Raw genomic sequence first — 57,671 nt, forward strand, 5'->3', positions numbered from 1 at the left:
TTCAAGGCGAACCAGTCATGCCATTTGACGCCGGCGCCGAATCCATGGTCGTTGGACAAGGCCACGTACACGTCGTTGGCCGTGCCACGGGTGAACGTGACGATGTCGTCCTTGCCGTCACCGTCGAAATCACCGACCGCCGGCACTTCACCGCTCGGCGCGAAGAAGTCGTGCCACTTGGTCGCCGCCCCGAAGCTGTTCCCGGTGGACGGCGCCACGTACACGTCGGCGTTCGCCCCCTGGGTGAACGTGACGATGTCATCCTTGCCGTCGCCGGTGAAGTCCCCGGTCAGCGGGACCTCGCCGCTCAACGCGAAGTAGTCGTGCCACTTCACCGACGTGCCGTCGAAGGCGTTGCCGGTCGACTTCGCCACGTAGACGTCGGCGTTCGCGCCGTGCGTGAAGGTGACGATGTCGTCCTTGCCGTCACCGTCGAAGTCCGCCGGAGAGCCGCCCAGGAGCGGTCCGCCGCCACCGCAGTTGCCACTGGTGTGCTTGGCGGCGGCTTCGCTGTAGCGCAGAGCCACGCCGTCGATGACGATCGGCTGGTTGCCGCCGTCGGCCTCCTGCTCGTAGTGCAGGTGCGGGCCGGTGGAGTTGCCGGTGCTGCCGACCTTGCCGAGTTCGGCGCCGTAGTCGACCCACTGGCCCCTGGTGGCCGTGATCCGGTCCAGGTGCGCCACGAGGCTCGTCCAGCCGCCGCCGTGGTCCACGCGGACGTAGTTGCCGTAGCCGGGGTGGCCGGTGACCGTCTCGATCACCGTGCCGGGCGCCGAGGCCAGAGCGGGGGTGCCGAGGTCGCCGGAGCCCGCGATGTTGAAGTCGATGGCGTTGGCGACCTCGGTGGAGTGGTGGTAGTAGTCCCGCACCTGTCCGCCCGGCCACGGGGCGCGGAAGTCGGGGCGGGGCCCGGCCGCGGCGGCCGGGGCGGGCGGGAGGAGGAAGACGCCGGCCGACAAGGCCGTCACCGATAACAGGATCCTGCTTCTCACGGGGTTTCTCCTGTCTGGAGGCGTGACGCGGCCGCGCGGCGCGAGGGTTGCCGTGCCGCGCGGAGGATTACCGGGTCAGAGAGTGGTCTCGCCGGGCAGGCCGAAGAAGTCGTGCCACTTGCCGCCGCCGGCGAAGGAGGTGCCGGTCGACAGGCTCACGCGCACGTCGGCGGACGGCGTGTGGGTGAAGGAGACGATGTCGTCCTTCCCGTCGCCGTCGTAGTCGCCGACGTACGGGAACTCGCCCGCCGGGGCGAAGTCGTCGTGCCATTTCGTGGCGGCCCTGAATCCGGCGCCGTCCGACAGGGCCACGGAGACGTCGGCGGCGGGGTTGTTGGTGAAGGCGGCGATGTCGTCCTTGCCGTCGCCGTCGAAGTCTCCCACGCGGGGCTGGTCCGCGCCGGGCGCGAAGCTGTCGGCCACCTTGGTCGCGGGGCCGAAGCCGTGGCCGGTGGACATGGCCACGTACACGTCCGCCGTGGAGCCCTGGGTGAAGACGATGATGTCGTCCTTGCCGTCCCCGTTGACGTCACCGACGGCCGGGAACTCGCCGTTCAGGCCGAAGTAGTCGTGCCATTTCTGGCCGGCGCCGAACCCGTTCCCGCTGGACAGGGCCACGTAGACGTCCGCGGCGGCGCCGCGGGTGAAGGTGGCGATGTCGTCCTTGCCGTCGCCGTCGAAATCGCCCACCGCCGGGACCTCACCGCTCGGGGCGAAAAAGTCGTGCCATTTCACGCCCGGTCCGAAGCCGTTGCCGGTGGACGGCGCCACGTACACGTCGCCGGTGGTCCCTTGGGCGAAGGTGATGATGTCGGCTTTCCCGTCGCCGGTGAAATCGCCGGTGTAGGGGAGCTCACCGCTCGGGGCGAAGAAGTCGTGCCACTTCGCGGACACCCCGAAGCCCGTGCCGGTCGAGGCGGCGGCCCACACGTCCGCGCTCGCCCCGTGGGTGAAGGCCACGATGTCGTCCTTGCCGTCCCCGGTGAAATCCGCCGGCGAGCCGCCGAACATGGTCCCGCTGGTGCCCGTGTAGTACACCTCCAGTTCGGCGACGGAGGTGAAGGTGCGGGTGCCGCCCGGGGCGCCGATGACGCGCACGCCGTCGCCGTCCACCGGGTTGAAGCCCAGCTCGTACGTGCGGTTCGGGCCCGCCGTGTTGTCGTACGGGTAGTCAGGCGTGATGCGCAGCCCGGTGACGTTCACCCATTCGTGGTTCCTGCGGACCTGCACCCGCAGATCGCTCGAGAACCAGCCACCGTCGCCGAACATCTGCCCGCTGGTGAAGGCGACCTTGTTCATCAGGTATTCGCGCGGCCAGGTGTAGCCCCACCAGCTCGCGCCCTTGCGCTCGTCGTTCCAGTCGTCCTCGCTCTGCGCCTTGTTGCCGTCGTTGTAGAAGCCGACGTTGCCGAAATGCGCCACCCGCTCGACGCCGGTCGTGCCCGGCTCGCGGGCCAGGTTCCTGGCGCCGTCGGGCGTGTTCGCCGGGGTGGTGTCCACGTGCGGCTCCAGGCGCATCTTGCGCAGCGAGAACGTGTACGCCCAGTGCTGCCCGTCGGGGAAGCCGCCGCCGCACGGGCAGACGTTCGACTGCAGCCACATCGACTTGCCGTCGGCGCTGATGTACTTGGACGGGATCGTGGTGGCGTAACCGCCGTGCTTGGTCGTGGTCCACGGGTAGCCGCCGAAGTCCTTGCCGGAGAAGTGCTTCCACGGGCCCCACGGCGTCGGCGACTCGTAGAACTCGAAGGTGTACTCCGTCCAGGACGTGTAGAGGTAGCGGTTGAGCGGCTTGTTGTACACCACGCCGCCCTGGCTGAGCACGGTCAGGTTCCTGGCCCGGTTGGCGGTGTAGACGTCCTGGTAGATGCGCCGGTCGTCGTGCATGACCGCGACCCGGCGGCCGATGTCCGCGGACCAGGTGGGCGCGCCGGAGGCGGCGAAGCCGCTGACGAACTCCCAGGCCGACCGGTTCTGCACCTGGTCCTTGGGCACCCGGGCCAGCCACAGGTCCACCGGGTCGGGCACCCGGTTCGCGAAGGAGTCGCGCCAGTTGTGGTCGAGGCCGTAGGCGTAGACGTAGCCGTCGGGGGCGTTGCCGTACGCCTTGCCGTAGTCCAGGAACATGATCGTGGTGAACACCCCGTTGCCGAACATCGGCCCCGACCTGTCCCAGGTCCACGTCCTGCCGTGGTCGGTCGACTTCGCGATCGTCGCCGCCGGGGCGTCGTCGAAGTCGAAGGCCAGGTCCTGCACGGCCAGGTAGAGCGTGCCGCCCACGCAGGCCATGCCGGTGGGCTTGCGCGTGTGGTTCGCCGTCCACACCTGGCCGACGTTGTCGCCGATCGGCAGCTGCGCGCCGGTCAGGTTGCCGGGCATGCCCGAGACGCGGGCCACGCCGATGTCGCTGTACGTGCCCGCGAACCCGATGCCGTCACCGTAGGCGGTGTAGACGTTGTCGTCGTCGGACCAGCAGTTCGGCCACAGGTCGCCGTGGTTGCGGTTGTCGCCCGCGGCGGGCGCGCCGACCGTCGCGCCGGAGTCGATCTGCACGGTCGAGAAGAACGGGCTGGGCGGCGGCGAGGCGGCGGCCGTCGCCGCCGGGACGGCGGTGATGGTCATCGTGAGCAGCGTGGCCAGGCCCGCGCCCAAACATCGTCGAACGATCGAGAACATGACTTCTCCTGGCGGTGCGGGACTCCTGAGCGCATGGCAGTCAGGAGGCCGTGAGGTGGGGGTGAAGGGAGAAGAGATCTGAGCAATCGATTTCTGGATGAACGTACAATCGCGGCCTGACAGCCGTCAAGCCCTGATTTGTCAGGCTTTCAGTCGAGCATTTGCCCAGGTAAACCACTACATTTCAATATTTCAGGAAATGTGGAAGTATGATCATGACCGGAAAGCGATTCCTGGACCAGGACTTCGACCCCAACCTGCGGCCAGGAGGGGCGCGGGGCTCCGCGATGGTAGAAACTTGGTGCGATGCCCACTATCTACGATGTCGCACGGGAGGCCGGCGTGTCCGCCGCCACCGTTTCCCGCGTGCTCAACGGCGCCCAGACCGTCGACCCCGCCATGGTCGCCCGGGTGCTCACGGCGGTCCGCGAGCTCGGCTACCGCCCCAACGCGGTCGCGCGCAACCTGCGGCGCAGCCGTACGTCCCTCTGGGCCGTGATCATCTCCGACATCGGCAACCCGTTCTTCACCTCCATGGTGCGCGGCATCGAGGACGTCGCACAGCAGGAGGGCTACTCGGTCGTGCTGTGCAACAGCGACGAGGACCCGGCCAAGGAGGAGACCTACGTCGCTGCGGCGCTGAGCGAGCAGATGGCCGGCGTCATCATCTCCTCCTCGGGCAGCGTCAAGGCGGCCAAGACGCTCATCGACTCGCCCGTGCCCGTCGTCGCCGTCGACCGCGAGCTGCCCAGAGGCGCCGTGGACACGGTGGTGGTCGACAACGAGGGAGGCGCGCGCACGGCCACCGAGCACCTGCTCGCGGCCGGATACAGGCGGATCGCGTGCATCGCGGGGCCCGAGGGTGTGAGCACCGCCGACCTGCGCCTGCGCGGCTACACGACGGCGCTGCCGGGTGACCCCGTGGTCGTCCGCGCGGACTTCCGCGAGCAGGGGGGTTACGACGCCATGGCCGCACTGCTGTCCTCTCCCGAGCCTCCCGACGCGGTCTTCGTGGCCAACAACCTCATGACGGTGGGCGCGCTGCGCTGCCTGACCGAGCGCGGGGTGGACGTGCCCGGGCAGGTCGGCCTGGTCGGCTTCGACGAGATCCCGTGGGCGGACCTGGTGCACCCGTCGCCGTCGACGGTGACGCAGCCGACGTACGAGCTGGGCCGCATGGCCGCCCGCCTGCTGGTCGACCGCATCGCCACCCCGGCCGCCAAGCCCGCCACGATCGTCCTGCCCGCCGAGCTCCATCCCCGCGAGAGCTCCACCCCCCGTTAACGGCTCGCGAGCTCGTGGGCGATGTGGGAGGTGGAGTCGTACAGGTCCCGGTAGAGCCCGTACAACCGCGCGTAGTCCTCGGCGGCGGCCGGGTCGGGCGCCACGACGGACGCGACCGGGTTCCAGCCCGCGCACGAGACGCCGCAGGCCTGGGCCGCCAGCATGGCGTCGCCGAAGGCGGCGCCCACCGTGTGGGTGGACAGGACCTGCTCCTGCTGGAGCGCGTCGGACACGATCCGCGTCCACAGCCCGCCCTTGGTGCCGCCGCCCACCGCGATCAGCCGCTTGGCCGACCCGCCCGCGGCCCGCATGGCCTCCAGGTTGTGCAACACGCCGAAGGCGGTCGCCTCCAGCGCGGCCCGGTATAGGTGGCCGCGCCCGTGCCGCAGTGTCAGGCCGATGAGGGTGCCGCGCGCGTCCGGGTCGAAGAGAGGCGTGCGTTCTCCCGCGAAGTAGGGCAGCATCAGCAGCCCCTCCGCCCCGCGCCCCACCGCCGCGGCCTCGGCCGTGAGCGACTCGAACGAGGCGCCGGTCAGGTCGCGCAGCCATCCGGTGACGGCGCCCGACGTGGCCATCCCCGCCGCCAGGTTGTACGTCCCCGGCGAGACCCCCACGGTCCCCCACAACTGCGGCGAGACGGCCCGCGAGGCCAGCACCTCGACCAGGAACATCGTCGTCCCGTACATCAGCATGACGTCGCCCGGCGAGGTCGCCCCCACGCTCAGCGCCTCGGCCCACGCATCGATGGTCCCGGCCACCACCGGGATCCCCTTCGGGAGCCCGGTGGTGGCGGCGGCCGCCTCCGTCACGGTGCCGACGACGTCGCCGCTCCACGCCAGCGCGGGCAGCTCCAGCTCGGGGAAGAGCTCCCAGTCGTCGATCCACTCGTGGGTACGGGTGTCGTACAGGGGCGTGCACTGGCTGGCCGCGTGATGGTCGAGCACGTACGCGCCGGTCAGCCGGTACGCCAGCCACGAGTGCGCCATGAAGATCCGCCGCGTCCGCGCCCACACCTCGGGCTCGTGGGTGCGCAGCCATTCCAGCTTCGGCCCCACCGCCTGGGAGGTCAGCGGCGACCCGCACCGCTCCAGGATCGCGGAGGCGCCGTACCGGGAGGTCTGCGCCGCGATCTCGGCGGTGGCCCGGGTGTCCACCCCGTACAGGATCGCGGGCCGCAGCGGCGTGCCGTCCTGCGCGCAGGGCAGCACGCACGGGCCGATCCCGCTCAGCCCGACGGCGGCGACGTCCGGGCGGGCCAGCTCCGCCACGATCGAGGTGAAGTCGGCCCACCAGATGTCCTGCGCCGAGTGCTCGAACCAGCCCGGCCGTGGCGAGGCGGTGCGGTGTTCGCGGACCGCCGTCGCCACGACCGTGCCGTCGGCCGCCACGAGCACCCCCTTGGAGCTGGAGGTGCCGATGTCGACTCCGAGGAACATCAGTTCTGCCCCGACAGGTCGAACTGCTTGTAGAGCTCGGCCGCGTTGTCCTTGGTGACCTGCGTCGTGCCGAGCACCTGCTGCTTCTCGACCTGCTGGCCGTGCAGGATCTTGTTGACGGTGTCGGCCGCCTCCTGCGCGCCCGTCGGGTAGATGAACGTGGCCGAGAGCTGGCCGAGCTGGACCGCGCGGATGCCGCCGTCGGGGATTGCCAGGCCGTCGATACCGATGAACTTGATCTTGTCGGCCTTGCCCGCCGCCTGGGCCGCCAGGTACGCGCCCAGCGCCATCGGGTCGTTGTGCCCGTACACGAGGTCGATCTGCTCGTGCTGGGCGAGCCACTGCTGCATGATCGGGGTGGCCTGCTCCTTCACCCACTTGCCCTCGCGGTCGGCGATGATCTTGATCTTGGGGTTGGCCGCGACGGCCTCGCGGAAGCCCTTGTCGCGGTCGATCTGCGGCTGGTTGGACATGATGCCGCGCAGCTCGACGATGTTGCCGCCGTCCGGCAGCAGCCTGACCGCCTCCTCCCCCGCCTTCCTGCCGATGAGCACGTTGTCGCCGCCGATGAAGGCGGTGTAGCAGTCGGTGTTCACGGTGCGGTCGAGGACGATCACGGGGATCTTGGCGTCGCACGCCTGCTGCACGGCCGCCGTCAGCGGCGCGGGCTCGGTGGGCGAGACGATGAGCGCGTCGACCTTCTGGGTGATGAAGTTCTGGACCTGGGAGACCTGCGTGGCGCTCGACTGCTTGGCGTCGGCGATCGGCAGCAACTCGATGTCCGGATATTTCTTCAAAAAGTGCTGCAGCTGCAGGTTGAGCTGGGCCCGGTACGGCTCGGCGTTGTTCGACTGCGAATAGCCGACGACGAACTTCTTCTTCTCACCGGACGACGCCGACGGCGCGGGCGCCTTGGACGCGCACGCGGCGGCCAGGAGCGCGCACAGCGCGATGGTGATGGTCTTCTTCATGATCGAGACCCTCCTCGGAAGATCTTGAAGAGATCGGGACGCTGCAGGACGACCGCCACGACGACGATCAGTCCCTTGATGACGAGCTGCCAGTTGTCGCTGACCGCGTTGAGGCCGAGCACGTTGTCCAGGAGCGTCAGGATGAGCGCCCCCACGAACGTGCCGGCGATGGTGCCCTTGCCGCCCGCCAGCGACGCCCCGCCGATGACGGCGGCGGCGATGGCGTCCAGCTCGAACGACTGCCCGGCCTGGGGGTCGGCCGAGGCGCTGTAGGCGGCGTCGATCGGCCCGGCGAAGCCGGCGAGCATGCCGGACAGGGCGAAGACGGCGATCGTGACCGCCGTGACGTTGACGCCGGACAGCCGGGCCGCGGTGGGGTTGCCGCCGACGGCGTACACGTGCCGGCCGAACCGGGTCTTCGTCAGGATCAGGTGGAAGACGACGCAGACCACGATGAAGGCCAGCACCGGATAGTAGATGCGATCAAAGAGGTTGTGCCCGGGGGTGCCGAACAGCTGGAACGCCTCCGCCTGCGGCGTCAGCTTCCCGTCGGCCCCGGCGATCTGGGTGCCGACGCTGACGTTGTCGCTGACCTGCCGGTCGAGCCCGCGTACGACCGAGAGCATGGCCAGGGTCATGACGAACGACTGGATGCGCAGCCAGGCCGTGCCGGCGCCGTTCAGGAACCCGAAGAGGGCTCCCACCGCCATGCAGATCGGCACGATCTGCCACGGCTCCAGCGAGAACTTGGCGAGCATCATCGCGGCCGTCATCGACGCGATGCCCAGCAGCGAGCCCACGGACAGGTCGATGCCGCCGGTCAGGATCACCAGCGTGACGCCGACCGCCAGGATGCCGCGGGAGGCGAAGGCGCCGATGGCGTTGGTGAGGTTGGTCTCGTTCAGGAACATCTCGCCCTTGGTGGCGATCCCCACGGCGAGGATCAGCACCAGGCCGATGTACGCCTGCGCGGCCCCGAGGGCGGAGAGCGTGCGCCGCATCCGGCTCTCCCCCGGCGCCTTCACGGGCGGCGCTGGATCGGGTGGCGCGGTCTTCACGGTTGTCATATGGTCACCTGCTGTCTTGCCATGGCGGCCTCGAGGATCGCCTCCTGCGTCGCCTGGCCTCTCGGGAACTCGGCGGTGATGCGGCCCTCGCAGAGCACGAGGATCCGGTCGCACATGGCGAGCAGCTCGGGCAGCTCGGAGGAGGCCACGAGCACGCCCTTGCCCTCGGCGGCCAGCGACGACATGAGCGCGTGGATCTCCGCCTTGGCGCCCACGTCGATGCCGCGCGTGGGCTCGTCCATGAGGATCAGCGAGGGCGCCGTGAGCAGCCACTTGGCCAGCACGACCTTCTGCTGGTTGCCGCCGGAGAGGTTGCCGACGGTGAAGCGCAGTCCGGGCGTCTTCACCCGCAGCGCGCGCACCTGCTGCTCGACGGCCGCGCCCTCGCGCCGCCGGTCCACGGTCCAGAACCGCAGGTAGCGCCTGAGCGATGACAGGCTCGCGTTGAAGGCCACGCTGTTGCCCAGCACGAGGCTCTGCGCCTTGCGGTCCTCGGCGACCAGCGCGACACCGCGCTCGATCGCCTGCTTGGGGCTCCTGGGACGGTACGGCGCGCCGTGCAGGCTGATCGATCCCTCCGACGGCCGGTGCACGCCGAAGACCGATTCGAGCAGCTCGCTGCGCCCGGCGCCCATGAGTCCGGCCACGCCGACGATCTCCCCGGTGCGCACGGTCAGCGAGATGTCCCGTAGCGCCGTGCGCCCGGTGTCCCGATCCCCTGGCACGCGGAGCCCCTCGACCCGCAGCAACTCGTCACCTTCGGTGGCGCCGTCGGCGCGCGGGAACATCTCGCCCAGGGGGCGGCCGACCATCATCTGGATGAGCTCGTCCCGGTTGATGCCGGTGCGCTCGCCGATGTACTGGCCGTCGCGCAGCACGACGACCCGGTCGGCGATCTCCTCCAGCTCCTCCAGCCGGTGCGAGATGTAGATGACGGCCACGCCGCGCCCGGTCAGGTCGCGGATGACCTCGTACAGCCGCTGCACCTCCGCGTCGGCCAGGGCCGAGGTGGGCTCGTCCATGACCAGGACGCGGACGTTCTGCGACAGGGCCTTGGCCACCTCGATGAGCTGGCGTTCGGCGATCTTGCACTGTTTGACGAGCGTGCGCGGCGACAGGTCGAGCCCGAGGCCGCGCAGCAGCTCGGCGGTGCGCGCCTCGGTGGCCCTGCGGTCGAGGAGCGCGCGTTCCTGGCCGAGGAAGATGTTGTCCGCGACGGACAGCTCGGGCACCAGGTTGAGCTCCTGGTGGATCATGGCGATCCCGTGCCGCCGCGCGTCCTTGGGCGAGTGGATGTGCGCCACCTCGCCGCCGATCTCGATCTCGCCCTCGTAGTCCTTGAACACCCCGGCCAGGATGTTCATCAGCGTGGACTTGCCGGCGCCGTTCTCCCCGAGCAGGGCCACCACCTCGCCCTCCGCCACGGCGAGCGACACCCCGTCGAGGGCCCGCACGCCGGGGAAGGACTTGCCGATGGCCCGCATCGCCAGGACGGTGGTCACCGGAGGCTCCACGCCGTATAGGAGGCCGCCGACCAGGGGGTCTTCGGGGTCAGCTGGACGGTGATCTCCCGCTGCCCGCGGGTGACGCCCGCCGGGATCTGGTAGACGTCCTCCAGCCACCTGCGGGTCCGGTTGCCCAGCGGCTGCACCCAGTCGGCCAGCCGCCGCCCGTTGACGGTGACCTCGGCGTGCTGCCCGGCGACGCTCTGGTCACTCGTACGGCGCAGTTCGACGCCCTGGTTGTTCCGGTCGATCGTGAGCCTGAACGTGACCGGGGCCTGCGTGACCCGCTGGGTGGCCTTGAGCGTGACGGGGTTCCTGAAGTCGCCCTCGAACGCGGACTCCAGCGTGGTGACCTCGCCCTGGCCGGTGTAGCCGTGCTGCCGCTCGCTCGCCGGGTCGCCGACCGTCAGCGAGTCCGTCTGCGCCGTGGCGCTTCGGTCGGAGCCGTACCAGTAGGCGGTGGAGGAGTAGACGCCTTCGACGTCGTTCGTCCAGCCGTGCTCGATGTCGAACGTGAGCGAGCCCGCGAACGGCACGGCGTCGCCGATCATCAGCCGGTACGCGCCGGTGCAGTCGTTCTCCGCCGGGCAGCCGGTCGCCGGGGCCAGGTGGGCGGTGTTGCCGTGGAACGGGGTGCTGACGGTCTCGCGGTTGAAGTACCAGCCCGCCTGGTAGAAGTCCTCGGTGCCGGTGCCGTGGATCTGCGGGGTGCGCGAGCCGTCCACGTAGACGCGCTCGTCGCCTTCCAGGTAGTTGCGGTTGGTCGGGCCGCGCATGGTGTGGCTGATCCCGACGAACTTGCCCTGCGCGCCGGAGACCCGCAGGAAGGGCCAGCTCGTGCCGGGGGTGGTGCCGCCAGCGCGGGACTGCGTCCTGAAATAACCGACATTTCCTGATACGGGGCGGTTGGCTGACGTGACCGTCGCCCGGCCCTCGATCGTGCGGCCGGAGTCGTTGAACAGCTCGACCGTCGCGCCCGTCCGGTACGGCATCGGCCACCACGCGCTGAGCGTGCTGGTCGCGGCGTCGACCGCGTACATGAGCGACTTGACGGGCAGCATCGCGTGCCCGCTGCCGAAGAACTCGCCGGCCGGCGAGTCCACCGTGCGCCGGCCGTCGAACGTGATCCGCAGCCGCAGCCCCTGCAGGATCTCCTGTGCCGTCCTGATCTTCGCCAGCTGGGGCTGGTCCATCGGGAAGGCGAAGGTCCGCTCGCCCTGCCAGGTCTGCGCGACGATCGTGTAGCGGTGCGCGGCCTCGTCGGCCGCGTCGCCCACGTCCACGGTGTCGGTACGCTTGCCGGCGCTGTCCACCCAGTACGTGAACTCGTTGTAGTCGAGGTCCGACGAGGCGAACACGTTCTTGACCGTGATCTGCGACTTGCCCTTGGTGGCACTGGCCGGCAGGTCCACGACCTCCTCGGCCCACATCCCGGCTGCGCCCAGCCTGCTCGGCGGCCACTGGGCCACCTGCTGGTCGTCCACCAGGACCTTGGCGACCTGCCTGCCGATGGCGGGGTCGATGCGCCTGGTCAGCCGCACGCCGTCGTTGGCGGGGTCGATCTTCACCGTGAACTCGCTGGAGCCGTTCCGGCCGAACGCGCGGCCCTCGTCGGCCTCGGTCTCGGGCAGCACCTGCTCGGCCTGGGGCAGCTTCAGCTTGATCGCCGACAGCAGGCCGGCGCCCTGGGTGCGCGCGACCCGTACCGACTGGCCGGGAGCGAGGCGGATCGCGGCGTCCTGGGAGCGCGCGCCCGGGACGGCGGGCTTGGGGTCGCCGCCCGCCTTGAGCCGGTCGATGACGTCCTGCGCCTTGTCGGCCGGGTCGAACGTGCTCACGCCCTCGGCGTCGGCGAACGTGCGGTAGCTGACGTGGTGGAAGAGCGGGTTGTGCTCGGTGGTGATACGCATCGAGCGGGTGAACGGCATCGGCACCTCGACGTAGACGCCGCCGGAGCTCTGGTCGGCGTTGCCCACGAGGGGGTAGGCGAAGGGGGCGCCGAGCTTGCCGTCCACCAGGTCCTGGAGGCTCGCGTCCACCACCTTCCTGCCGTCGAGCTCGACGGTGATCCTGCCGGTCCTGCTGACGTCGCCGCCGTCCCTGGTGAACCAGATGGCCTGCACCTCGCCGGCGCCGGTGTGCTCGGCGATCACGCAGCCCCCGTCATCGGTGCTGCTCAGGCACGAGTACGTGCCCTCGAACCCGTCGTTGTTGTCGCCGGTGCGGTCGAAGCTGGAGAACTGCTTGGTCTGCACGCCGACGGGCAGCTCGGGCAGCCGGTCGAGCCTGCGGTAGACGTCCCACCCGACGGGTCCCTTGGCGCTCGCCTGCGCCTGCGCCGGTGCGCTGGGGCCCTCGGCGCTCGCCTGCGCCGGTGCGCTCAACCCGCCCAGGACGAGCGCGGCCGCGAGGAGGAGAGGACTAAGCCGCATCGCCGAACCCCTCGAACTCGACGCCCAGCTGCTTGCAGACCGCTTCCAGCTCGGCGATGTAGTCGCCGGGGACCGCGTGGATGTGGTTGGAGCCGAACCGCCCGAGGAACTCGGTGGCCGGCACGTGCAGCCTGGTGAACGCGTGCGGCCACTCGAACGTGGACTGCCGGGCCATCGCCTCGTTGGTGGCGTCGTCGTACAGCTCGAAGTCGCCGCGCATCACGTGCATGCGGTACTGCCCGTCCCTGCGGGTGAGGCGGGCGAACGTGGCGGCGCCGGGCGCGGCGAGATGGTGCACGCTCGCGCCGCCCGCCGGGAAGAAGAACACCTCGGGATAGAAGTGCGTCCTGGCGAGGTTCTCCTCGGGGTCGTCGGACCTGGCCGCGTACCAGGTGGCGTGCTGGCCGGAGTTGCACAGGTCCCAGACGTCCTTGTCCGCGTGGTAGTGGCGGACGTCGGCGAAGAGCACCGGGTCGCCGCTCAGCAGCTTCAGGATCTGCATCGTCAGCGCGCCGTCCATGTCGGCCTCGGTGGCGCAGACGTGGGTGTCCTTCGGGCCCTCCCAGTCGTACGGGTCGTTGAGGAAGGCCTCGGCGAGGTCCATCGTGCAGAAGTGGGTGGTCAGCTCGGGCTGGCCCTTGATGCCGGAGAAGTCCAGGTTCCACTCGTCGATGAGCTCGCGCATCGCGTAGTACGTGCGGATCTGGCGTTCGAGCAGGTCCGGCGTGAGCTGCTTGCCGTCGTAGTGCACGTTCCCCTTGGCCTCGAGCCACTGGCGGGCCTGGGTGACCCGCGCCTGGGAGGCGTTCTCACTCCGCCGGACGATCTCCCACTGGTCGATCTCCTCGACGTCGACGCCGAACGTACGCATCCACTGGTCGGTGTTGGCGACGGCGGTGTACATGCCCATCGGCCGGCCGCCGATCCGGCCGAACGTCGAGCCGCGCAGGCCCCGGACCGCCTGGGCGGCCCGCACCTCGGTCAGCACGCGCTCCCTGACGGCGGGGTCGTCGATGTCTCCCCAGGCGCGGGCGTGCACCCGGCCGATCTGGTCCAGGCCACCGCCGCCGGCGAGCATGCCGACCATGCCGGGCTGCGCGGGGTCGATGTTCGCCATGAGCAGCAGCGGTCCTGGGGTGGACTCGGCGGCCAGCATGGTGAAATGGGGGAAGGCCCAGACCGCGTAGTTGAAGATGGTCAGATCGGGCCGGCGATCGGCCAGCCATCGCGCCTGCGACGTGGCCAGCTCGTTGGTCCACACGATCTCCGGCGCCACGATGACCTCGTGGCCCTCCTTGCGCAACGCCTCCGCCAGGGCGGTGGTGGCGTGGGTGATGTGCTCAACGAGATCGCGGGCGACGAAGTCCCGCCCGTCCGAGATGCTCAGCACTCCGATACGTGCCACGGGTTGTCCTCCATACATCGAGAAATCGATTGCTCAGAAATCGATTTCCCTCAACCTAGATCCGACCTTTTGACCCGTCAATCCCGCTTCACATCACAGAATCACAACGGTGAACCGATTTCTCAAACCCCGATTCCAAGGCCCCACACCCAGGGGAGGCATGGGAGGCGCAGGAGGTGCGCGAACGGCGCGAGTGAGGGAAGCGCGGGAGGTGCGAGGTGGCGGAGGCAGCGAGCCGGGGAGGCATGGGAGCCGGGCGAGGCACTGGAAGGGGGAAGCCGCGAGGTGGGGAAGCGAGGGGAGGCGCCCGGCGTGCGGGTGGACGGGCTGCCGTTGGGGGTGAGTGGCGTGCGGGTGGCGCGGGCCGGCGTGCGGGTGGCGCGGGCTCGAGTGGACGGGCTCGAGTGGACGGGCTCGGGTGGACGGGTCCCCTTACTCACCGTCGCAGGTACGGCCCCGCACCGGCCCACCGTCGCGGGGTGACGGACAACCGCCACATATCACCCCACGCTTCCCTCGCCTCACAGGCATCCCCCGCTTCGGCCACCTCGCGGGCCTTCGGCGTCTTCTACGCTCCCCGCACCTCCCGCGCTTGCCGCACCTCACCGCACCCGCGCCGCCCCGGTACCTCGCCGAGGAGCCGGTGCGGCGAGACGGCGGAACTCGGTCGCGGGCGGTCGCCTGCTCGGCGGATTCGGCGCCATCGGGTCCAGGCGGCGTCGGATCCAGCGGGCGTCGAATCCAGGCGGCGTCGGGGCCAGGCGACCACGAGAGCAGCGCCATCGCTTCCGCGAAACAGCGCCGCACCTCGCCCCGTCCGGGCACCCCTCAGGGGCATGCCGCGTCGCACCGCCCAACAGCCCGAACCCGAGCCCCGAGCCCCGAGCCCCGAGCCCCGTCGCGACGGCATCAGCACGATGGGCGGGTGGCCGGGAGGCGACGCGCCATCGTGGCGGCGGTTGCCGCCCAGAGCGGGGTCGCAGGTCTCGGGGAGATATCGATTCCCGGATTCGGCAAGCTGTAGCAGGAACTTCTTGACGCTGGCCGCCCCGACGCCTACCTTTCTGGGAAATCGATTGCTCACCCCCCGAGCTTTCTGCAAGATCAGGAGGATGCGACATGTCGGCTTTCGAGAGGGTGACTCGCCGATCTCTGCTGCGTGGCGGCGCCGTCGTCTTAGGGTCGGCGATGGCGGCACCGCTGCTGTCCGCGTGCGGGGGCGGCGGGAAGACCGGCAACGCCAAAGAGCTGACGTTCTGGAACTTCTACGGCCCCAACCCGCAGGCCGACGCGCAGAGCAAGTGGTTCACCGACCTGGTGGCGGCGTGGAACGCCAACAACGAGGTCAAGGTCAAGCTCCACTACCTGCCCGTCTCCGAGTACCTCGCCGGCACGGCGCTGCAGACCGCGTTCTCCGCCGGTCAAGGGCCGGACATCTTCCTGCTCAGCCCCGGCGACTTCCTCCGCTACCACAACGGCGGCGTACTGGCCGATCTCACGCCGCACCTCAAGCCCGACCAGATCGCCGACTTCGACGGCGGCGTGCTGGACACGCGCAAGGTGGACGGCAAGATCTACGGCCTGCCGATGGAACAAGAGCCGCTGGCCATGTACTACAGCATCGACGCCTTCGAGAAGGCGAAGCTGGCTGAGGGCGACCTCCCCCAGACCTGGGACCAGCTGCTGGACGTGGCCGCCAAGCTGACCACCAAGGACCAGTTCGGCATCCTCTTCGAGACCATCCCCGGCTACTACCAGAACTTCACCTGGTACCCGTTCATGTGGATGGCCGGCGGCTCGGCCGTGCCGGGGAACGGCGGGGCCGGGTTCAACGCGCCCGGCGTACACCAGGCGCTGAAGCTCTGGCAGGACGCGGTCAACAACAAGGTCGCGCCGCGCAAGCCGCAGGGCGACGGCGCGGGCAACGCCCCGGCGAACCTCGCAAGCGGGTCCGTCGCCATGCAGCAGAGCGGCATCTGGTCGGTGTCGCAACTGGAGCAGGAGAAGAAGGACTTCAAATACGGGGTGTTCCGGCTTCCCGTGCCCGAAGGCGGGACTTACACCACCGACATCGGCGGGTGGGCGTTCGTCGCCAACGCCAAGGGGGCGAACCCGGAGGCGGCGGCCAAATTCATCGCCTGGGCGCTGGGCGCCACCGACGCGGCCGGCGTCGAGCGCGGCCGGCAGTGGAACACGGTCGTCAAGACGAACCTGCCGGCCCGCAAGTCCGTCCAGGAGGCGGCCAAGGCGGCGGGGGCGTTCGACAAGCCGGCGCTCAAGGTGTTCCTGGAGCAGGTGGTGCCGGGGGGCCGGGGTGAACCCCGCTACACGCCCGAGGTGTACAAGGCCGTCTCGGACGCCATCCAGGCCACCCAGCTCGGCGGGGTGGACCCGGCCAAGGCTGCGGCGGACGCCGCCGCCAAGATCGACACCTTCCTGAAGGGCTACAAGGGTGCGGCCATGCTCTGACGCCCTCGCGGGCGCCACCCCACGGCCGCTGCCGTCCGGCCGGGCGACGGACGTGCGGTCATGTTCCAGCCGGGCCTCGGCGACGCGGCCGGAGGGTCGCGTCGCAACGGTCCGGTCGGGGGCAGGCGCCCGCGTGTCCCCAGTGAAACCGCGCCGGAGGCACCCGGCGACCGGCCCTCTGAGCGAAAGGCGGTAGTCGTGGCCACATTGGTCGATCCGGGTACGGCGGTCGCCGGCGAGGCCGTGCCCCGCGTGTGGTGGACCCGGCGCAGGAGAGAGGCCCTGGCCGCGTACGCGTTCGTCGCGCCCGACCTGCTCGGCCTGCTCGTCTTCGTCGGCCTCCCCATGGTGCTGGCCGTCGGCGTCTCGCTGTTCAGCGTGGACGGGTTCGGCGGCTACACGTACGTCGGCCTGGACAACTTCCGCCAGATGGCCGAGGACACGCAGCTCTGGCAGAGCGTCAAGGTCACGCTGACGTACATGGTGACCTTCGTCCCCATCGGGTTCGTCGTCAGCCTCGGCCTCGCGCTGCTGGTCCGCGACCACTTCCCCGGCGTCGGCCTGGTGCGCACGATGTTCTTCCTGCCGCATGTCATCAGCCTCGTCGTGGTCGGCGTGGTGTGGCAGTTCCTGTTGGCCGACAAGCAGGGCGCGGTGCCCGCGCTGCTGCGGCCGGTGGGCCTGGGCGACGTGTCGTTCCTGGGCAACCCCGCGCTGGCGCTCGGGTCGCTGGTGGTGATCAGCATCTGGTTCCTCATGGGGTATCAGATGCTGATCCTGCTGGGCGGGCTCAAGGACATCCCCAAGGAGTACGAGGAGGCGGCGCGCGTCGACGGGGCCACCTCGTGGCAGCGCTTCCGCCATGTCATCTGGCCGCTGCTCCGGCCGACCAGCTTCTTCGTGCTGGTCAACTCGACCGTCGGCGCGGTGACCGGCCTGCAGGCCTTCGACCTCGTCTACGTGCTGACCAAGGGCGGTCCGGCCAACAGCACGTCCAGCGTGGTCTTCTACATCTACCAGCAGGCCTTCACCTTCAACAACTACGGCTACGCGGCGGCGCTGACCACGGTCGTGGTCGGGTTCCTGGTCGTGGCCACAGGGCTGATGTTCGGGCTCACGAAGGGAGGCAGGTTCGATGTCGGTTAGGCTGCGCGCCCTCGTCGGGTACGTGCTGGCGGCCGTCACGGTGGCGCCGCTGGTCTGGCTGCTGGTGACGGTGCTGAAGCCGGCGGACGAGCTGTTCGAGGTGGCGCTGCCCAGCCGCTTCACCCTGGACAACCTGCTCTACGTGCTGACCGAGGTGCCCATCGGCAGGTACATGCTCAACAGCCTCGTCGTCTCCGTGGCCGTCACGGTGGTCGCGCTCGTGCTGCACTCGATGGCCGCCTACGCGCTGGCCCGGCTGCGCTTCCCCGGGCGGCAGGTGATCTTCTCGATGATCGTCTCCACGCTGCTGGTGTCGCTGCCGGTGATCCTCGTCCCGCTGTTCCTGGTGGCCAGGCAGCTCGGGCTGCTCGACACGTACGCGGGGCTGATCCTGCCGGCGATCTTCCACGCGTTCGGGATCTTCCTACTCCGGCAGTACTACCTGACGATCCCGCGCGAGCTCGAAGAGGCTGCAGATCTCGACGGATGCGGATATTTCCGGCGCTGGTGGCAGGTGGTCGTGCCGCTCAGCCGGCCCGTGCTCGCCTCGCTCGCCGTGCTGTTCTTCCTGGCCAACTGGAACGCGTTCCTCTGGCCCTTGACCGCCACCCGCGACCCCGAGCTGCGCATGGTGCAGGTCGGCATAGCCACCCTCCAGGGCCAGTACGGCTCGGCCTGGAACTACGTCCTGGCCGCGACGGTGATCGCGGCCGTGCCCACCTTGATCGCGTTCGTGCTCGGCCAGCGCCGCCTGGTCGAGGCGATCAAGACCTCCGGATTGAAGTGAATGAGGATCATATGAGCTACGGAAACCACGGCAGCAGCCTGCGTGACCTGCCCCGCCTGCGGTCGTCCAGGCGCAAGCGGGTCTCCAGCTACGACCGCACGGGCGGCAACGAGGACCGGCTGACCGTCGAGGCCGGCACCACCGTGACCCTGGCCGACATCGAGGGCCCCGGCTCGATCAACCACATCTGGTGCACGGTGGCGCTCCCGTTGAAGGACGTGCCGGACGCGGTGGACGTCGACTACCTGCGCAGGCTCGTGCTGAAGATCACCTGGGACGACCAGGAGCACCCCAGCGTGCTGGTGCCGCTCGGCGACTTCTTCGGCATGGGCCACGCCAAGACCGCGAACTTCGTCTCCGCGCCGCTGCAGATGAGCCCGCAGGACGGCAAGAGCTTCAACTCGTGGTTCCACATGCCGTTCGCGAGCCGCGCGAAGGTGGAGCTGATCAGCGAACTGTCGGCCGAGCCGGTCTTCTTCTACTACTACGTCGACTACGAGCTGTTCGACTCGGCGGCCGGGGACCTCGGCTACTTCCACGCGCAGTGGCGGCGCGAGCGGCCCACCGACGGGGTTCCGCAGGGCACGCAGAGCAACCGCGAGTACCAGGTCGAGGGCATCAACGACACGGGCGACGGCAACTACGTCATCCTCGACGCCGAGGGGCGCGGCCACTACGTGGGCTGCGTGCTCAACATCCGCAACCTGCGCGAGACCAGCGACTGGAACTGGTACGGCGAGGGCGATGACATGATCTTCATCGACGGGGAGCCGTTCCCGCCCTCGCTGCACGGCACCGGCACCGAGGACTACTTCAACACCGCCTGGTGCCCGACGCAGACCTACCACGCGCCGTACCACGGCATCACCCTGCCCGGCGGGGACAACTGGAGCGGCGAGATCTCCCTCTACCGCTTCCACGTCGAGGACCCGATCACGTTCACCGAGTCCATCAGGGTGACGATCGAGCACGGCCACGCCAACAAGCGCTCGGACGACTTCTCCTCGGTCGCGTACTGGTACCAGACGCTGCCGCACAAGCCGTTCGGGCTCGCGCCGGTGGCGGAGCGGTTGCCGTTCCCGCCGCCGCCCGCCCTGGCGTAATCGATTTCTCCTGCCCGTGTCTCCGAGATCGGACGAGGTTGATCAAGATCCAAGATGTCGCGCGGCACGCCGGGGTATCCGCCGCGACGGTCTCCCGCGTGCTCAACGGCCGTTCCACGGTCAACCCGGAACTGGCGGGACGGGTGCTCGCGGCCGTGCGGGAGCTCGGCTACCGGCCCAACGGGGTGGCGCGCAATCTCAGGCGCAGGCAGACGACGTTGTGGGCGGTGCTGGTCTCCGACGTCGGCAACCCGTTCTTCACCTCTCTGGTACGGGGGGTGGAGGACGGGGGCCGGCAGTTCGGGTATTCGGTGGTCCTGTGCAACACCGACGAGAACCGGGCCCGGGAGGCCGAGTACATCGCGGTGGCGCTGGCCGACAACATGGCCGGCGTGATCATCTCTCCGGCTGACGACTCGACGGACATCTCCGCCCTGGTCGCCGCCGGCACCGCCGTCGTCACCATCGACCGCGAGCTTGCCGAGACCGAGGTCGACGCGGTGATGGTGGACAACGAGAAGGGCGCGGAGATGGCGACCGCGCACCTGCTGTCGTCCGGCTACCGGCGGATCGCGTGCATCACGGGCCCGCGGCGGATGTCCACCGCCATGCGGCGGCTGCGCGGCTATCACCGGGCGCTGCGCGCGGCCGGCGTACCGGTGGATCGTGCCCTGGTGCGGCACGCGGACTTCCGGGAGGAGGGCGGCTACTCGGCCATGGCCGCGCTGCTGGACGAGGGGGTGGAGATGGACGCCGTGTTCGCGGCCAACAACCTCATGACGGTGGGGGCGGTGGAGTGCCTGACCGAGCGGGGGGTGCCGATCCCCGAGCGAGTGGGGGTGATCGGGTTCGACGACATCCCGTGGGCCCGGCTGTTCCGGCCCGGGCTGAGCACGGTCCGGCAGCCGACGTACGAACTGGGGCGGGCGGCGGCGCAACTGCTGGCCAGCCGGATCGACAACCCGGCCCGACCGGCGGCCCGGATGGTGCTGCAGACGGAACTGCACCCCCGCGAAAGCTCCCGCCCCCGGCACGACTGAGAGCTCAGGGCCGGCGGCCGCCGAGGGCTCGCGCGACCGTGAGGCTGTCCTCGTAGATGTGGTAGCGGGTGATGAGCCCGTCCTCGACGGTGAGGTGCAGCGCGAACGGCGAGGTGTACGCGACGCCACCGGCGCGTACCGTCTGCGCGATCTCCCCGAGCACGACGGCGTGCGTCCCGTCGACCAGGATCCGCGCCACCGACGTGCCGTTCAGCTCGGGCACATGGTGGGCCTCCAGCGAGCGGAAATGGTCCGCCACGTCGGCCCGGCTGGACCGAGGCCGGATCCACGGCACCGCGGGATGCCCCTCGGCGGGCCAGTCGAGCTGCCAGTCGACCGGCTCGGCGAACAACTCCGCGGTGCGGGGATGATCGCCCTTGGCCATCCTGCGCAGCAGCTCCTCCACGACGTCACGGGTGTCAGTACTCATGCCGCAACCCTCTCGGCAAAGGCGCGGGACGTCGATTACCTCCGAGATAAGGGGCCCGGCGGTCACCCGCCAGGCCGTCCGACCGTCAGCGCCGGGCCCCGACCGCGGCACGGGCCCCCTCCACCGAGAGGGCCGGCGCGGTGGCCTCGCCGAGGCCCGACGACGCTCCCGTGACCAGAGCTCCGGTGACCAGGGCGACCTTTGCGTGCAACGGGTTGCTCACGTGCCTCCTCCGGCTATTTGCCGGTCGCGTTCCGGCCGAGCCAGTCGCGGTAGCTGATCGTGCCGAGGACGGCGCCGTCCTCCGGAACCAGCGACCGCTCGCTCAGCTCGCTGCCGAAGTAGCGCGCGTGCGGGTCGGTGACCACCTCGCGCGGGTCGCCCCAGGCGGTCAGCGCCTGGCGGAAGAACTCGTCCATGCGGTACTCCTTGGGCCCGGCGATCTCGACCCTGCCGTTCAACGGCGCTCCGACCGCGGTCCGGCCGACCGCCTGGGCCACGTCGTCACCCGCGATCGGCTGGAACAGCACGGGCGCGATGTGCACCTTGCCGTCCGTCGTGGCCTCGTCGGCGATGCCCCGGGCGAACTCGAAGAACTGGGTCGAGTGCACGAGGGAGAACGGGATGCCCGACTTCTCGATCAGCTGCTCCTGAGCGATCTTCGCCGCGAAGTAGCCGTTGTCCGGCATCCGCTCCGTACCGACGATCGACACCGCGACGTGGTGACCCACGCCCGCCGCCGCCTCCGCCGCGAGCAGGTTGCCCGTGGAGGTCTCGAAGAACTTCAGCACCGCGGCCGGCTCGAACGACGGCGAGTTCGACACGTCGACCACCACCTGCGCACCCGCCAGCACCTCGGCCAGCCCTTCGCCGGTCAGCGTGTTGACGCCCGTGTTCGGTGCCGCCGCCACCGCCTCGTGACCGTGCTCGCCCAGCTTCGCCACCAGCTTCGACCCGATCAGGCCCGTCCCGCCGATTACCACGATCTTCATTGCGATCCTTTTCGCTCCGCCGGGCCACCTCGTCGCCACCCGGTCGCCAGCTAAGACCGGACAGCCTCCGGGCTTGTGACAGCCGCGGCGAAATTGCTTCACAGCCGAGGGACGATCTCTCCGGTCAGAGTGGTGGAGAGGGAGCTACGGCGTGCCCCGGACGGGGGCCTGCCACATCGCGACGATCGCGTCGATCAGGCCGTCGGCCGTGTCGTCCCAGGTGGGCCGGAAGGTGGGCGCGTGTTCGGCCAGGGCCCGTTCCCGCTCGACGCACATCTGCACGATGAGGTGGCGGGCCATGGTGGTGCGTTCGCGGTGGAGGCCGGCGGGGCGGCCGGGCATGCACCGGGCCAGGCCGTCGCTGAAGAGCCGCAGCACCGGGGCGGCGGCCAGGGCCTCGTCCACCATGATCGCGTTGAACGCCGGGTCGGCCATGACCTGGGCGGTGAAGCGGGCGTACCAGGTGGGGCTGCCCAGGGTCTCCAGGTGTTCGGTGAGCGGGCGGACCAGGCAGGCGACCCAGTCGCGCAGGTCGGTGGAGCCGTCGATGTCGGCCATCATGCGTGCGCGGATGCGCTCGATCTGCTCGGCGTGCTTGCGCGCGATCGCGCGGATCAGGTCGGCCTTGGTGCCGAAGTGGTAGCTGACCGCGGCGTTGTTGCCCTGCCCGGCGGCCTCGCTGATCTGGCGGTTGCCGACGGCGTGCACGCCGCGTTCGGCGAACAGCCGCTCGGCCGCGGCCAGGAGCGCCTCCCGGGTCGCGCTGACCTGCTCGTCCCGTGTCATCTTGCTGATCATCGTCATTCACCGCACCGGGACTTTCGCGCAGCCCGCGACGGCCCGGTCCCACAGGCCGCCGCAGGTCCTCGGCCGTGCAGGCGAGGCGTGACGGAAGGACAGCCTATTCAAGCGACGGACCGCCGGTCGTCCCGTCGAGGGCTGCTCCGGCTTGACAGGCGTCCGCCCCACGCTAGAGTTTAAATCAATCGGTTGATTTAAACCACCCGGCCGACGCGAGTGCGGGGATCGGCCAGGGCCGCGAGACGGCCCGTGAAGCTCGCTTGAAACGCATTCCAGGAGGAAACAGTGACGACAATCCCGGAGTACGACATCGCCAGATCGGCGAAGTGCCCGCTGGACCCGGCGCCCGCGATGCGGGCGCGGCAGGAGGAGGGCCCGCTGGCCCGGGTCCGGCTGTGGGACGGCAGCACCGCGTGGCTGGTGACCGGCCACGCCGAGCACCGCGCCGTGCTCGGTCACCCCAAGGTCAGCGTCGAGCCCGCTCGCGGCATCCCCCGGCTCTCCCCGGCGGAGGCCGCGGCCATGGACAGCATGGCCAAGGCGGGCTCGGCGAGCCTCGGCTTCATCATGATGGACGATCCCGAGCATGCCCGCCTGCGGCGGATGGCGACCTCCGCGTTCACGGTCAAGCGGGTGGAGGCGATGCGCCCGGCCACGCAGGAGATCGCGGACGAGCTGATCGACCGGCTGCTCGCCGGCCCGAAGCCCGCCGACCTCGTCGAGGCGTTCGCGCTGCCGCTGCCCTCTCTGGTGATCTCCAACCTGCTCGGCGTCCCGTACGACGACCACGAGTTCTTCCAGGCCAACAGCAGGACCATCATCAACCGCAACTCGACCGCGGAGGAGCGCGGACAGGCCCAGCACCGGCTGGCCGAGTACCTGGACGGGCTGATCGGCGAGAAGCTCGCCAAGCCCGGCGACGACCTGCTGTCCGGGCTGGTCGAGCGGGTCAAGGCCGGTGAGCTGTCCCGGCAGGAGGCCGCCCGCATGGGCGTGCTGATGCTGTTCGCCGGCCACGAGACCACCGCGAACATGATCACGCTGGGCACCCTGGCCCTGCTGCAGGACCCCGACCAGCTCGCCCTCCTCCGCGAGAGCGACGACCCGAAGCTGATCGCCTCGGCGGTCGAGGAGCTGCTGCGCTACCTCACGATCACCCACGGCGGGCTGCGGCGGGTGGCGCTGGAGGACATCGAGATCGCCGGCCAGGTCATCCGGGCGGGCGAGGGCATCATCACGGTCAACGAGACCGCCAACCGCGACCCGTCCGTCTTCCCCGACCCGGACCGGCTGGACCTCCAGCGCAACCCCCGGCTGCACGTGACCTTCGGTTACGGGGTGCACCAGTGCCTGGGACAGCCGCTGGCGCGGATGGAGCTGCAGGTCGCCTACCCCGCCCTCCTGCGGCGGATCCCCACCCTCGCGCTCGCCGCCGAGCTGGAGCAGATCCCGTTCAAGCACGACGGGTTCGTCTACGGGGCCTACGAGCTGCCCGTCACCTGGTGACCGAGGAGGACATCGTGAAGATCATCATCGAGCAGGACAAGTGCGTCGCGTCCGGGCAGTGCGTCATGGCCGCCGACGACGTGTTCGACCAGCGGGACGAGGACGGGGTCGTGGTCCTGCTGAACGACGACCCGTCGCCCGAGCGGCTGGCGGACGTGCGGCAGGCCGCCCTGGTCTGCCCCGCCCTGGCCATCACCGTCGAGGAGTGACCGAAGGTGGCCAGGGCCGATGCGGGTCCACCATCCCCCAGCAGGAAGGCAAGCGTCATGGACGATCGGCTGATGTACCGGCGTGAGTTCTACGTCGGAGGTGAGTGGGTCAAACCGGCGGGCGGCGAGGTGCTGAAGGTCGTCTCCCCGTCGAGCGAGGAGGTCGTCGGCGAGGTGCCGGTCGCGACCGCGGAGGACATGGACCGCGCCGTGGCCGCCGCCCGCGCCGCCTTCGACCACGGCCCGTGGCCCCGGATGACGCCGGACGAACGAGCCGACGTCCTGGTCCGCGCCGCCGACCTGTTCCGGCGGCGCGGCGCCGAGATCGCCGCGGTGCTCGTCGAGGAGATGGGCGTGGCCGCCGGGCAGGCCCCCTTCCAGACGGCGACGGTCACCCCGGTGTTCGAGTACTACGCCCAGCTGATCCGCGGCTACCCCTTCGACCGCGTGGTCCGCTCCGGCGGGCTCGCCGGTCTGGTGACCTCGGAACCGGTCGGCGTGGTCGCCGCCATCGTGCCCTGGAACGCCCCCGTCACCCTGGCCGCCTGGAAGGTCGCCCCGGCGCTGGCGGCCGGGTGCACCGTGGTGCTCAAGCCGCCGCCGGAGACGCCGCTGAGCCCGTTCATCCTGGCCGAGGTGCTGCACGAGGCGGGCGTACCGGCCGGGGTGGTCAACGTCGTCCCCGGCGACCGCGAGGCCGGAGAGCACCTCGTCACCCATCCCGGGACCGACAAGGTCGCCTTCACCGGCTCGACCGCGGCCGGCAAGCGGATCATGAGTCTGTGCGGCGCCCAGGTCAAGCGGGTCTCTCTGGAGCTCGGCGGCAAGTCCGCCGCGCTCGTCCTCGACGACGCGGACCTGGAGGCGGTCATCCCCAAGCTGGTCGGCGGCGCCATGCACAACTCCGGGCAGGTGTGCGCCGCCCTGACCCGGATCCTGGTGCCCCGGTCGCGCTACGCCGAGGCGCTGGAGGCGGCCGCCGCCAAGGCGTCGGCCGTGCCCGTCGGGGACCCGCACGACCCGTCCACGGTGGTGGGACCGCTCGTCGCGGAGCGGCAGCGCGCCCGCGTGGAGGGCTACATCAACCTGAAGGAGGGCTTCCGGGTGGTCGCGGGCGGCGGCCGTCCGAGCCATCTGCCCAAGGGCTGGTACGTCGAGCCGACCATCCTCGGCGACGTCGACAACGCCATGCGGGTGGCCCAGGAGGAGATCTTCGGGCCCGTCCTGTGCCTCATCCCCCATGACGGGGACGACGACGCCGTCCGCCTCGCCAACGACACCCGCTACGGGCTGTCGGGCAGCGTGTGGAGCGGCGACCCCGTCCGCGGCCTGGCCGTCGCCCGGCGCCTGCGCACCGGCGGGGTCACCGTGAACGGCAGCCCCTCCCCCATGCCGCTGACGCCCTTCGGCGGGTTCAAGGAATCGGGGCTCGGCCGCGAACTCGGCCCCGAGGGCCTGCAGAGCTTCCTCGAACCGCGCACCATCGGCGTTCCCCCCGAACTGGTGGACGCGCTATGAAGGTCGCCGTCGCGTACGAGCCGGGCGAACCGCTCGTGCTGGAAGAGCTGCCGACACCGGCCATCGGGCCGCGGGACGTGCTGGTGCGCGTGGCGGCCGGCGGCATCTGCCACACCGACCTGACCTCCATCAACCGCCCCGAGCGGACGACGCCGCTCGTGCCCGGCCACGAGGCGTGCGGCACCGTCGAGGCCGTCGGCCCCGACGTGCGCCGGGTGAAGGTGGGCGACCGGGTGCTCGCCTCCGTCTCCCCCGCCTGCGGCTCGTGCTGGTGGTGCGTCAACGGCATGTCCAACCACTGCGAGCGCGGCGCCACCAGGATGGTGCCCCGCTTCGATCTGCCCGACGGGCGCAGGGCGCCCGCGCTGTGCGGCTGCGGCTCGTTCGCCGAGGCCATGGTGGTGGACGAGGCGACGGTCGTCGCCGTACGGACCGATCTGCCGGACGAGCACCTCGCTCTCCTGGGCTGCGGCGTGATGACCGGCGTCGGCGCGGCGCTCAACACCGCCGCCGTCCGGCCCGGCTCCAGCGTGGCCGTCATCGGCTGCGGCGGCGTGGGACAGTCGGTCATACAGGGCGCCCGCATCGCCGGCGCGGCCGTCATCATCGCCATCGACCCGTCCCCCGGCCGCCGCGAGACCAGCCTTCAGGTGGGCGCCACCCATACCCTCGACCCGGCCGACGGCGATCCGGTCGAACGAGTCCGCGCGCTCACCTGCGGTCGTGGGGCCGACCACTCCTTCGAGGCGGTCGGGCTGCCCGAGCTGATGGTGCAGGCGTTCGACCTGGCGCGTGCCGAGGGCACGGTCACCCTCATCGGGATGCCCCCGACCATGGACGCCGCCCTGACGCTCCCCGCCATGTCCGCCATCTTCACCGGCAAGCGCATCCAGGGATCCGTCGTGGGCGGCTCCCAGATCCTGCGGGACTTCCCCCGCTACATCCGCCTGGCCGAGACCGGCCGGCTGGACCTCACCTCGATGGTGTCCAGGCGCATCACGCTCGACCAGGTCAACGAGGGCATCGAGCTGCTCGAGCGAGGTGAGGGCGTCCGCACCGTGATCATCTGACCTTCCGTGGACCCGATCTGACCCTCATCCTGGAGCCCCCGCGTGCAGAACACCACCGCGACGTACGAGTCCGCGGACGCACAACCCCTGGCCCGGCGGCAGGTCCTCGTGGCGCTCAGCGGCCTGCTCCTCGCGCTCTTCGTCGCGACGCTCAGCAGCACCGTGGTCACGACCGCGCTGCCGAAGATCATCGGCGCGTTGCAGGGCACGCAGACGCAGTACACCTGGATCGTCACCGCGACCCTGCTCACCACGACCGCCACCACCCCGATCTGGGGCAAGCTGGCCGATCTGTTCAGCAAGAAGACCCTCGTGCAGGCCGCCGTCGCCGTGTTCGTCCTCGGCTCGCTGGCGGCGGGGCTGAGCCAGGACCCCGGGCAGCTCATCGCCGCCCGCGCCGTACAGGGCGTCGGGGTCGGCGGGGTGCAGGCCCTCGTCCAGATCGCGCTCGCGGCGATGATCCCGCCCCGGGAGCGGGGCCGCTACAGCGGCTACCTCAGCAGCGTCACCGCCGCCTCCACCATCGGCGGCCCGCTGCTCGGCGGCTTCATCGTCGACACCTCGTGGCTGGGCTGGCGATGGTGCTTCTTCATCGGACTCCCGGTCGCCGCCGTCTCGCTGGTCCTGCTGCAGAGAACGCTGCGGCTGCCCGTCATCCGCCGCGACGACGTCAAGATCGACTACCTGGGCGCCGCGCTGATCGCCGCCGGTGTCAGCGTGCTGCTCATCTGGATCTCGTTCGTCGGGGACGCCTTCGCCTGGGCGTCCTGGCAGACCGCCGTCATGCTCGGCGGCACGCTGGTGCTGCTCGCCGTCGCCCTGTGGGTGGAGACGCGCGCCGCCGAGCCCGTCGTGCCGCTCGGCATCGTCAGGCAGCGCACCACCGCCCTGGCCATCACCGGCAGCCTCGCCGTCGGCACCGCCATGTTCGGGGCCGCGGTGTTCCTCAGCCAGTACTTCCAGGCCGGGCGCGGCTACCCGGCCACCCAGGCGGGCCTGCTGACGATCCCGATGATGGGCGGCATCCTGGTCTCCTCGATCGTCGCCGGCCGGCTGATCAGCCGGAGCGGGAAGCTCAAGCCGTTCATCGTCACCGGCGCCGTCCTCCTGACGGCCGGGTTCGCCGGGCTCGGCACCATCGACCACACGACCTCGCTCGTCTTCATGGGCGTGGCCATGCTCTGCGTGGGTCTCGGCGTCGGCATGACCATGCAGAACTTCGTGCTCGTCGTGCAGAACGCCGTACCCCTCAAGGACATCGGCGCGGCCAGCTCCACGGTCTCCTTCTTCCGCTCGCTGGGCGGCACGATCGGCGTCTCCGTACTCGGCGCCGTGCTGGCCCGCCACGTCAGCGACCGGATCGCCCACGGCCTCGCCGCCGCGGGCCTTCCTGTCTCGGGCATCGAGGGCGGCAGCGCGCTGCCGCCCGCCGCCCGGGAAATCGTCCGCGCCGCCTACGGCGACGCCACCGGGCTCGTCTTCCTCATCTGCGCCGCCGTCGCCGCCCTCGGCATCGTCGCCGCCGTCCTGCTGAAGCCGGTCACCCTCCGTACCAGCCTCGACCAGCCCGACGCGGCCCGATCGGCCTGACCTCAGGATGGCCGGGATGAGGTCGGCCACGTCCATGTCAGCGAGCCGTTGGGGACTTGTCGACTTGGCGTAATGTCCGGGTTGTCGGGCTGTGCGGAGAATCGTCCCATGCGTAAATCTTCCGCTGCCGTCGCCGCGCTGATGGCAGCCCTGGTCGCCGGCACCGTCACTCCCGCGTCGGCCGATGTCCAGGAGACCGGCGGCCCGTCTCTCAGCTTCGCCCTGCTCGGCGACACTCCGTACGGCGCCGACCAGCGGGCGGCGTTCCCCGCGCTGGTCGACGCGGTGAACGCCGACCCGGACGTCCGCTTCGTCCTGCACGCCGGTGACGTCAAGGATGGCGCGTCCACCTGCGACGACGCGCGCTTCGCCGACCTGGCCAAGCTGTTCGGCACCTTCGACGACCCGTTCGTGCTGACCCCCGGCGACAACGAGTGGACCGACTGCCACCGCACCGCCGCGGGCGGCTATGTGCCCACCGAGCGGCTCGACGCGGTCCGCACGTTCTTCTACCCGAAGGCCGGTCACACGCTCGGCCGCAACTCGATCGGCGTGCGGACCCAGGCGTCCGACAGCCGGCACAGCGCCTACAGGGAGAACGTGCTGTTCCGCCGGCAGGGCGTCGTGTTCGCGACCGTGCACGTGGTCGGCAGCGAGAACGACCTGGCGCCGTGGTCCCAACTGCCGGGCGGCGACCGTCCCGACCTGCGACTGGCCGAGTTCACCGCGCGCAAGGCGGCGGCCCTCGACTGGATCGACACCGCCTTCGACACCGCACGGCAGACGAACGCGCCGGGGGTGCTGCTCCTGATGCAGGCCGAGCCGACCGACACTCCCGGGTTCTCCGAGATCCGCGCCCGGATCACCGACCGTGCCAAGGCGTACGGCAAGCCCGTCCTGCTCGTGCACGGTGACGAGCACGTGTACGAGGTGGAGCCCGGCTACGCGGGCGTCCCCAACCTGACGAGGCTGGAGACCTACGGCGTCACGGCGACCCAGTGGCTGCGCGTCACGGTCGAGCCCCGCTCGCGCGCGGTGTTCTCCTGGCGGCCCCAGACGGTGCCCGCCTCCTGAAGGCCGGCGGCCCGGAGCGCCCGCTCCGGGCCGCCGGCTCAGCCGCCCGGCCGTTCGGCGTGGTGGCAGGCGGCGTAGTGGTCGCCGACCGCCTCCAGCACGGGCTCGACCTCGGCGCACCGCTCGGTCGCCTTCCAGCAGCGCGTGTGGAAGCGGCATCCGGGTGGCGGCGCGACGGGGCTCGGCGGGTCGCCCGCCAGCATGATCCGCTGCCGGCCGCGTAGCCGGGGCTTCGGCACGGGCGCCGCGGAGAGCAACGCCATCGTGTACGGATGCGCCGGCTCACCGTACACCCCGGCCGCGGGCCCGACCTCGGCCAGCCGCCCGAGGTACATCACGCCGACCCGGTGCGACACGTGCCGCACCACGGCCAGGTCGTGGGCGATGAACACCAGCGCCACGCCGAGCGTGCGCTGCAGTTCGGCGAAGAGATTGACCACCTGCGCCTGCACCGACATGTCCAGCGCCGACACCGGCTCGTCGCACACGATCACGTCCGGTTCGGTGGCCAGCGCGCGGGCGATGCCGATCCTCTGCCGCTGCCCGCCGGAGAACTCGTGCGGGAACCGGTTCATCCGGTCGGGGGACAGGCCCACCAGCTCCAGCAGCTCGCCGACCCGCTCCCGCATGGCGCGCGCGTCCGGGCACAGCCGGTGCACCCGCAGCGGCTCGGCGACGATGTCATGCACCGTCATGCGGGGGTTCAGGGAGGTCAGCGGGTCCTGGAAGACCATCTGGACGCGCCGCCTGATGTCGCGCGGCACGCCGCCGCGGGCGAAGAACGGCCGGCCGCGGAAGGTGACCTCGCCCTGGTCGGGGCGTTCGAGGCCGACGAGCATGCGGGCCAGCGTGGACTTGCCGCAGCCCGACTCGCCGACGATGCCCAGGGTCTCGCCGGCACGCAGCTCCAGGTCCACGCCCGCGACCGCGCGCACGGCCCCGCCCCTGGACAGCATCCCGCCGCGGTAGGTCTTGTGCAGCCCGACGGCCTGCAACACGGGCTGGTCAGACGCGGGCTGGTCAGACGCGGGCGGCATCGAGCATCTCCTCCGAGTGGTGGCAGGCGGCGTACCGGCCGGTGCCGGTCGGCAGCAACGTCAGTTCCGGGCGCGTGGTCGAGCACACCTCGCTCGCCCGCGCGCAGCGCGGCGCGAACGAGCACCCGGGCGGTACGCTCGCCGGGCTCGGCGGCGCCCCGGGGATGGCACGCAGCGACGCGGCCGGGCTGTCCAGGTCGGGGATGGCGGCCAGCAGCGCGTCGGTGTAGGGATGGGCCGGCAGGTCGTACAGCTCGCCGACCTCGCCGCTCTCCACGATGCGCCCGGCGTACATCACCGCCACCCGGTCGCTGACCTCGGCCGCCACGCCCAGATCGTGGGTGATGAGCAGCACGGCGGTGCCCAGCTCGCGCCGCAGCCGGTCGATGAGCTCCAGGATCTGCGCCTGGACGGTCACGTCCAGCGCGGTCGTCGGCTCGTCGGCGATGATCAGGTCGGGTTCGAGCGCCACGGCCATGGCCACGAGGATGCGCTGGCGCATGCCGCCGGAGAACTGGTGCGGGTAGTCGTCCACGCGCGTGGCGGCGGCCGGGATGCCCACCAGGTCGAGCAGTTCGACCGCGCGGGCCCTGGCCTGCTTGCGCGAGGCGCCCCGGTGCACCCGGAACAGCTCCCCGACCTGGTCACCGACGCTGAGCACCGGATTCAGCGCCGACAGGGCGTCCTGGAAGACCAGCGTCATCGCGCTGCCGCGCAGGGCACGGCGCTCCTCGGCGGACATCGCCGTCAGGTCCCGGCCGCCGAGCCGGGTCGCCGCGGAGCGCACCCGGACGTTCGGGCCGTCGAGCAGTCCCATGACGGCCTTGGCGGTGACGGATTTGCCCGACCCCGACTCGCCCAGCAGCGCCAGTGTCTGGCCGCGTTCGATGGTCAGGTCCACGCCCCGCACCGCCGGGACCTCGCGTCCGTGGGCGGTGAAGGTGACGTGGAGGTCGCGGATCTCCAGGACGGGTGCCTCGCTCACTGCACCCCTTTCTCAGATGTGACGAAACTTGGCGCCAACTTAGCCGAAGCTGCCGAAAAACAACTCTCATATTGCCTTTCACGCCCGATCCTGGCAAGCTTCCTCGAAATCGGATGAAAGGGATTGCCAGTGCTGGAAGCCGCGAAGAGCTATAAGGGTTACCGTTCCTACGAGTACCTGGAAGCAGGCGTCGACTACCGGGAGTTCGACCTGGCGCCCGAGTTCGGCAGGGTTCCGGCGTACCAGGGGCCCGAGCTCACCACCGAGCAGACCGAGCGCGTCCGCCGCCTGCTCGTCGACAGCCTGGTCGTCTCGCTGCACGACCACCCGTCGATCTTCCCCGACGACATCGGCCAGACCGTCGACTACAACCGCACCGCCCGCCACCACACCGGTTACGCCGGCCTGGCCCGCTCCGGCATGACGGTCGTCTTCGACAACCTCATGGACGGCACCTGCTGCATCACCAGCCAGGCGGGCTGGAAGTGGAACGACGTGATCGCCGACATCGGCATGCGCCTGTCGGACCTGGCCCACCAGGACTTCCTCATCAAGGTCGAGCGCCTGGCCGACGTGCGCGAGGCGCACGCCGGCGGCCGCATGGGCCTCGTGCTCGCTCTCGAGGCGGCCACGATGATCGAGAACGAGGTCGACAGGATCGACATGCTGTACGGCTTCGGCGTCCGCCAGATGGGCATCGCCTACAGCGAGGCCAACACCCTGGGCAGCGGCCTGAAGGAGCGCGGCGACGGCGGCCTGACCCTGTTCGGGGAGAAGGCCGTGCGCCGCATGAACAAGCTCGGCATCGCCATCGACGTCTCCCACTCGGGCGACCAGACCTCGCTCGACACGATCCGCCACTCCACCAAGCCGATCCTCATCACCCACGCGGGCGCCCGTTCGGTCTGGCCGACGAACCGGATGAAGCCGGACTCCGTCATCAAGGCGGCGGCCGAGCGCGGCGGCGTGATCGGCCTGGAGGCGGCCCCGCACACCACGCTCTCGCCCGACCACCCCCGCCACAGCCTGGAGTCGGTCATGGACCACTTCACCTACTGCGTGGACCTCGTCGGCATCGATCACGTCGCCTTCGGCCCCGACACGCTGTTCGGCGACCACGTGGGGCTGCACGACACCTTCGCCGAGCACCTGTCGCTCAACGAGGCGCACGCGGGCACCCCGTACGAGAAGGTCGCCTACGTGGACGGCCTGGAGAACCCGGCCGAGTGCTTCTGGAACATCATCTCCTGGCTCGTCGCCCACGACTACTCCGACGACGAGATCACCAAGGTCATCGGCGGCAACGTCATGCGTGTGCTGGAAGAGGTCTGGTTCTGATGAGACGCTCCATCCTCGTCTTCGCCGCGCTGGCCATCGCGACGGCGGCCTGCGCCCCGAGCGTGCCGGGACAGTCGTCGTCGTCCCAGAGCGCGCCGCCGGCCAACGCCGACCGGCTGACCATCGGCACGACCGCCGACGTGGTCAACTACAACCCCCTGGTCGGCAACAGCCGCACCGACTCGTGGGTGACCAACCTCATGTACCCGCACCTGACCCAGATGGACGAGTCGGGCAAGCGCGTCCCGTACCTGGCCACCGAGTGGTCCTACTCCGACGACGGCAAGACCGCCACGGTGAAGCTGCGCGACGACATGAAGTGGTCCGACGGCAAGCCGGTCACCGCCGACGACGTGGTCTTCTCGGTGACGACGGTGCAGAAGGAGAAGTTCGGCGTGGTCGCCGGGCTCATCACCGCGCTGGACAAGGCCGAGGCCGTCTCGCCGACCGAGGTGCGATTCGCCCTCAAGCGCCCCGACGGCACCTTCCTCGACAACGTCGGCTTCTGGCTGCCGGTCGTGCCCAAGCACGTCTTCGAGAAGGCGCCCAGCGTGCAGAAGTTCGCCAACGACGCCGACTGGGTGAGCGCGGGGCCGTTCAAGCTCACCAAGGTCGAGCGCGGCCAGCGCTACATCATGCAGCGCGTGGACGACTTCGGCCCCGGCACGCCTGCCGTCAAGGAGATCGTCTTCCGAGTCTTCCCCGACGTGAACACCGAGGTCCTCGCGCTGCGCAACGGCGAGATCGACCTGATCGGCAACGTGCTGCCGCCCGCCACCGCGACCGAGCTGAAGACCGACCCGAAGGTCACGATGCAGCAGATCCCGTCGCTGGGCTGGGCGCACCTGCAGTACAACACCAAGCGCAAGCCGCTCGACGACGTCCGCGTCCGGCAGGCGCTCGCGCAGGCCGTCGACTACGAGGCCATCAGGAACATCGCGCTCAAGGGCTTCGCCAAGTCCTCCAACTCCAGCGTGCTCACCCCGTCGCTGCCCGACTACGCGGACCCGGCCTCGAAGGAGTACGTCTTCGACCCGGAGCAGTCCAAGAAGCTGCTGGCCGAGGCCGGGGTGACCGACCTCAGCCTGAGCATGATCTACGACCAGGCCGACCCGAACATCGCCCGCTGGGCCCCCATGGTCCGCGACTCGGCGAAGAAGGCCGGGATCACGATCAAGCTGCAGGGCCTGGAGCGCAACACGTACCTGGACAAGACGCTCAAGCGCGACTTCGACATCTACGCCGGCTCCTGGGCCGTCATGGACAACCCGCCCGCGAACCTCGGGCTGGCCTTCAAGACCGGCGGGTTCATCAACTACGCCCAGGTCAGCGACCCCAAGCTGGACGACCTGATCGACCAGGCGCAGCGGGCGCTCAGCCCCGCCGACGCCAAGGCGCCGATCCAGGAGGCCGCGCGGATCATCCACGACCAGGTCTACGACAACGTCCTGTACGTGGAGACGTTCAACATCGCGCACTCCACGAAGTGGACCGGGTTCAAGCCGATGCCCAGCGAGCTGCTGTCCATCCTGAACCCGCTCTCCCTCGCCGCGGCCAAGCCGGCGGGCTGATCGCCATGCGGTTCATCGGCCTGCGGCTGGCCCGCGGCCTGCTCACCCTGTGGTTCGCGGTCACGGTCACGTTCTTCCTGGTGCGCCTGCTGCCGGGCGACCCGGTGCTGGCCGTGGCCGACCCGAACATGACCGAGGAGCTGCGCCAGAAGCTCCTGGCCGACTTCGGCCTGGACAAGTCACTCGGCGCGCAGTACGTCGACTACCTCGGCCAGCTCCTGCACGGCAACCTCGGCATGTCGTTCCGTCAGTCGGTGCCCGTCACGACCGTGCTGATGGAGCGGCTGCCGTGGACGCTGATCCTGACGATCTCGGCCATGGTGGTGACGATCGCGCTGGGCATCCCGCTCGGCGTGCTCGCCGCCACCAAGGCCAAGGGGTGGTTGGACCGCCTGATCCAGGTCACCGGCGTCACCGCGCAGTCCCTGTTCGTACCGAGCGTCGGGATCTTCCTCATGTACGTCCTGGGGGTCTGGCTCGGCTGGTTCCCCATCGGCGGCGCGGTCGACCTCGACGCCACCGGCTTCGGCGCCACGCTCAGCATGCTGCACCACCTGGTGCTGCCGTGCCTGTCGCTGGTCCTCATCCAGCTGGGCGGCTACGTGCTCACCATGCGCACCACGCTCATCGACGCGCTCGGCGAGGACTACGTCGCACTGGCCAAGGCCAAGGGCGTCCGCCCGGGGAAGGTCGTGTGGAAGCACGCCCTGCGCAACGCGCTGCTGCCGACCACCACCATCGCCGGGCTCCAGCTCGGCACCCTGGTCGGCGGCGCGGTGCTGACCGAGACGATCTACGCCTACCCGGGCATCGGCCGCGCCATCTACGAGGCGGTCGGCCAGCTCGACTTCCCCGTCCTGCAGGGCGCGTTCGTGCTGCTCGCGGCGGCCGTCGTGGCCGCCAACCTGATCACCGACGTGGCCTACGGAATCCTCGACCCCAGGGTGCGCACCTCATGAGCGCTGTCGCCATCGAGCTCACGCCCAGGCAGCGGACCTGGAGCGCGTTCCGCCGCAACCCGCTCGGCCTGGCCAGCGGCGTCGTGCTGGCGCTGCTGGCACTGGTCGCGGTCCTCGCGCCGCTGATCGCGCCCTTCCCCGAGGGGTACGGCGCCGACACCTCCCAGCCGCCGTCGGCCGCCCACTGGTTCGGCACCGACGACATCGGGCAGGACGTGTTCGCCCAGGTCGTGTGGGGCACCCGGGTCAGCATGGCGGTCGGCGTCAGCGCCTCCGTGCTGGCCATCGTGATCGGCCTGCTCATCGGCGTCAGCGCCGCCTACTTCCGCCGCCTCGACACGCCGCTCGGCGTGCTGGTGGACCTGTCGCTGTCGCTGCCCGTGCTGCCGCTGATGATCCTGGTGGCGGCGCTGGCCGGGCCGAGCGTGCGCACGCTGGCCGTGGTCATCGCGCTGTTCAGCTGGCCCGAGGTGGCCCGCGTGGTCCGCTCGCAGGCGCTGGCGATCGTGCCCATGCCGTTCGTGTCGGCGGCCAAGGTCATCGGCGGCTCGTCGCTGTGGATCGTCCGCAAGCACCTGCTGCCCGGCGTCATCCCCGTCGTCGGCGTGTCGGTCGTGCTGACCACCTCCCGCGCCGTGCTCGCCGAGGCCGGGCTCTCCTTCCTCGGCCTGGGCGACCCCAACAGCTGGTCGTGGGGGACGATCCTGCACAAGGCGCAGCAGTCCGGCTCGCTCGCCTCCGCCTGGTGGACCACGCTCTTCCCGTCGCTGGCCATCTTGCTGCTCGTCCTGTCCACGACGCTGCTGTCCGTGGCCTACAACGACGCCCGCAACCACAGGAGCGACTCATGACCTTCAGCCAGCGGCTCCCCGACGCCTTCTACGCCGGCGCGCTCGCCCGCGTCCGCGCGGAGATGGCCGCGGAGGACCTGTCGGCGCTGCTGCTCGACGACCCGCTCGACGTCGCCTACCTCACCGGCTTCCACCACTTCCCGAACGAGCGCCCGGTCGCCTGCTGGCTGCCGTTCGACGGCGACCCGGTCCTGCTCGTGCCGGACCTCGAACGCGAGTACGCCCAGGACCAGCGGGCCCGCGCCGAGATCGTGGCCTATCCCGAGTTCCCCGGCCGCCGCCCGCCGTTCGCGGTGCTCGCCGGCCACGTACGCCGGCCCGCGACCGCCGCGTACGCACCCTCCACCAGCGTCGCCCGCGCCCAGGCCCTGGCCGAGGCGTTCCCCGGCACCCGGTGGAGCACCTGCGAGGCCGTCGGCCGCGTCCGGCTGCGCAAGACGCCCGAGGAGATCACCCTGCACGAGGAGGCCGCGCGCATCGCCGACGCCATGCTGGAGGCCGGCGTCGAGCTGGTCAGGGCGGCCCTCGAAGCCGGCGGCGAGCTGCCCGCCGAGACGGAGCTGGCCTCCCACGTCATCAGCCACGGCGCCCGCCTCATGTACGCCAGGCACCAGGACGTCGTCGTGGTCCCCATGCTCACCGGCGGCCTCGTCTACGGCGGCCCCAACTCGGCCCAGCCGCACCGGCTGCCGGGCGGCGACCGGCTGCGGGCGGGAGAGACGTTCATGCTCTCACTCGGCTGCGCGGTCGGCGGCCGGTTCGTCGAGAGCGAGCGCACGTTCGTGATCGGCGAGCCCACCACGCGGCAGGCCCGCTATTACGAGACCGTCCGCGAGGCCCAGGAGACCGGTACCGAGGCCCTGATCGCGGGTCTGAGCTGCGAGGAGGCCAACCGCCGCTGCCTGGCGGTGATCGAGGAGGCCGGGCTGGGCGAGTACATCCGCCACCGGCAGGGGCACGGCATCGGGCTCGGCTTCCACGAGCCGCCGTGGCTGTCCGACGGCGACACCACCGAGCTGGCCCCCGGCATGATCCTGTCCAGCGAGCCCGGCGTGTACGTGCCGGGGCACGCCGGCTACCGCATCTCCGACACCGTCCTGGTCACCGAGTCGGGGCCGCGCCGGCTCACGGCGTACCCGCGCGAGCTCACCGACGTCATCATCTGAAAGGCAGACACGTGTTCGTCGACATCAACGGCAACTCCCTGAACGTCGAGGTCCTCGGCGACGGTGAGGAGACGATCATCGCCCACCACGGCGCCCCGGGGCTCGGCTCGCTCGCCGAGCCGAGGGCCAGCTTCGGCCGGCTCGCCGACGCCTACCGGGTGGTCGTCTTCGACGCCAGAGGATCGGGCAGGAGCGGACAGAACGGGCCGTTCACGCACGAGCAGTGGGTCGCCGACGTCGAGGGCCTGCGCGAATGGCTCGGCGCCGAGCGCATCGTGATCGCCGGCGGCTCGTACGGCGGCTTCATCGCCATGGAGTACGCCGCCCGCCACCCCGACCGCGTCAGCGCCGTCGTGCTGCGCGACACCTCGGCCGACAACGCCAACCAGGAGCTCGCCACCCGCAACGCCGCCGCCTCGTCCCGGGTGCGGATCGACCAGGCCAAGCTGGATCGGATCATGTCCGGCACCGTCCGCGACGACGCGGACCTGAAGGACTGCTGGCGGGAGATCCTGCCGCTCTATGACCACGACTACGACCCGGCCAAGGTCGAGCAGCGCGTGGCCGCGACTCCGTACCACTACCTCACCCACAACCACGCCTTCGCCGTCAACCAGCCGAACTACGACATCAAGCACCTGCTGCCCGGCATCACGGCCCCGGTCCTGGTGACCGTCGGCAGGCACGACTGGATCACGCCGGTCGAGTGCAGCGAGACCATCGCCCGCCTCATCCCTCAGGCTGAGCTGCGGGTATTCGAGAAGTCCGGCCACTCGCCGCAGGTCGAGGAGGCCGAGCTGTGGGAGGCGACCGTCCGCGACTTCCTCGACAAGGTGCGCGGGCGGCGCTGAACACGCGATGATGCCCCCGATGGAAGATCTCGACGACCTCGACCGGAAGATCCTCGCCGCGCTCCACGTGAACGGCAGGGCGAGCTGGACCGACATCGCCCAGTTGCTGGGCATCTCCACCAGCACGGTGGCGCGCCGGGCCCAGCACCTGTTCGCCGCGGGCCTGGCCCGCGTGGCGGTGCTGCCGCACCTGGAGCACGACGGGCCCGTGCACGTGTTCATCGTCCGGCTGTCGTGCGCGCCCGGCAGCCAGCTCAGGGTCGCCGGGCTGCTGGCCAAGAACCCCGACATCCGGTACGTCTCCATCGTCACCGGCGGCTACGACATCGTCTTCGAGCTCGTCGCGCCCAAGGACCGCGACCTGTACTCGATGCTGGTCGACGTCGTGCACGCCATCCCCGGCACCCAGCAGAGCGTCGCCGACCTCGTGCTGCACACCTACAAGCGCAGCTACGACTGGAGCGTCCCCGTGGTCGGGGAGCAGGCGGCGCCGTTCGCGCTGGAGCCGCCCCTGCACACGTGCGAGCGCGGGCACCTCGACGACGTCGACCGCGCCGTGCTGGCGGCGATGCGCGAGGACGGGCGGGCCAGCTTCCAGTCGGTCGGCAACCGGCTGGGCATCAGCGAGAGCACGGCCAGGCGGCGCTTCGAGGCCATGGTCGAGCGCGGCTGCGCCATCACGGCCACGTTCATCCCGGCCGCCGCGCTCGGTTACGAGGCGGAGCTGCTCTTCTGGCTGTCGGTCGAGCCCAGCATGCAGGACGCCGTCGCCGAGCGGCTCGCGAACGAGCGCGGCGTGCGGATGATCGCCTCCCTGCTGGGCCAGACGTCGCTGATCTGCGAGGTGATCGTGCCGACCACGGCCGACATCCACCACTTCACCTCGCGCACGCTGGCCTCCGTGCCCGGCATCCAGTCGTGGACGGCGGGCGTGCAGGTGCTGACGGTCAAACGCGGCTTCCTCATGGTGCCCTGGGCGGAGGACCGGATCGCCGCGGCGCTGGCCGGCTGACCGGGCCGCGGGAAGAGAGCCCGGTTCCGGTACGGACACCGGCCGGCCGGCGCGGAAGGGCGTTGTCACGCGAGAATGTCCGTACCGGGGTTTCTAGGCGATGCGGGCGAGGTCGCGCATGTGGATCGGGTATGCCGGAGGCAGCCCCTTCGCGTACCGCTCGAGTTCGTCGAGGGCAGCCTCGGCGAGGCGATGGACCTCCGTGCCCATGGCTCCGGCGATGTGCGGCGTGAGCTGCACGTTGGGCAGCCCGAACAGCGGTGAGTCGACCGGCAGCGGTTCGGGGTCGGTGACGTCGAGGATCGCGCTGAGCCGCCCGCTCACGCATTCGGCGGTGAGCGCGTCGGTGTCGATCAGGCTGCCTCGGGCGGTGTTGATGACCGTGGCGTGGTCGGGAAGCAGAGCGAGGCGGTCGGCGTCCAGCAGGTTGCGGGTCTCGGGCAGTGACGGCGCGTGCAGGGTCACGATGTCGCTGCGGCGCAGCAGGTCGGGCAGTGGCACGAGGGTCGTGCCGAGGTCCTCGGCGTCCGCCTCGGTGGCGTAGGGGTCGCTCACGAGCACGGTGCGGTCGAAGGCCTGCAGCAGGCGTGCCACCCGCCGGCCGGTGTGCGACAGGCCGACGATGCCGACGACGCCGCCGTAGTTCGACCCGGCGCTCACCCGTTCCCGCCACGCGGAGTCGGCGCCCCGCCGCCGGTACGCCTCGGCGAAGGCGCTCACGCGTTTGCCGCTGTGCAGGATCGCGGCGAGGGTGTACTCCGCGACGGGCACCGCGTTGGCGTTGGCCGCGGAGGTGACGAGGATTCCGCGTTCCCAGCAGGAGGCGTCGGTCAGATGCGTCTTCACGGTGCCGGCCGCGTGCAGCACGGCGCGCAGCCGGGGAGCGGCATCGAGGACCTCGCCGGTCAGGAGCGGACAGCCCCAACCTGTGATCATGACTTCGATGTCGCGGAGCCGGGCGCGGCTTGACGGTGAGCCGAGCTCGGTCAGCGCTTCGGGGCGGTCGAGCCGGGCGAGGCTGTGTAGTCGCTCGAATCGTGCGTCGTCGAAAAGCTGGCGGATGGTGGGTTCGGACATGACCAGTGCTGTCACGGGCCGGCGGGTCATCATGCTCCTATTCGGTGGTGGCTGCGATCGCGACGCTGTCCCGTACGACGACGTGAGTGCCGAGCACGACCCGCGGGTCGACGGTGTCCGGCGCCATCGCCATCGTGGCGGCGAGCCGGCCCAGCTCCCGGGCGGGAATGTGCACGGTGGTCAGTCCGAGATCGGCGGCGAAGGTGGCGTCGTCGAACCCCACGACCGAGATGTCCTCGGGCGTGCGCAGCCCTGCCTCCCGCAGGGCTTGCAGGACACCGCTCGCGACGTGGTCGGTGTGGGCGAACACGGCGGTGAAGTCCGGCGGCCCCGCCCGCAGAATGTCGCGCATGCGGGCGTAGCCGGTCTCGCGGCTCCACGCGGGGCCCGCCTCCAGCCGGGGGTCGAGGTCGCCGCCGAGGTCGGCCAGGGCACGGCGGTATCCGTCCCGCCGCCGCACCGTGGTGCTGTGGTCCTGCTGGCCGCTCAGGAGCAGGATGCGGCGGTGGCCGCGCGACAGCAGGTGACTGGTCGCGGCGTACGCACCGCCCTCGTTGTCGTACTCGACCACGCCGGCGGGTACGTCCGGGCCGAGCGGGGGGCGGGCGCACAGCACCAGACGTGAGCCGGTCTGCGCGAGCGAGCCGGCGAAGGCGCTGGTCTCGCGCACGTATTCCGGGCTTTCTGTGACGGCGCCGATGAGGACGATGGCCTGCGCGTGCTGGGCGCTCATCTGCCGCAGCACCTGCAGCTCGCGATCGGGGTCGCCGCCGGTGGTGCCGATCAGGCAGAACCGCCCGGCGTCGGCGAGGGTGTTGGCGATGCTCTGGACCAGGCTCATGAGAAAGCCGTCGTCGAGCATCCGGACCACGATGGCGATCGTGCCGGTCTCCTGGTGGATCAGTGCGCGGGCGTGCGGATTGGCGACGTAGGCGAGGTCGCGGACCGCGCGCATGACCTTGTCGCGCGTTTCCGGCGCCGGCGGATAACTGCCGTTGAGGATGCGTGACACGGTGGACACCGAGACGCCCGCCCGGGCCGCCACGTCGCGGATGCTCGCCCGCCTGTTCTCCATGCCGTTCTCTACCTCCGTGCGCGGTTCCACGCGTTGTTAAAAGGGTTTACTCCAGAGCCTAGCCCGTGCCCTCGCGGCCGGTCCAGAGGAGAGACCCTATCTGCCTGTTTGCGAAGTGTGGGTCTTGACGTACGAGTGAAACCCTTTTAACGTGCCGAGGACCAAGCGCCATTACGTAGCTGTTTCCAGGAGGCAACGTGGCCGTCACCCTCGCTGACCGGCGGACGGACGATCCGCCCACCAGCGCGGCCGAGTCCGCGCGCCGGCGCGGCGGCCGGCGGCAGCGGCTGCGCCGCAGTCGCTTATTGCTGCTCATGATGGCACCGGGAGTGCTGTACTTCCTGGTGTTCCACTACGTCGCCCTGCTGGGCAACGTCATCGTCTTCCAGGACTACCTGCCGTTCGCGGGCATCGCCAACAGCCCCTGGGTAGGCCTGGACAACTTCCGGGCACTGTTCGCCGACCCCGACTTCTGGCAGGCGGCGGTCAACACCATCAGCCTCGCCACGCTGCAGCTGATCTTCTATTTCCCGGTGCCGGTGGCCCTGGCGCTGCTGCTGCACAGCCTGACCCGAGGGTGGGTGCGCAAGGCGGTCCAGAGCATCGTCTACCTGCCCCATTTCATCTCATGGGTGATCGTCGTCGCGCTGTTCCAGCAACTGCTCGGTGCGGCGGGCGTGCTCAACGGGCTGTTCGCCGACAACGGCTACCACCTGGTCAACGTCTTCAGCGAGCCGTCGTTGTTCAAGCCGCTGATGATCGCCGAACTGATCTGGAAGGACTGCGGCTGGGGCACGATCATCGTGCTGGCCGCCCTGCACAACGTGGACGATCAACTTTACGAGGCATCCGCGATCGACGGCGCGGGGTGGGGCCGGCGGCTGTGGCACGTGACCCTGCCGTCCCTGCGACCCGTCCTCGTCCTGCTGCTGATCCTGCGGCTGGGCGACATCCTGAGCGTCGGCTTCGACCAGGTCCTGCTGCAGCGCGACGGGTTCTCGCCCGGGGTCGCGGAGGTCCTGGACACCTACACCTACTACCACGGGGTGGTCAACGGCAGCTGGGGACCGGCCGCCCTGGCCGGCATCTTCAAGGGCCTCGTCGGCCTGGTCCTGATCGTCGTGGCCAACAAGGTCGCGCACCGGCTTGGCGAGGAAGGAGTCTACCGATGACACGTCCGGTCTGGATGGAGCCGCCCCGGCCGAGCACCAAGGCGGCGAAGGCCGTCGCGGTGATGATCACGGTGGCGCTGGTGATCATCCCGTTCTGGGTGGTCGTCGCCACCAGCCTGTCGCCTGACCTGCAGGTGATCCGCAACGGCGGCTGGTCGATCTGGCCCGAGCAGGTGACGCTGGACGCGTACCGGCGGCTGTTCGGTTCCGGGGTGATCTCGCACGCGGTGCTCGTCTCCGCCGTGGTCACGATCGTGGGCACCGCGGTGAGCCTCACCGCCACCGTGCTGATGGCGTACGCGCTGGCCCGGCCGAACGTCTTCGGCGGCAAGCCGATCATGCTGGGCGTCCTGCTCACCTTCCTGTTCCCGCCGGCGATCATCCCCAGCTTCCTGGTCGTCAGCAACCTGGACCTGCGCAACCACTACGCGGCGCTGATCGCCCCGGTGCTCATCAGCTCCTTCAACCTGGTCATCATGCGGGGCTACTTCCAGGGCCTGCCGGCCCAGCTGTCGGAGAGCGCCCGCATCGACGGCGCCGGCGACGGCCGCGTGCTGTGGCACGTCGTACTTCCGCTGTCCAAGGCGATCATCGCGGTGGTCGGCTTCTACTACGCGGTCGGCTACTGGAACAGCTTCTTCAACGCCATGCTCTACCTCGACGACCAGTCCACCTGGCCGCTGCAGCCCATGCTGCGGCAGATCGTCATGCTCGGGGCCAACCCCGACACGTCGATCGCGGCCGGAGCCGGGGCCAGTGTCGCCCCACAGACCACGACCATGGCCACCGTCGTGGTCGCGGTGCTGCCGATTCTCGCGGTCTATCCGCTCGTGCAGCGCTTCTTCACCAAAGGCGTGCTCACCGGCGCGATCAAGGGCTGACCTCGCCTGACGGCCCACCCCCTGCACACCTTCCGCGCCCAGCGCGGACCGCACAACCCACCCGGAAGGGAAAGCGCTTGCCATGGACATCACCCGGAGATCGCTGCTCAGACTGACCGGCGGCGTCGCGCTCGCCTCCGCCGTACCCGGCCTCGCCGCCTGCGGCGACGGCTCGGCCACATCGGTGGGCAACGCGGGCAAGGGTCTCGCCCCGCTCCCCACCTACACCCCGATCAACCTGGTGAAGCCGGACCTGCCTGGCACCGCCCAAGGTGTCCAGGACGCCTTCCTGACCTATCCGCAGAAACTGGCCCAGACCGTCGACGGCAAGCCGGGCGACGGCTCGGTCGTCACCTGCATGGTCATCACCTACGGCACCGCGCCGTCCCCGGCCGCGAGCAACAAGCTGTGGACCGCGATCAACGAGGCACTCGGGGTGGACCTGCGCCTCACCCTCGTCCCGGCGGCCGATCTCAACGCCAAGTACGCCACCATGATGGCCGGCGGCGACCTGCCCGACATCATCGCCACCATCGACCTGGCGATGTCCAACGCGCTGCAGTTCACCCAGGCCAAGTGTGCCGATCTGACCGAGTACATCTCCGGTGACGCGATCAAGGACTACCCGAACCTGGCCAACCTGCCGACGATCTCATGGCAGAACGTCGGCCGAATCGGCGGCCGCCTGTACGGCGTCCCGGTGCCCCGGCCCCAGCTCGCCGGCGTGATGTTCAGCAACAGGGAGAAGCTCGAGGCCGCCGGCATCAAGATGGGGCTCGGCGTCTCCACGGCCCAGTTCGCCGAGGGCTTGGCCAAGCTCGCCACCGCCAAGCAGTTCCCGCTGGGCGGCAACAACTTCAGCGAGAACATCCACCTCGGCGCGGCCGGTGTCCCCAGCAACTGGGTGCTCGCCGACGGCGCGTTCACCAGCCGTTACGAGAACCCGGTCTACCCGGAGGTGCTGCAGCGGCTGCGCGACTGGTACGCCAAGGGCTACTTCTACCCGGACCTGCTGAGCACCCAGGCGACCCAGGCGAACACGTTCTTCATGAACGGCACGACGCTGACCCTGGGCGGCGGCATCGGCGGCTACCCGGGAATGGTCTCCGGGGTCGGCGACGCCTTCACGGTCGACTTCGTCCGCCCGTACGGCGACAACCCGACTCCGTGGCTGGGCAACGGGGTGTTCTCCAACAGCGGCCGCGGCGGCTTCACCGCCCTGAAGAAGGCGTCGCCGGAGCGCATCAAGATGCTGCTGCGAGTGCTGAACTTCCTGGCCGCGCCGTTCGGCAGCAAGGAGTACGAGCTGATCAACTACGGTGTCGCCGGGGTGCACTTCACCACCGGTGCCGACGGCGACCCGTTGCCCACCGCGCTGGCCACCACCGGCGGCGAGAACAAGACGAACCTGCCCCTGCAGTACATCGCGGCCGCTCCGTATGTGCTCTACCTGCCCGGCAACGCCGACGCCACCCGCCGCAGCTACCAGGCCCAGCAGGAGATCGTCCCCATCGGCGTCGGCGACCCGTCCTACGGCCTGGTCTCGCCGACCCAGGCCGCGCAGGGCACGAAGCTCAACCAGCAGATCACCGACGTGACCAACGCGATCATCACGGGCAAGCGCCCGGTGTCGGACTGGAGCGGGGCCGTCTCGCAGTGGAAGTCCCAGGGTGGCGACGCGATCGCCAAGGAACTCGCCGAGCAGCACGCGGCCAACCACTGACCCACCGCAGACGCATGGGGACAACTCCATCGAAGAGAAAAGGCTGTGCCATGCCGTCCTTGAGCACAACCGCCGCCCGGCTCCGCGCGGGCGCCGCCGCCCTCGTCCTGACCCTCGCCACGTTGACGACCCTGGCGGCGGTGGACACGCCCGCGCACGCCGATCCCGTCCAGCCGCCGGCCAGCGTCGTCGCGCTGCTGACGCCGGAGCACCCGCGGCTCCTGGCGACCGCGCAGACGTTCTCCGCCGCCGCCCGGCGCATCGGCACCGACTCCCGGCTCAAGGCCTGGTATGCCCAGGTCAAGGCCGGCGCGGACGGCGTCCTCGCCACCTCGCCGCCGACCGCCCTGTCGGCCTCCGCCATCGACGAGGCGAAACGCCGCGTCTACGCCCTCGCCCTCGTCTACCGGATCACCGGCGAGACCCGGTACGCCGAACGCGCGGCGCGCGAACTCGTCGCCCTCTCCTCCGCCCCGGCCTGGGACAAGGACCAGTTCCTGGAGGTCGGAGAGCTGTCCAACAGCGTCGCGATCGGCTACGACTGGCTCTACGACTATCTGTCGGCGAGTGACAAGGCCACGATCCGCTCCGCCATCGTCACCAAGGCCCTGCGGCCGGCCCTCGTCCGCTACGGGTACGCCACCAGCTTCTACACCCAGAACCACAACTGGAACCTCGTCTGCAACGCGGTCGCGCTCGGGGCGCTGGCCATCGGCGACGACCCGGGCCTGACCGCCGACGAGCGCGGCGTCGTCGACCAGGTGCTCAAGGCGAGCATCACGTCGATCCAGAACGGGATCAGCGGCTACGGCCCGGACGGCGCCAGCGGCGAGAGCCCGCAGTACTGGCAGTACGCCACCGAGTACCTCGTCCTCTACCTCGCCGCCATGAAGACCGCGACCGGCACCGACTTCGGCCTGTCCGACCTGCCCGGCCTCGCCGGCACCGGCGACTACGGCATCCACGTGACCGGCGCGACCGGCCTGACCTTCAACTACGGCGACGGCGGAACCGACCTGCTCGGCGCGGTCACCCCGACCTGGCAGGCGCCGTTCATGATGTGGCTCGCCACCCGCTACGGCAAGCCGTACTACATGGCCTGGCAGGCGCGGCTCGCCGACCGCTCGGCCAGCCCGATGGACATCCTCTGGTACGACCCGGCCGACGGCGGCGGCGCCGGCCATCCGGCGGCTACCGACGCCTTCTTCGACGGCGTCGAGATCGCCACCGCCCGCAGCGCCTGGGACGACCCCTACGCCGTCTCCGTCGCCGCCAAGGGCATGCGCGCCGGGTACGACCAGATCGCCGCCCACGAGAACCTCGACGCCGGAGACTTCGTCCTCGACGCCGCGGGCGTGCGCTGGTTCGACGACCTCGGCCTCGACAGCTACAGCCTGCCGGGGTACTTCGACTGGACCAAGGACACCGGCGGCCGATGGGACTACTACGCGACCCGTCCCGAGGGCCAGAACACGATGCGGCTCGGCACCGGGCCCACCCCCTCCACCGCGCTGACCGCCGGCGCTCCGATCACCACCGTCAGCTCGACGCCCCAGAAGTGGTACGAGATCACCGACCTCACCGGCGTCTACGGCGGCCGGGTGCAACGCGCCCAGCGCGGCCTGCAACTGTTCGACGACCGGCGGCAGGTGCTGCTCCAGGACGAGGTGAAGACGAGCGAACCGATCGGCTACTGGTCGTTCCTGCACACCCGCGCCGACGTCGTGGTGGCCGCCGACGGACGGTCGGCCACCCTCTACCGCGGCGGACAGCGGCTCTGGGTCCAACTGCTCACCACCGATGGGCGGCTGCTCATCGGGGACTCCCGGCCCTTGCCGGACAGCCCCGACCCCACCGGCCAGAGCCGCCAGCCCGGCTCACGAACCCTCGCGATCCAGCTGACCGCGGCCGGGACCACCACGGTGGCGATGCGGATGGTTCCCCTCGCCGCGGGGCAGAAGCCGCCCACCGACACCCTGGCGGTAACCCCGCTGGCCTCCTGGACGCCGGGCGCGACCGGCCCGACGGCCCTGACCGACATCATGATCGGCGCCGACCACCTGGCCGGATTCGATCCGCGGCGTTACCGCTACGACATCACCCTGCCCGCGAACACCGCCACCGCGCCCAAGGTCGTCCCCCTGACACCGAGCGGCACCTACGCGACCGTCACCCGGGCGACCGCGATCCCGGGCACGGCCACCGTGACGACCTTCCGGCTCGACGCCAACCGCAAGAAGGTCTACGGCCCTGCCTACCAGGTGCACTTCCGGCAGGCGGGAAAGACCGCCACCGCACTGCCCGTCGCGTCGGTCACCGCCAGCGCGGACGAGGGCAGCCCCGCGGCCGACGCCGTCGACGGCAACATGGGCAGCCGCTGGGCCGCGGCGGGCGACGGGCAGACACTCACGCTCGACCTCGGCGCCAAGCGCACCGTCGGCGCCGTCGCCGTCGCGTTCTTCAACGGGCACGCGCGAACGTCCACCTTCGACGTCCTCACCTCCACCGACGGCACCACCTGGAACGCGGCGCTCACGCGAGCCGTCTCCGCCGGCACGTCCGACGACGCCGAAGTCTTCTCCTTCACGGCGCGGCCGGCCCGCCACGTCCGGCTGGTCGGCCACGGAAACTCCGTCAGCAGCTACAACAGCGTCACGGAGATCCGGGTCTACGCCGGAAAGTCCGACGCCGAGGCGGACGCGGCACCCCGGCCGGTCGTTCTCGGGACCGTGACCGCGTCCCCGGCCGGCCCGCCGGCCCTGTCGATCGGCGACACCCTGCGGCTGAGCCTGACCGGCAAGCAGACCGACGGCAGTCCGGCCGATCTGTCCACGGCGACCATCACCTGGACCAGCAGCCATCCGGCCGTGGCCACGGTGGACGGCTCCGGCCTGGTCACCGCCGCCGGCGGTGGCAGCGCGAAAGTCGGCGCGCTGGTCATTCGCCCACCCATGATGAAGGTCGTCCGGGTGCCGGTGTCGGTGGTCGACCCGTCGCACATCGAACCCGTGGCCGACGGGTTCGTCCGCGACGGCACCTACGCCGCCACCACCTTCGGCACGGGCTCCGTCCTCGAAGTACGCAACAATCCCAGCCTCGGCAGCGGGTTCGACCGGGTCGCGTACCTGACTTTCCCGCTGACCGCGGCGCACGGCACGGTCGTCTCGGCCACCCTGCACGTCTACGGCTCGACCAGCGACGCCGCGGGCGCGACCGACGCCGTCCACGCGGTCACCGACGCGACCTGGAGCGAAGCCACGCTGACCTGGAACACCCGGCCGTCGCTGGGCGCCGGTCTCGGCACGTTCACGCTCGACACCACCGCGTCCTGGCACACCGTGGACGTGACCGCGTTCGTCCAGGCCCAGCTCGCCGCCGGGCAGGACGCCAGCCTCGCGATCACGTCCACCGCCACGGCGTACGGGCCGTTCACCTCCTTCTCCAGCAAGGAAGCGGCCGACAACCACCCCTACCTGGAACTGACGCTGTCCTGACCCGCGCGACGGCGCCGGTCACCCGGCCGGCGCCGTCCTCACCCGAGAGGCCCTCCGTGTCCGCACTTCCCTTCCCCCAAGGCTTCCTCTGGGGTGCCGCGACGGCGGCGTACCAGGTCGAAGGCGCCGTCGCCGAGGACGGCCGCACCGCCTCGATCTGGGACACCTTCAGCCACACCCCGGGACGCGTGCTCGACGGGGACACCGGCGACGTCGCTTGCGACCACTACCACCGGTACGCCGGCGACGTCGCCCTCATGGCCCGGCTGGGCCTGAACGCGTACCGGTTCTCCGTCTCCTGGCCCCGGGTCCAGCCCGGCGGCCGGGGTCGGGCCAACCAGCGCGGGCTCGACTTCTACCGGCGGCTCACCGACGAGCTGCTGGACCGGGGGATCGAGCCGTGGGTCACGCTCTACCACTGGGACCTGCCGCAGGAACTCGAGGACGCCGGAGGGTGGCCCGCCCGGGACACCGCCGCTCGCTTCGCCGAATACGCCGCACTCGTCCACGGAGCGCTGGGCGACCGCGTCCGCCACTGGATCACGCTCAACGAACCGTGGTGCGCCGCCTTCCTCGGCTATGCTGACGGCCGGCACGCGCCCGGCTGCAGCGACGGCGCCGCCGCGCTGGCCGCATCTCATCACCTGCTGCTCGGTCACGGTCTGGCCGCCCGGGCGATCCGGACCGCCGACCCGGCCGCGGTCATCGGCACCACGCTCAACGTGCAGTCGCTCATCGCGTACTCGGACAACCCGGCCGACCGTGAGGCGCTGCGCCGCGTCGACGGCATCGGCAACCGGATCTTCCTCGATCCGCTGCTGCGTGCCGAATACCCGGCCGACGTCTCCGACGACGTCGCCCACCTGACCGACTTGTCCTTCATCCACCCGGGCGACCTGGCGACCATCGCCGCGCCGATCGACTTCCTCGGCCTCAACTACTACAACCCCCTCGTGGTCGCGGCGTCCGCCGACGGTCAGCCCAGCGCCGGCGCGGCCTGGCCGGGTTGTGAGGACGTCAGCTTCATCCGCCGCGGCTTCCCGGTCACCCACATGGACTGGGAGGTCGACCCGGCCGGACTCACCGCGCTGCTGCGCCGCGTCACCGAGGACTACGGACCGATTCCGCTCTACGTCACCGAGAACGGCGCCGCCTACCCCGACACGGTCGACGCCGATGGCGGAGTGCGCGACCAGGACCGTATCGACTACTACGCGCAGCACCTGCACGCCTGCCTGGAAGCGATCCGCGCCGGCGTGCCGCTCCAGGGCTACTTCGCGTGGTCCCTCATGGACAACTTCGAATGGGGGTGGGGATACTCCCGTCGCTTCGGCCTCGTCCACGTCGACTACACCACCCAGCACCGCACGATCAAGAACAGCGGCCACTGGTACGCCGATGTGATCCGCCGCAACGCACTGCCGCAAGCGACCGCACCCATGTCGCAGTGAGTCACCATACGTCGATAACGTGATCCGATGCCCCGCCTAGTCGCTCTCTGCGCAGCCGTCCTGACCGTCGCGGCCGGATTGGGGGTGCGCGCGTTCTTCGACGGCCCGGTGTCGAAGTACGCGGGCGACGCCCTCTACACCGTGTTGATCTACACGCTCGTGGTGCTGGTCCTCCCCCAGGTGCGCCCCTGGGTGGCGGCGGTGCCGGCGGTGGGGGCGAGCTGGGCGATCGAGTTCGCCCAGCTCGGGGAGATCCCGGCCGTGCTGCGGCCGCTGCTGGGCAGCACGTTCAACCCGCCCGACCTCTTCTGGTACGCGGTGGGCGCGGCGTCGGCCTGGGCCGCGCACACGCTCTGGCTGCGGAGGGCGGGATGAGCACCGTCAGAACGCGTTCTTCAGGAAGGGCAGCAGCGCCTCGGCCGTACGCTCGGGATACTCCGACATCGGGTAGTGGCCCGCGCCGTCGATCACGACGGCCTGCCCGCGCAGCAGCGACGCCTGGGTCCGCGCCTCGGCCGCCGGGTCGGGGAAGTCGGGGTCCTTGGCGCCCATGAGGACCAGGGCCGGGCAGCGTACCTGGGCGATGACCCGCTCGGCGTCCGGTTCGCGGTCGAGGAGCATGGCGCGCATCGCCTCGCGCCGTTTCGGGTCGCGCAGCATGGCCACCAGTTCGGCGCGGTGTCCGGCCAGGTCGGCGGGCCTGGCCGTACGGTGCGCCATGGCGTAGTAGAGGCTCCACAGCCGCGGGGAGGCGGCGATCAGCCGGACCAGCGCGCGGACGGCGACGTTGAGGGGGACGGCTCTGATGAAGCCGTCGATCGCAACGATCCCGGCCACCCGCTCGGGCGCCTCCGCGGCGGCGCGGACGACGCCGCCCGCCGCGTAGGAGTTGCCGAGCAGGACGGCGCCGGGCGCGTCCAGCTCCTCCAGCAGGGCCACGATGTCGCCGCCCACCGCGGACTGGGAGTAGTCGTCCCAGCCCGCCGAGGACTCCCCGTGGCCGCGCAGGTCCGCCGTCACCACCCGGTACCCCGCCTCCACCAGCGGCGGGCGCAGGAACCGGTAGGCCTCGCGGGTGTCCCCCAGACCGGGTACGCACACGACGAGCGGCCCTTCGCCGGCACTGTCGTAGGCCAGGCGACCGCCCGGAACGTCAACGAACATGTCGCCACCTTCCTAACTGACGATGTCCACGATCAGCCCCAGCGCGAGCAGCAGGGCCATCGCACCGCCGGAGACCATCGCCCGCCAGGTGACCGTGGCACGCTCCCGTACCGAGCGGAAGTACAGAACCGCGCCGACCACCACGAGAACCCCCTCGACGACGGCCGTGAGCCAGGGGATCTGCCACAGTCCGAAGCCGAGCAACGGCAGGTCACCGGCGTTGCCGGGCAGCAACGGCAGGTCGGCCCGGTGGACGAGCAGGTCGAGCGGCCAGTGGCTGAACGTCACCGCGCCCAGCACCCACCCGGCCGTGCGGCCCCACCGCCAGGCTCCGAAGCCGCCGTACAGCGCCGACAGCAGCAACGCGCCGAGCAGTGAGTGCGAGTACTGCGCGTCGATCAGCGCCTCGCCGTAGGTGCCCGGGGCGACGGCCTGGAAGGACTCGATCCCGCCCGCCAGGAACAGGATCACGAAGATGACCTCGAGGAAGTGCGTGGCGAGCATGAGCGACCACAGCGGGACGCGGGGCTGGGTGGCCTTGACGGCGGCGGCCAGACCGAAGTGTCCGACGAACATTCAGCGTCCCTCCTTGGAGACCGGCTCGGGGGTTCGGGTGGCCCAGCGGTCGAGCCACCCGCACAGCACGACGAACAGCAGCAAGAAAAGTAAGAAATCCATGTCTCTCCTTACGTGGCGTGTACGACGTTAGGGAGGGAGAGCGTCTGCCCGGTATCGGACGATTGTCTGGTGTCGGGGGGCGCTACATTCTGATGGTGCTGTGGGGACGGGAGAGGGAGCAGGCGCGGATCGACGCTCTGATCGCGCAGGCCAGGGGCGGCCGGAGCGGGAGCCTGATCCTGCGGGGCGAGCCCGGGATCGGCAAGTCCGCGCTCCTCGACCACGCCGCCCGGTCGGCGGAGGGCATGCGTCCGCTGCGCGGCACCGGCATCGAGACCGAGGCCGAGCTGCCCTTCGCGGCGCTCCACCTGCTGCTCCACCCGGCGCTCGACCGGATCGGCAGGCTTCCGGCGCCGCAGGCCAGGGCGCTCGAAGGCGCGTTCGGCCTCGCCACCGCGCCGGAGGACCGCTTCCTCATCGGCCTGGCCGCCCTGTCGCTGCTCACCGAACTGGCCGAGGACGGCCCGCTGCTCTGCCTGGTCGACGACGCCCAGTGGATGGACCGGTCGTCGGCCGAGGCGCTGCTGTTCGCGGCCCGGCGGCTGCACTCGGAGGGCATCGCCCTGCTGTTCGCGGCCAGGGACGCCTTCCACGCGCCCGGAGTGCCCGAATTGCGGCTCGAAGGCCTCGACCGGCAGGCCGCCGACGATCTGCTGCGCGAGCACACGCCCGGCCTGGGCCCCAACGTACGGGAGAGGATCCTCGCCGAGAGCGGCGGCAACCCGCTCGCCCTGATCGAGTTGCCCCGGATGCCCGATTCGCCGCACCACGCGCCGGAGCCGCTGCCGCTGCCGCGCCGGATCCAGGAGGCGTACGAGGCGCGGATCGCCGTCCTGCCGCCGGACAGCCAGACGATGCTGATGGTCGCCGCCCTTGACGACGCCGGGGATCTCGACGTGGTCGTGCGCGCGGCCGGGAGGCTGGGGGTCGACGCCGCCGCCCTGGGGCCGGCCGAGCGCGCCGGTTTCCTGTCCATCTCCGGCGGGCGGCTGTCCTTCGGCCACCCGCTGATGCGTACGGCGGCGGCTCGGCGGGCGGCCTACGACGAGCGCCTGGCCGTGCACCGCGCCCTCGCCGGCGTGCTCGACGACGAGCAGGACGCCGACCGCCGCGCCTGGCACCTGGCCGCCGCCGTGACCGGCCGCGACGAGCCGATCGCCGCCGCGCTCGAACAGGCGGCCGGCCGCGCCCGCGAACGCGCGGGCCACGCCGCGGCCGCCGCGGCCCTGGAGCGGGCGGCCCGGCTCACCCCCGGCCTGGCCGAACGTGCCCGGCGGCTGGCCCTGTCGGCCGAGGCCGCCGCGGACGCCGGCGCCCTGGAGCACGCGCAGGTCCTGGCCGATCAGGCCCGGCGGCTGGGCGACGACCCGCTGACCCTCGCCCGGCTGGCGGGGCTGCGCGGCCGGATCGCGTTCGACCGGGGCGCGGTGCAGGAAGCCCACCGGATCCTCGTCGACGGCGCCGCCGCCATCGCCGGCCTCGACCGCAGGGGCTCGGCGCTCCTCCTGCTCGACGCGGTGCGCAACGCGTGGTACCTGAGCGATCCGGCGGCCGTCGCCGAGTCCTCGGCGGGGCTGGCCGGCCTGCCGCTGACGCCGGAGGACGGGCTCGACGGGTTCGTCCGGGCGGCCCACGCGATGGCCGATTTCCTGGCCGGCGACCTGGACCGGGCGCTGCCGCCGTTCCGCGAGCTCATCGACCTGGCCGCGGCGATCCCCTCCGGCATGACGACCCTGCGGATCAGCATCTGCTCGCTGGCCGGGATCTCGGGCGACTTCGACAACGGGCTCGCCATCGCCCACGCGGCGATCGAGGAGTGCCGGGCCGACGGCATGATCGGGCTGCTGCCGCTCGCCCAGGCGGTGCTGGCGATCCACCAGATGTACCTCGGGCGCTTCCGCGACGCCGTCACGACCGCGACCGAGGGGCGCCGGCTCGCCACCGACATCGGCCAGACGCACCGCATCGCGCACTTCGAGAGCGTCATGGCCATGGTGGCCGCCGTCCAGGGCCGGGAGCAGGACTGCCGCGAGCTCGCCGAGCGCACGATCGCGCACGTCAGCGCCCATCCGGTGGCGACGATCGTGGGCTGGGCCGAGTGGGCGCTCGGCCTGCTGGACCTCGGTCAGGGCCGCTTCGAGGCCGCGCTGGAGCGCTTCGACGCCGCCGCCCGGGGGCCGCTCCGGCACCAGATCATGCCCGTCTACTTCGCTCCCGACCAGATCGAGGCCGCCGTACGGCTGGGCCTGCCCGCCCGCGCCGCGCAACCGCTGGCCCGCTTCGAGTCCTGGGCCGCCGCCGCCCGCCATCCGTGGGCGGAGGCCGTGCTGCACCGCTGCCGGGCCCTGCTCGCCACCGACGACGCGGAGGCGGAGCGGCATTGGGAGCAGGCCGTACGATCGCACGCCGACGCGAACCGCCCGTACGAACGGGCCCGCACCGACCTGCTCTACGGCGAGTGGCTGCGCCGCGCCCGCCGCAAGACCGAGTCCAGGACCCGCCTGCGCTCGGCGCTGGAGACCTTCGAACGCGTCGGCGCCACGCCGTGGGCCGAACGGGCGCGCGCCGAGCTGCGCGCGGCGGGCGAGACCGTCGCCCAGGGCGCTCCCGACCTGGCCGCCTCGCTCTCACCCCAGGAACTCCAGGTGGTACGCCTGGCCGCCACGGGTGTCACCAACCGGGAGATCGCCGCCCAGCTGTTCCTCAGCCCCAAGACCGTCAGCCACCACCTCTACCGCGCCTTCCCCAAGCTCGGCGTCACCACCCGCACCGAACTCGCCCGCCTCGACCTGGGCTGAAACACGGCCGTGAAGAAAAACGGCTGAGCGGCGAACTCCGGGGTGACAGTTCCCTCCGAAAGGACGCCATGGCTGCACCACCTGACGCCAGTGACGTGATGGAAGACGTCACCGTGGTCGAGCGGTCGATGGACAACCCTGACCTTTTCGCCCTCCTGTACGACCGCTATTTCCATGAGCTCTACCGATATCTGGCCGCCCGGCTCGGCAGCGAACACGTCGAGGACATGGTCGCGGACGCCTTCCTGATCGCGTTCAACGGCAGAGGCGGTTTCGACTCCGACCGAGGCACCGTGCGGTCGTGGTTATACGGCATCGCGACGAATGTCGTGGCCCGGCACCGCCGCAGAGAAGGCCGCCGCCTGAACGCCCTCAGCAAGGTTCCGGCCGAGGACTCCGCCGACGGGCACGAGGACCGGGTGACCTCACAGCTCGCGGCGGAGGCCAGCAGGCCGGAGCTCGTGCGCGGGCTGAAAGGGCTCGCGAAGGGCGATCGCGACGCGGTGTTCCTGCTCGTGTTCGGCGGGCTCGGCTACGAGGAGATCGCCACGGCGCTGGACATACCGGTCGGGACCGTCGGGTCCCGGATCAACAGGGCGAGGAAGAAGCTGCGTACCGCCCTGGGCGACGTCAACCCGATGAAGGAGTGGTGATGGACGAGCTCAAGCTGATCGAGGCCGTGTTCACGGAGCCGGACCCCACGCCGCGGGCCGCCGCGGCGGGGCGGGACCGCTTCCTCCGGCAGGCCCGGCAGGCGCAGGCGTCCCAGCTCGGCCGTTTGCGCCGCAGGTGGGCCACCGCGCTGCCGGCCCGGCGCGTGATCCTGGTCGGCGCGATGGCGGTGACGCTCACCGCCGGCATCCTCGTCACCGAGGTGGGCCTGGGAGGCTCCGCCCCGCACACCCCCGGAAACCTGCTCGCCGCGCCTCCGGCCGACGCCAAGGCGCTGCTCACCCTGGCCGCGCGGGCCGCCGCCGACCAGGGTGACACGGTGCCGTCCCGAGGTCAGTACGTCCACACCAAGACGCTCGCCCGGCAAAGCCTGTACACCAAGGACAAGGCGGGCACGACGCAGTACACCAAGGTGATGGTCAACGAGGAGCGCTGGGAGGCCGCCGACGTGGGCAAGCCCTGGCTGAGCCGCCGGCAGGCCCTGTCGGCCACGGGACCGGCTCCCCGGAAGTTCTGGGACCGCGGCGTCGAGGACATCCTCTCCGAGTCGTCGGGCTGCCCCGGCCAACCGGCCTACGCCCGGCTGGGCGCCTGGCCGACGGACCCCGCCCAGGTGCGCGCGAAGATCGTGGCCGACACGGGCGAGGAGCCGCTGCGCATCTGGACCTCCCTCCAGAGCCTGATCCGCGAGTCCGTGGTGCGGCCCAGCCTGGGCGCCGCGCTCTACCAGGTGGCCGCCGGGCTGGACGGCATCGTGCTCATCGGCGACGCCGTGGACGTCTCCGGCCGCCCCGGGCTGTCCGTCGCCATGGACGAGGGCAACGGCACCCGGTCCGAGCTGATCTTCGACCGGCAGACCTATCGCTACCTGGGCGAGCGCACGGTGGTCACCGAGGCCAAGAAGGTGAAGCTGCCCGAGGGCGAGTACTTCGAGAAGAAGGGCTCGGTGAACGGCGTCGCCGTGCTCGCCGTCGATCTCGTCCCCGGCCTGCCCGAGGTGTCGCCGAAGGCGTCCCGCATGAAGATCCCCTGCTGAGACCTTCCCCCTGATCCGGCCTTTTCGGCCGGGAGTTCAGTTTCGCATGCCCACATTTCGACGAAGGAGTACACCCATGTTCATCGCCAAGGCCGTCGCGGCCACCCTGCTCGCCGGTTCGTTCGGCGCTCTCGCCACACCGCCCGGGGACGACGCCGCGTACGACAAGCAGCGGCAGATGGAGGACAAGCGCGTCGCCTGCATGACCGGGCAGGACCTCGCCTACGTGGCCGCGCTCGCGCCCGAGCGCCAGTGGCAGCCCGGGGAGCGGGAACGGCTCGCGGGCGACCTCAAGGCGCTGCGGACGTACCGGGCCAGGTACGGCTTCGGCGTCTGGTCCCCGAACGTCTATCCGAAGGACGAGGTGGTCAACCCCACCTCGCCGGACAACCCGAACAACAAGACCCTCATGTCCCTCTCGGACGCCGAGCTGAAGAAGTGGCGCGCCGCCGACGACGTCTGCTTCTCCCAGACGGTCAAGGAGGTGCTGGGCAAGACCGTCACCTCCCAGGAGGACTACTACGACCAGCTCGAAGCGGCGGTGCAAAAGTCGCTGAGCATCCTCGACCAGGACAAGGAGCTCGTGCGGCTGGGCAAGCAGTTCGCCACGTGCCTGGGGGTCGGCGAGACCAGGCCGACCGCGCTGGACGGCCTGAGCCACACGAAGATCGTGCGGCAGGCCTCGGAGGTCGCCAGGAAGGCCTGGAAGGGCGAACTGCCCAAGGCCCCGAAGGGCAAGACCGTCATCTTCCGGCCGAACCTGAAGCCGGCGGAGGCCAAGCCGTACCTGGACAAGGAGATCAAGGCGGCGCTGAAGGACCTGGAGTGCGGGAAGGCCTTCTACCCCGCCTACTCGCCCAAGGCCGTGGAGATCACGTCGCGGGTCTACCGGGAGTTCGGCAGGGAGAGTGCGGCCCAGGCGATCGCGTCCCGGATCTACCGCAAGATCATCTGACCGGACGGTGACGGCGGGCCGCTCGTAGCACCCCGAGCGGCCCGCCCCCACGCTGCAGAAAGGCGTGCGTATGATCAAGGTTCTGCTCTCGCCGCCGCTCTTAGGCGTGCCCCCGATCCCCAGAGCGCCTCCCCCGGCCGCGGGAACGGTGACGCTGCTGACCGGGGACCAGGGTCGTGGTGAGCGCCTCAGGCCATCGCGTCGAGCCCGCACAGGGCAGGC

Annotated in this window: 48 protein-coding genes; 30 read left to right on the forward strand and 18 right to left on the reverse strand. The window is 70.7% G+C overall.

The window, feature by feature from the left end; all coding sequences use genetic code 11:
* Together ACWDRB_RS61310 and ACWDRB_RS61315 are read right to left on the reverse strand one after the other, a co-directional pair.
* Positions 1-992, reverse strand: a 992-nt coding sequence (locus tag ACWDRB_RS61310; protein WP_449911024.1) for a peptidoglycan DD-metalloendopeptidase family protein, incomplete at its 3' end; no start/stop codon positions are given.
* Between the two features lie 75 nt (positions 993-1,067).
* Positions 1,068-3,668 (reverse strand): FG-GAP-like repeat-containing protein, encoded by a 2,601-nt coding sequence (locus tag ACWDRB_RS61315; RefSeq protein ID WP_449911026.1) that lies wholly within the window; start codon positions 3,666-3,668, stop codon positions 1,068-1,070.
* Between the two features lie 306 nt (positions 3,669-3,974).
* On the opposite strand from ACWDRB_RS61315, the gene ACWDRB_RS61320 reads away from it, so the two are divergent.
* Positions 3,975-4,952, forward strand: coding sequence for a LacI family DNA-binding transcriptional regulator (locus ACWDRB_RS61320; protein WP_449911028.1), 978 nt, complete (start codon positions 3,975-3,977; stop codon positions 4,950-4,952).
* On the opposite strand, the gene ACWDRB_RS61325 is transcribed toward ACWDRB_RS61320, so the two are convergent.
* Genes ACWDRB_RS61325 through ACWDRB_RS61350 form a run of 6 tightly spaced genes read right to left on the reverse strand, consistent with a single transcriptional unit; the run spans position 4,949 to position 13,768 of the window.
* The gene (locus ACWDRB_RS61325; RefSeq protein WP_449911030.1) at positions 4,949-6,388 is read right to left on the reverse strand and encodes an FGGY-family carbohydrate kinase; all 1,440 of its coding nucleotides are present in this window, start codon (positions 6,386-6,388) and stop codon (positions 4,949-4,951) included. The genes ACWDRB_RS61320 and ACWDRB_RS61325 overlap by 4 nt on opposite strands.
* Complete coding sequence (locus ACWDRB_RS61330; RefSeq protein ID WP_449911031.1) at positions 6,388-7,359, reverse strand: substrate-binding domain-containing protein; 972 nt, start codon at positions 7,357-7,359, stop codon at positions 6,388-6,390. The genes ACWDRB_RS61325 and ACWDRB_RS61330 overlap by 1 nt, the downstream gene beginning before the upstream one ends.
* Positions 7,356-8,426, reverse strand: coding sequence for an ABC transporter permease (locus ACWDRB_RS61335; protein ID WP_449911033.1), 1,071 nt, complete (start codon positions 8,424-8,426; stop codon positions 7,356-7,358). Before ACWDRB_RS61335 ends, ACWDRB_RS61330 begins: the two co-directional genes overlap by 4 nt.
* Positions 8,423-9,928, reverse strand: coding sequence for a sugar ABC transporter ATP-binding protein (locus ACWDRB_RS61340; protein WP_449911035.1), 1,506 nt, complete (start codon positions 9,926-9,928; stop codon positions 8,423-8,425). The genes ACWDRB_RS61335 and ACWDRB_RS61340 overlap by 4 nt, the downstream gene beginning before the upstream one ends.
* Entirely contained in the window at positions 9,925-12,363 is a 2,439-nt protein-coding gene (locus ACWDRB_RS61345) for a glycoside hydrolase family 172 protein (protein WP_449911036.1), read from the reverse strand. The genes ACWDRB_RS61340 and ACWDRB_RS61345 overlap by 4 nt, the downstream gene beginning before the upstream one ends.
* On the reverse strand, positions 12,353-13,768 hold the full coding sequence (locus ACWDRB_RS61350; protein ID WP_350741214.1) for an L-fucose/L-arabinose isomerase family protein: 1,416 nt from the start codon (positions 13,766-13,768) through the stop codon (positions 12,353-12,355). The genes ACWDRB_RS61345 and ACWDRB_RS61350 overlap by 11 nt, the downstream gene beginning before the upstream one ends.
* 285 nt (positions 13,769-14,053) lie before the next feature.
* Between ACWDRB_RS61350 and ACWDRB_RS61355 the strand changes: the two genes are divergently transcribed.
* The 6 genes from ACWDRB_RS61355 to ACWDRB_RS61380 all read left to right on the forward strand — a co-directional run bounded on the left by ACWDRB_RS61355 (position 14,054) and on the right by ACWDRB_RS61380 (position 20,313).
* Positions 14,054-14,251: a hypothetical protein gene (locus ACWDRB_RS61355; protein ID WP_449911039.1), complete on the forward strand. Its 198-nt coding sequence runs from the start codon at positions 14,054-14,056 to the stop codon at positions 14,249-14,251.
* 636 nt (positions 14,252-14,887) lie between these two features.
* A complete protein-coding gene (locus ACWDRB_RS61360; protein WP_363968036.1) occupies positions 14,888-16,237 on the forward strand; it encodes an ABC transporter substrate-binding protein in 1,350 nt (449 codons plus the stop codon).
* Between the two features lie 198 nt (positions 16,238-16,435).
* Complete coding sequence (locus tag ACWDRB_RS61365; RefSeq protein ID WP_449911042.1) at positions 16,436-17,383, forward strand: carbohydrate ABC transporter permease; 948 nt, start codon at positions 16,436-16,438, stop codon at positions 17,381-17,383.
* A complete protein-coding gene (locus tag ACWDRB_RS61370) occupies positions 17,373-18,170 on the forward strand; it encodes a carbohydrate ABC transporter permease (RefSeq protein WP_192783722.1) in 798 nt (265 codons plus the stop codon). The genes ACWDRB_RS61365 and ACWDRB_RS61370 overlap by 11 nt, the downstream gene beginning before the upstream one ends.
* An 11-nt stretch (positions 18,171-18,181) precedes the next feature.
* A complete protein-coding gene (locus tag ACWDRB_RS61375) occupies positions 18,182-19,273 on the forward strand; it encodes a glycoside hydrolase family 172 protein (RefSeq protein WP_449911044.1) in 1,092 nt (363 codons plus the stop codon).
* 38 nt (positions 19,274-19,311) lie between these two features.
* The gene (locus ACWDRB_RS61380) at positions 19,312-20,313 is read left to right on the forward strand and encodes a LacI family DNA-binding transcriptional regulator (protein ID WP_355197013.1); all 1,002 of its coding nucleotides are present in this window, start codon (positions 19,312-19,314) and stop codon (positions 20,311-20,313) included.
* 4 nt (positions 20,314-20,317) lie between these two features.
* Here ACWDRB_RS61380 and ACWDRB_RS61385 read toward each other — a convergent pair whose 3' ends face one another.
* From ACWDRB_RS61385 to ACWDRB_RS61400, 4 genes are all read right to left on the reverse strand, one after another.
* Positions 20,318-20,743: a nuclear transport factor 2 family protein gene (locus ACWDRB_RS61385; RefSeq protein ID WP_449911047.1), complete on the reverse strand. Its 426-nt coding sequence runs from the start codon at positions 20,741-20,743 to the stop codon at positions 20,318-20,320.
* Between the two features lie 85 nt (positions 20,744-20,828).
* Positions 20,829-20,966, reverse strand: coding sequence for a hypothetical protein (locus tag ACWDRB_RS61390; RefSeq protein WP_449911049.1), 138 nt, complete (start codon positions 20,964-20,966; stop codon positions 20,829-20,831).
* Positions 20,967-20,979: 13 nt separating this feature from the next.
* Positions 20,980-21,735: an SDR family oxidoreductase gene (locus tag ACWDRB_RS61395; protein WP_449911051.1), complete on the reverse strand. Its 756-nt coding sequence runs from the start codon at positions 21,733-21,735 to the stop codon at positions 20,980-20,982.
* Between the two features lie 144 nt (positions 21,736-21,879).
* Positions 21,880-22,521 (reverse strand): TetR/AcrR family transcriptional regulator, encoded by a 642-nt coding sequence (locus ACWDRB_RS61400; RefSeq protein WP_449911053.1) that lies wholly within the window; start codon positions 22,519-22,521, stop codon positions 21,880-21,882.
* A 300-nt stretch (positions 22,522-22,821) separates the two neighbouring features.
* Here ACWDRB_RS61400 and ACWDRB_RS61405 point away from each other — a divergent pair, with 300 nt between their 5' ends.
* The 6 genes from ACWDRB_RS61405 to ACWDRB_RS61430 all read left to right on the forward strand — a co-directional run bounded on the left by ACWDRB_RS61405 (position 22,822) and on the right by ACWDRB_RS61430 (position 29,503).
* A complete protein-coding gene (locus ACWDRB_RS61405; RefSeq protein ID WP_449911055.1) occupies positions 22,822-24,042 on the forward strand; it encodes a cytochrome P450 in 1,221 nt (406 codons plus the stop codon).
* Positions 24,043-24,056: 14 nt separating this feature from the next.
* The gene (locus ACWDRB_RS61410) at positions 24,057-24,251 is read left to right on the forward strand and encodes a ferredoxin (RefSeq protein ID WP_350741192.1); all 195 of its coding nucleotides are present in this window, start codon (positions 24,057-24,059) and stop codon (positions 24,249-24,251) included.
* Positions 24,252-24,308: 57 nt separating this feature from the next.
* Entirely contained in the window at positions 24,309-25,769 is a 1,461-nt protein-coding gene (locus tag ACWDRB_RS61415) for an aldehyde dehydrogenase (protein WP_449911058.1), read from the forward strand.
* On the forward strand, positions 25,766-26,839 hold the full coding sequence (locus ACWDRB_RS61420; protein WP_449911060.1) for a Zn-dependent alcohol dehydrogenase: 1,074 nt from the start codon (positions 25,766-25,768) through the stop codon (positions 26,837-26,839). The genes ACWDRB_RS61415 and ACWDRB_RS61420 overlap by 4 nt, the downstream gene beginning before the upstream one ends.
* A gap of 42 nt (positions 26,840-26,881) precedes the next feature.
* Positions 26,882-28,429, forward strand: a complete 1,548-nt coding sequence (locus tag ACWDRB_RS61425; RefSeq protein WP_449911062.1) for an MFS transporter — start codon at positions 26,882-26,884, stop codon at positions 28,427-28,429.
* 108 nt (positions 28,430-28,537) lie between these two features.
* Positions 28,538-29,503, forward strand: a complete 966-nt coding sequence (locus ACWDRB_RS61430) for a metallophosphoesterase (RefSeq protein ID WP_449911064.1) — start codon at positions 28,538-28,540, stop codon at positions 29,501-29,503.
* Positions 29,504-29,541: 38 nt separating this feature from the next.
* Here ACWDRB_RS61430 and ACWDRB_RS61435 read toward each other — a convergent pair whose 3' ends face one another.
* Together ACWDRB_RS61435 and ACWDRB_RS61440 are read right to left on the reverse strand one after the other, a co-directional pair.
* Entirely contained in the window at positions 29,542-30,540 is a 999-nt protein-coding gene (locus ACWDRB_RS61435; RefSeq protein ID WP_449911066.1) for an ABC transporter ATP-binding protein, read from the reverse strand.
* Positions 30,524-31,525 (reverse strand): ABC transporter ATP-binding protein, encoded by a 1,002-nt coding sequence (locus tag ACWDRB_RS61440; protein WP_355197027.1) that lies wholly within the window; start codon positions 31,523-31,525, stop codon positions 30,524-30,526. Before ACWDRB_RS61440 ends, ACWDRB_RS61435 begins: the two co-directional genes overlap by 17 nt.
* A gap of 129 nt (positions 31,526-31,654) precedes the next feature.
* On the opposite strand from ACWDRB_RS61440, the gene ACWDRB_RS61445 reads away from it, so the two are divergent.
* Genes ACWDRB_RS61445 through ACWDRB_RS61475 form a run of 7 tightly spaced genes read left to right on the forward strand, consistent with a single transcriptional unit; the run spans position 31,655 to position 39,273 of the window.
* A complete protein-coding gene (locus ACWDRB_RS61445; RefSeq protein ID WP_350741185.1) occupies positions 31,655-32,863 on the forward strand; it encodes a dipeptidase in 1,209 nt (402 codons plus the stop codon).
* Positions 32,863-34,434 carry an ABC transporter substrate-binding protein gene (locus ACWDRB_RS61450; RefSeq protein ID WP_449911069.1) on the forward strand — a complete coding sequence of 524 codons (1,572 nt, stop codon included), beginning with the start codon at positions 32,863-32,865 and terminating at the stop codon, positions 34,432-34,434. The genes ACWDRB_RS61445 and ACWDRB_RS61450 overlap by 1 nt, the downstream gene beginning before the upstream one ends.
* A 5-nt stretch (positions 34,435-34,439) precedes the next feature.
* The gene (locus ACWDRB_RS61455) at positions 34,440-35,393 is read left to right on the forward strand and encodes an ABC transporter permease (protein WP_355197032.1); all 954 of its coding nucleotides are present in this window, start codon (positions 34,440-34,442) and stop codon (positions 35,391-35,393) included.
* The gene (locus tag ACWDRB_RS61460) at positions 35,390-36,244 is read left to right on the forward strand and encodes an ABC transporter permease (protein ID WP_449911071.1); all 855 of its coding nucleotides are present in this window, start codon (positions 35,390-35,392) and stop codon (positions 36,242-36,244) included. Before ACWDRB_RS61455 ends, ACWDRB_RS61460 begins: the two co-directional genes overlap by 4 nt.
* Entirely contained in the window at positions 36,241-37,410 is a 1,170-nt protein-coding gene (locus ACWDRB_RS61465) for a M24 family metallopeptidase (RefSeq protein WP_449911073.1), read from the forward strand. Before ACWDRB_RS61460 ends, ACWDRB_RS61465 begins: the two co-directional genes overlap by 4 nt.
* Before the next feature lie 11 nt (positions 37,411-37,421).
* Positions 37,422-38,261 carry an alpha/beta fold hydrolase gene (locus ACWDRB_RS61470; RefSeq protein WP_449911075.1) on the forward strand — a complete coding sequence of 280 codons (840 nt, stop codon included), beginning with the start codon at positions 37,422-37,424 and terminating at the stop codon, positions 38,259-38,261.
* A gap of 19 nt (positions 38,262-38,280) precedes the next feature.
* Positions 38,281-39,273, forward strand: a complete 993-nt coding sequence (locus ACWDRB_RS61475; RefSeq protein WP_355197038.1) for an Lrp/AsnC family transcriptional regulator — start codon at positions 38,281-38,283, stop codon at positions 39,271-39,273.
* 93 nt (positions 39,274-39,366) lie between these two features.
* On the opposite strand, the gene ACWDRB_RS61480 is transcribed toward ACWDRB_RS61475, so the two are convergent.
* Both ACWDRB_RS61480 and ACWDRB_RS61485 read right to left on the reverse strand, forming a co-directional pair.
* The gene (locus tag ACWDRB_RS61480) at positions 39,367-40,350 is read right to left on the reverse strand and encodes a hydroxyacid dehydrogenase (RefSeq protein WP_449911077.1); all 984 of its coding nucleotides are present in this window, start codon (positions 40,348-40,350) and stop codon (positions 39,367-39,369) included.
* Between the two features lie 37 nt (positions 40,351-40,387).
* Positions 40,388-41,425, reverse strand: coding sequence for a LacI family DNA-binding transcriptional regulator (locus ACWDRB_RS61485; RefSeq protein ID WP_449911079.1), 1,038 nt, complete (start codon positions 41,423-41,425; stop codon positions 40,388-40,390).
* A 197-nt stretch (positions 41,426-41,622) separates the two neighbouring features.
* Between ACWDRB_RS61485 and ACWDRB_RS61490 the strand changes: the two genes are divergently transcribed.
* The 6 genes from ACWDRB_RS61490 to ACWDRB_RS61515 all read left to right on the forward strand — a co-directional run bounded on the left by ACWDRB_RS61490 (position 41,623) and on the right by ACWDRB_RS61515 (position 50,521).
* Complete coding sequence (locus ACWDRB_RS61490) at positions 41,623-42,597, forward strand: ABC transporter permease (protein ID WP_350741167.1); 975 nt, start codon at positions 41,623-41,625, stop codon at positions 42,595-42,597.
* Complete coding sequence (locus ACWDRB_RS61495) at positions 42,594-43,478, forward strand: carbohydrate ABC transporter permease (RefSeq protein WP_449911081.1); 885 nt, start codon at positions 42,594-42,596, stop codon at positions 43,476-43,478. The genes ACWDRB_RS61490 and ACWDRB_RS61495 overlap by 4 nt, the downstream gene beginning before the upstream one ends.
* 82 nt (positions 43,479-43,560) lie before the next feature.
* The gene (locus ACWDRB_RS61500; protein WP_449911083.1) at positions 43,561-45,201 is read left to right on the forward strand and encodes an extracellular solute-binding protein; all 1,641 of its coding nucleotides are present in this window, start codon (positions 43,561-43,563) and stop codon (positions 45,199-45,201) included.
* Positions 45,202-45,260: 59 nt separating this feature from the next.
* The gene (locus ACWDRB_RS61505) at positions 45,261-48,695 is read left to right on the forward strand and encodes a CBM96 family carbohydrate-binding protein (RefSeq protein ID WP_449911085.1); all 3,435 of its coding nucleotides are present in this window, start codon (positions 45,261-45,263) and stop codon (positions 48,693-48,695) included.
* 56 nt (positions 48,696-48,751) lie between these two features.
* Complete coding sequence (locus ACWDRB_RS61510) at positions 48,752-50,146, forward strand: GH1 family beta-glucosidase (RefSeq protein WP_449911087.1); 1,395 nt, start codon at positions 48,752-48,754, stop codon at positions 50,144-50,146.
* Positions 50,147-50,173: 27 nt separating this feature from the next.
* Entirely contained in the window at positions 50,174-50,521 is a 348-nt protein-coding gene (locus tag ACWDRB_RS61515) for a ribosomal maturation YjgA family protein (protein ID WP_449911089.1), read from the forward strand.
* A gap of 6 nt (positions 50,522-50,527) precedes the next feature.
* On the opposite strand, the gene ACWDRB_RS61520 is transcribed toward ACWDRB_RS61515, so the two are convergent.
* Together ACWDRB_RS61520 and ACWDRB_RS61525 are read right to left on the reverse strand one after the other, a co-directional pair.
* Positions 50,528-51,310 carry an alpha/beta fold hydrolase gene (locus ACWDRB_RS61520; protein ID WP_449911091.1) on the reverse strand — a complete coding sequence of 261 codons (783 nt, stop codon included), beginning with the start codon at positions 51,308-51,310 and terminating at the stop codon, positions 50,528-50,530.
* 12 nt (positions 51,311-51,322) lie between these two features.
* Positions 51,323-51,886: a permease gene (locus tag ACWDRB_RS61525; protein ID WP_449911093.1), complete on the reverse strand. Its 564-nt coding sequence runs from the start codon at positions 51,884-51,886 to the stop codon at positions 51,323-51,325.
* 194 nt (positions 51,887-52,080) lie between these two features.
* Here ACWDRB_RS61525 and ACWDRB_RS61530 point away from each other — a divergent pair, with 194 nt between their 5' ends.
* The 4 genes from ACWDRB_RS61530 to ACWDRB_RS61545 all read left to right on the forward strand — a co-directional run bounded on the left by ACWDRB_RS61530 (position 52,081) and on the right by ACWDRB_RS61545 (position 57,449).
* Positions 52,081-54,786, forward strand: coding sequence for a helix-turn-helix transcriptional regulator (locus ACWDRB_RS61530; protein ID WP_449911095.1), 2,706 nt, complete (start codon positions 52,081-52,083; stop codon positions 54,784-54,786).
* Positions 54,787-54,854: 68 nt separating this feature from the next.
* Positions 54,855-55,439, forward strand: coding sequence for an RNA polymerase sigma factor (locus ACWDRB_RS61535; protein WP_363968096.1), 585 nt, complete (start codon positions 54,855-54,857; stop codon positions 55,437-55,439).
* Entirely contained in the window at positions 55,439-56,494 is a 1,056-nt protein-coding gene (locus tag ACWDRB_RS61540) for a CU044_5270 family protein (RefSeq protein ID WP_449911097.1), read from the forward strand. The genes ACWDRB_RS61535 and ACWDRB_RS61540 overlap by 1 nt, the downstream gene beginning before the upstream one ends.
* Before the next feature lie 76 nt (positions 56,495-56,570).
* On the forward strand, positions 56,571-57,449 hold the full coding sequence (locus ACWDRB_RS61545; RefSeq protein WP_449911099.1) for a hypothetical protein: 879 nt from the start codon (positions 56,571-56,573) through the stop codon (positions 57,447-57,449).
* Positions 57,450-57,671: the final 222 nt, after the last annotated feature.

This window comes from Nonomuraea sp. NPDC003707 (assembly GCF_053587055.1).

Coding starts and splice junctions, on each gene's coding strand:
- ACWDRB_RS61535 (WP_363968096.1), top strand. CDS start 54,855: ATGGCTGCACCACCTGACGCCAGTGACGTGATGGAAGACGTCACCGTG.
- ACWDRB_RS61545 (WP_449911099.1), top strand. CDS start 56,571: ATGTTCATCGCCAAGGCCGTCGCGGCCACCCTGCTCGCCGGTTCGTTC.
- ACWDRB_RS61375 (WP_449911044.1), top strand. CDS start 18,182: ATGAGCTACGGAAACCACGGCAGCAGCCTGCGTGACCTGCCCCGCCTG.
- ACWDRB_RS61320 (WP_449911028.1), top strand. CDS start 3,975: ATGCCCACTATCTACGATGTCGCACGGGAGGCCGGCGTGTCCGCCGCC.
- ACWDRB_RS61360 (WP_363968036.1), top strand. CDS start 14,888: ATGTCGGCTTTCGAGAGGGTGACTCGCCGATCTCTGCTGCGTGGCGGC.
- ACWDRB_RS61460 (WP_449911071.1), top strand. CDS start 35,390: ATGAGCGCTGTCGCCATCGAGCTCACGCCCAGGCAGCGGACCTGGAGC.
- ACWDRB_RS61385 (WP_449911047.1), bottom strand. CDS start 20,743: ATGAGTACTGACACCCGTGACGTCGTGGAGGAGCTGCTGCGCAGGATG.
- ACWDRB_RS61420 (WP_449911060.1), top strand. CDS start 25,766: ATGAAGGTCGCCGTCGCGTACGAGCCGGGCGAACCGCTCGTGCTGGAA.
- ACWDRB_RS61480 (WP_449911077.1), bottom strand. CDS start 40,350: ATGTCCGAACCCACCATCCGCCAGCTTTTCGACGACGCACGATTCGAG.
- ACWDRB_RS61500 (WP_449911083.1), top strand. CDS start 43,561: ATGGACATCACCCGGAGATCGCTGCTCAGACTGACCGGCGGCGTCGCG.
- ACWDRB_RS61495 (WP_449911081.1), top strand. CDS start 42,594: ATGACACGTCCGGTCTGGATGGAGCCGCCCCGGCCGAGCACCAAGGCG.
- ACWDRB_RS61395 (WP_449911051.1), bottom strand. CDS start 21,735: ATGAAGATCGTGGTAATCGGCGGGACGGGCCTGATCGGGTCGAAGCTG.
- ACWDRB_RS61525 (WP_449911093.1), bottom strand. CDS start 51,886: ATGTTCGTCGGACACTTCGGTCTGGCCGCCGCCGTCAAGGCCACCCAG.
- ACWDRB_RS61330 (WP_449911031.1), bottom strand. CDS start 7,359: ATGAAGAAGACCATCACCATCGCGCTGTGCGCGCTCCTGGCCGCCGCG.
- ACWDRB_RS61515 (WP_449911089.1), top strand. CDS start 50,174: ATGCCCCGCCTAGTCGCTCTCTGCGCAGCCGTCCTGACCGTCGCGGCC.
- ACWDRB_RS61335 (WP_449911033.1), bottom strand. CDS start 8,426: ATGACAACCGTGAAGACCGCGCCACCCGATCCAGCGCCGCCCGTGAAG.
- ACWDRB_RS61540 (WP_449911097.1), top strand. CDS start 55,439: ATGGACGAGCTCAAGCTGATCGAGGCCGTGTTCACGGAGCCGGACCCC.
- ACWDRB_RS61485 (WP_449911079.1), bottom strand. CDS start 41,425: ATGGAGAACAGGCGGGCGAGCATCCGCGACGTGGCGGCCCGGGCGGGC.
- ACWDRB_RS61370 (WP_192783722.1), top strand. CDS start 17,373: ATGTCGGTTAGGCTGCGCGCCCTCGTCGGGTACGTGCTGGCGGCCGTC.
- ACWDRB_RS61465 (WP_449911073.1), top strand. CDS start 36,241: ATGACCTTCAGCCAGCGGCTCCCCGACGCCTTCTACGCCGGCGCGCTC.
- ACWDRB_RS61400 (WP_449911053.1), bottom strand. CDS start 22,521: ATGACACGGGACGAGCAGGTCAGCGCGACCCGGGAGGCGCTCCTGGCC.
- ACWDRB_RS61455 (WP_355197032.1), top strand. CDS start 34,440: ATGCGGTTCATCGGCCTGCGGCTGGCCCGCGGCCTGCTCACCCTGTGG.
- ACWDRB_RS61450 (WP_449911069.1), top strand. CDS start 32,863: ATGAGACGCTCCATCCTCGTCTTCGCCGCGCTGGCCATCGCGACGGCG.
- ACWDRB_RS61520 (WP_449911091.1), bottom strand. CDS start 51,310: ATGTTCGTTGACGTTCCGGGCGGTCGCCTGGCCTACGACAGTGCCGGC.
- ACWDRB_RS61315 (WP_449911026.1), bottom strand. CDS start 3,668: ATGTTCTCGATCGTTCGACGATGTTTGGGCGCGGGCCTGGCCACGCTG.
- ACWDRB_RS61345 (WP_449911036.1), bottom strand. CDS start 12,363: ATGCGGCTTAGTCCTCTCCTCCTCGCGGCCGCGCTCGTCCTGGGCGGG.
- ACWDRB_RS61430 (WP_449911064.1), top strand. CDS start 28,538: ATGCGTAAATCTTCCGCTGCCGTCGCCGCGCTGATGGCAGCCCTGGTC.
- ACWDRB_RS61530 (WP_449911095.1), top strand. CDS start 52,081: ATGGTGCTGTGGGGACGGGAGAGGGAGCAGGCGCGGATCGACGCTCTG.
- ACWDRB_RS61475 (WP_355197038.1), top strand. CDS start 38,281: ATGGAAGATCTCGACGACCTCGACCGGAAGATCCTCGCCGCGCTCCAC.
- ACWDRB_RS61415 (WP_449911058.1), top strand. CDS start 24,309: ATGGACGATCGGCTGATGTACCGGCGTGAGTTCTACGTCGGAGGTGAG.
- ACWDRB_RS61435 (WP_449911066.1), bottom strand. CDS start 30,540: ATGCCGCCCGCGTCTGACCAGCCCGCGTCTGACCAGCCCGTGTTGCAG.
- ACWDRB_RS61325 (WP_449911030.1), bottom strand. CDS start 6,388: ATGTTCCTCGGAGTCGACATCGGCACCTCCAGCTCCAAGGGGGTGCTC.